Origin of the sequence: Ectothiorhodospira mobilis, from assembly GCF_016584115.1 — a bacterium.
GTDB classification, from domain to species: Bacteria; Pseudomonadota; Gammaproteobacteria; order Ectothiorhodospirales; family Ectothiorhodospiraceae; genus Ectothiorhodospira; species Ectothiorhodospira mobilis.
In genome coordinates this window covers 1-50,202 of the sequence record NZ_NRSK01000022.1, presented here as the reverse complement: position 1 = coordinate 50,202, position 50,202 = coordinate 1, and the positions used below count along the sequence as shown (strand labels likewise).

Below are 50,202 nucleotides of genomic sequence, written 5' to 3'. Positions count from 1 at the left end.
ATGAATGGTACTCGCCATGAGGTCAGTCCTGCGTTGGATCATCGGCCACAATACTCAACCACTCCCGCGCATGAAACAGGGGGGCCTTATCATGCGGTATACAATCAAGCGAGACCCAACACCTAGACCCTCACGGTCTGATACCCTTCTGGAATCGACGCCTGGCTGGAAAACGTTCGCCATGAGCTGCGCGAAGCCCTGCAGGACGGCCCGGTGATTACCCAGTAACCGAGGGCTATGCCATGCTGACCTCCATTCAGCTGACCAACTTCAAGAGCTATCGAAAGGCCAGGCTGGACCTGGCACCGCTGACCTTCCTGATTGGCCCCAACGCCTCGGGCAAGAGCAACGCCCTGGAGGGCATTCGCCTACTCAACTGGCTGGCCAAGGGGAGGCGCCTGGACGATATCGAACGCGATATCCAGGGGGGCGATACCGTGGTGCGTGGCCAGGCCCGTGATCTGTTCCGAGAGGATGGCGAGCCGTTTACCCTGGAGGCGCACCTGGCCGATGCCCCTGAAGGCTGGGGCGACTTCTCCATCACCATCGATCAGCTTAGCGACCAGCTGGTGGTGGCGGGCGAACAGATCACTCACCCCGACCAGAAAGTTCCACTCTACCGGGTGGACAGCGAACCCAACGAGCACAGCGACGAGATCAGCGTCGCCTATAACAACTTTCGCCGCGGGCGCACCAAGCCGCATATCCCCTGCTCCAATCGCCAAGCGGTGTTCTATCAGCTGGAGACGCCCGGCCGTTTCCAACAATCCCACGCCAAGGCACAGGATCTGATTCCTGAGGTGACCCGTACACTGCGCGAGACGCTGCGGAATATCGTCTTCCTCGACCCGCGTCCAGCGCAGATGCGCGACTACGAGTACGCCGGAGACAAGCACCTTAAGGAGGACGGCCGCAACCTCTCCGCGGTGCTCTACCAGCTTTGTCAGAACCCGACTGGTAAGCAGGCCCTACTCGAATTGATCCGATCATTGCCTGAACAGGACATCACCGATATCCGGTTCATCGAAACGCCTCGTCAGGACGTCATGGTCAGCTTGGAAGAGACCTTCGGCGAACAACAGCGCTTCGTGGATGCCCCGTTGCTTTCCGATGGCACGTTGCGTGTTCTGGCCGTGGGCGCTGCGCTCTTGTCAGCACCCGAGGGCGCGTTGTTGATCATCGAGGAGGTAGACAATGGGGTTCACCCCAGCCGGGCCGATGTGCTGGTGAGGCAGATTCGTGAGGTAGCCAGCCAACGGCAGCTGCGGGTACTGATGACCTCCCATAACCCGGCCCTGCTGGATGCCCTGCCTGATGCCGCCCTGGCCGATGTGCTGTGTTGCTACCGCGACCCGCAGCATGGGGATAGCCGCCTGGTACGCCTGGGCAACATGGAACGCTATAGCGAGCTCGTTGCCCAGGGGCCGCTAGGCCAACTGATGACCCGCAAGGTGCTGGAGCGCTTCCTCAAGGACGACACCTCCCCGGAGCAGCGCCGTGCCGCGGCCCTGGCCTGGCTGGAGGAGCTCAAGCAAGACACGGAGTCTCGGAATGAGCGCCATCTGTCTCGTTGATACATCGGTATTCGTGGAGATCCTCAAGGTGCCCGGGATGTACAGCCTTCATATTGATATCGTCGAAGAGCTGGAAGCTCGGGTCACCCGGGAAGAATCTATGTTTTTACCCATGGCGACGATCCTGGAGACCGGCAACCATATCGGAAAGCAGGGCGACGGCCGCGAGCGCCGGGCTTGTGCTCAACGCTTCGTGCAGCAGGTCGAAATGGCATTGAAAGGCCAGAGTCCCTTCAAACCAATCAATTTCCTGGAGGCCGAACACCTGCAGGCATGGCTGTCGGAATTCCCGGACCACGCCAGCCGAGGGAGCGGCCTGGGTGACCTCTCCATCATCCACGACTGGCAGCGGCTCTGTGATCAGAACCCGCAGCGCCGTGTCACAATCTGGTCGCTGGATCAACATCTTGCCGGTTACGACCGACCAGCCCAATAAGCAGAAAGCGGCCACAACGCAGACAAATTGCACACCGCTGCAATCCCCTGCTGAAGTCATTGGGAGATTAGAGGGTAACAGCTACTGGACGGCTTCCCCCCACAGGACCTCCCGCCCGGGGCAGGATACATTTCAGGATATCCGCAAGGGTGACAACGCCTTTCATGCGGCCGGCCGACATGCCCCAGAACAGCCGGGACTTGCTGTACTCCCAGGGCACTATTTTCCCCGGGTGAGTTTATCCAGATAGCCCATGGCGAACGCCGACACCACGAAGGTGATGTGCAGCAGCAGGTACCATTGGATCTTGTCGTTTTCGATATTCTCCGTGTTCATAAAGACCTTGAGAAGATGGATCGAGGAAATGGCCACGATGGATGCGGCGACCTTGTTCTTCAGCGAACCTGCATCCAGTTTCCCCAGCCAGGAAAGCTTGTCGGCATTGGCTTCAAGATCAAGATGTGAAACGAAATTTTCGTAGCCGGAGAACATCACCATCACGATCAATCCGCCCACCAGCGCAACATCGATCAGGGACAGGGTGACCAGGATCAGGTCCGCCTCCTTCATGGTCAGGATGTTGGGCAGGATATGAAAGATCTCCTGGAAGAACTTGATGCCCAGGGCGATCAGCACGAAGCTCAGTCCGAAGTAGATCGGAGCCATGAGCCAGCGGGAGGCATAGATCAGTTTTTCGATGAATCGTTCCATTGGGATTGCATCCTGAAGCGGTCTTCAGCAAGGGACGGGTTTCAGCGGAGCCATGGCATTGAGTATCTTCATGACGGGATGGATCATAGCGGAAATCCCACCCCATCCCCATTCATTCTCCCCATGCAACCATGATATCTGTGACCGACCCCATGACCCGGGGCTGCCCCGCTCCGGACACGGTGCCGGAAAGGCAATTCCGGTGGCCGATGGTGTCGTGGAGTCCCCCGGGATCGTCCCGGTCTGATGTTCTCGAATCCCCACTGCAGCAGAGACCCCATGCGCCAGCCAGCCTGCTTTCCAGACGATCAGGAACAGGGTCCCGTGGGACCCGTCTATGTACGCCGTATCCGGGTCCCCGTCGAGGCCATCGACCTCAACGGGCATACCAACAACCTGGAATACCTGCGCTGGATGCAGGAGATCGCCCTGGCCCATTCCGCCGCCCGGGGATGGACCCTGGAGCGGTACCGCTCCCTGGGGGCCACCTGGGTGGTGCGCGCCCATCACATCGAATACCTGCGGCCCACCCATGCCGGGGATGCGTTGCTGCTGCTCACGTGGGTGGAGGCCCTGGGCCGGCGGCAATCCCCCCGGGGCTATTGCTTCGTCCGCTCCCATGACCTGAAACCGGTGGTGCGGGCCCGCACCCAATGGGTCTTTGTGGACGCCGCCAGCGGCCGGCCCCGGGAGATCCCCGATGTCTTCCGTGAGGATCTGCAGACCGTGCCTGATGAGGCCACGGCCCTGGCCCATCTCCGTAATCGGGTTTGAAACGGCGCATTCCCCCATCTGACCGGTTCCGGTGTGCCCGTTTCCGTGTAACGAAGGGTTTGTAACTGTTTTTTGTACTGAAAAGATCATAGTAATTATTAGGGCCGGGGAGGGTTCTGGATAACTCCTGAAAGGATTTTTCAAATCAATGGCTTAACGGATCCCCGTGATGTGTGTTTCCCCTTGGGCAAGGACCGGATAGCCTGTGTGCGGATTGTGGATAAAGCCGGGCCTTCAGGCTGTCTACGGGTTCTGTACAGGTTCTCCACAGGGTTATGCCCGCAGGGTGTGGTCTCCCGCCCCGCGCCGGGTCCCCTTTTGCGCTACGCTTGCCCTTATGGGCGGTGGATACCGCCCGGCAACGTGGAGGAGAGGACCATGGCCGAGCAGAGCAATCCCTTCGATGTCTCCGAGCTGATGTACCTGTTCGATCCCAACCGCTACATGGAACAGGTGCGCCGGCTCATGCAGCAGTACGGCCTGTCTTCCATGGACCCGCAGGTCCTGGTGGAGGCCCAGCGCCGCAACATGGAGGCGGTGGTGGATGCCAACCGCACCCTGCTGGAGGGGACGGAGGCCTTGATGCGCCATCAGGCGGATCTGATGCGGGAGGTCTTTGAGGAAATGAACCGGGGGGTGGGCCAGTGGGCGGCGGACGAGGACCCGGCGCAGCGGGCCTCCCGGCAGATGGACATGGTGGGGCGCATCTACGACCATCTGAGCGGCCATCTGCGCGAGGCCTCCCAGCAGGTGCTGCGCACCCAGGAGGCCACCATGGCGCAGCTGGATGCCCGCTTCCGCGCCAGCCTGCAGGAGTTGCGGGACATGTCCGGTTCCCCGGGGAAAGGTCAGTCCACCGGTGAAGGACCGTCCGCTGCGGGCGGGGCCGGGGATTGAGGGATCAGAGATCGCGGAGGAACTGCACCACCAGAAGCCCGCAGAGCAGCCACAGCAGGCCGCGCAGCCAGATCCGGTAGGTGGATGCATCCACCCGCTCGCGGATCCACATGCCGGCCCTCAGGCCCGTCAGGGCCACGATGAGGAGGGGGAGGGAGACCATGAGCAATGGCAGGCCGAAGTGTCCCAGGACGGCGAAGGTGGCGGCCTGGGTGCCCTTGCCCAGGAGGAAGCAGAGGTTGATGGCCTGCACCAGGACCAGGGGCGCCACCCGCAGCTCCAGGAAATAGATCATCAGGACCGGGCCGCCCACGTTCACCGTCCCCCCCAGCACCCCGCCGATGAAGCCGGCCCAGGCCCCGCTGCCGGCGGGGTGGCGGCGGATCCGGCTCCAGTCCACCCGCTCCAGGCGGTGGGAGAAGAGATAGAGCATCACCGTGGCCGCCAGCAGCAGGCGGAAGGGGTTCGGGTCCATGATCACCAGGAGCAGGGTCCCGGCGGCGGAGCCCAGGAGCATCCAGACGGCCACGGGCCAGTAGCGGGCAACGCTCTCCCGCCAGCCCCCGCCGCGCACCAGGCTCCAGAGATTGACGCCGAGGTTGGGCACCAGGGTGAGCAGCACGGCGGTGCGCACGTCCGTCCCCAGGGCCAGCATCGGCGTGGCCACCAGGGGAAAACCCAGACCGAAGGCCCCGTGCACCAGGCCCGCGGCGAGGCATACCCCCAGGGCCAGGGGCAGGATCTCGGCCCCCGGGGTCACCGGCCGCGTCCGCCGGCGGGAGGCGTCATGCCCCGTCCGTCTGGATGGCCGAGCGCACCTCGGGGGTGTTGCGGTGCTCCTTCGGGATGAGCCCGCCCAGCAGCCCGGGGGTGTCGGGCAAAAAGCCGCTGCGGGCCACCCGCGTCAGCATCAGGGCCCAGTGGTCCGATTCGCGGAACAGGCACCGGAACAGGACCCGGGCCTCTTGCGCGTGGCCGGCGTTCACCAGGGCCACGCCACGCCAGAAGACCAGTTCCGATTCCTCGGGGGCCAGGGCCTCGGCGCGTTCGAATTCCGCCACGGCCCGGTCGTAGTCCCCGTGGCGCAGGTGATGCCCGCCGCGGGTGTTGTGGTCGTAGGCGGCCCACAGGTCCACCAGGCGGCGCAGTTCGCTCACCGGATGGGAGTGATCCTCCACGCGCAGGTCCAGGGGGGTGTCCTCCCCGGGGTCGCCGGTGGGGGCGGGGGCCACCACCCGCATGGCGGCCGAGCGCCGCCCCCGCAGGTCGCCGCCCTGGGCCTGGGCCGCCTCCAGGGCCGCCAGCAGGCGCCGGGGCAGATCCCCGCCGGCCGCCTCGAAGGCCTCCCCCATGGCCTCCCAGGTGCCCGCCTGCAGGAGCATGTTGCCCAGGCAGACGTATTCGTCCCCCAGGTGGTGGCCGGCCTCGGGGATGCAGGCCCGGCCCGTATGGGCCACCACGCGCCCCTGGGTGTCCACCATGGCCGCCTGGCGGTAGTCCATGTGGTGGTCCCGCGCCAGCAGGCGCCGCAGGGCGTCGCCGGCACTGGCCCCTTCCTCCATGAGGCGCAGCCCCTCGCTGGCGTAGATGCGCCGGGCGAAGGACTGGATGGTACCCGCGCCCACGCCGGCCCGGGCGAAGGGGGCGACGCTGCCCACGGCAAAATGATGCGACTGCACCGCCACCCCCAAGAAGCCGCTTTCGGGATCGCGGGCGACGATGGAATAGGTGGCCACCGGCGGGCCGGGTGCGGGGCGGGCGCGGGTCATGGTGGCGATCCCCGCGCTAGCGCAGCAGCCCCAGGTTGAAATGGCTGGCGACAAAGCGCTGGAAGCGGGCCACGTCCTCCAGGGCGATGCGCAGCTTGCCCTGTTCCATCTGGCTGAGGTCGGAGAGGCGCACGCTGTTGCCGGGCCTGCGGCCCCGCTGGATGGCCCGCACCTGGCCGCGCAGGCGCATGAGCACGAGAAAATCGAAGCTCTCCAGCAGGTCCCCCGCCTGGTCCCGCTCCAGCACCCCCTGCTTCACCAGGGTCTGCACCCGCTGGTGGGTGTCGCCGTCCAGGGCATGGGCCTCCAGGGCCAGGGCCTTGATGCCGTCGGTGAGGGCGAAGATGCCGGCCTTTTTCAGGTCCACCTCGCCGCCGCTGCCGGTCTTGATGCGGCCACGCCAGCCCAGGGGCGGGGAGAAGCGCTGCATGTTCTCGGCCATGCGCATGACAAAGAGCTTGTTCTCGTCCAGGCGGCGGTAGATGTGGGCCTTGAGCCGGCGCTCCAGGGAGGCATCGCCGTAGAGGGTGCGCAGGTCCGTGAACATGGAGGCGTTGGGGATGTTCTTCGGGCTCGGGGTGGTGAGCCAGCGGTCCAGTTCGTGGGTCCAGTCCGAGAGGCTGCGCCGCCAGGCGGCGTTGCGCGCCATGATGCCGCCGGGGCAGGGGGGCACGCCGATCTCCACCAGGGCGTCGATGAGGGCCTCGGAAAACGCCCGGATGCGGGCCTCCTGGTCCTCGTCCAGGCCGTCGGCGTACACGATGGCGTTGTCCTGGTCCGTGGACAGGGTCTGCTCCATGCGCCCCTCGCTGCCCATGACCACGAAGGCCAGGCCCCGGGGCAGATCGCGGAAGTCCCGCTTCACCAGGAGCTGGATCAGGCGGATCAGGATATGGTCGTTGAGGCGGGCGATGAGCCGCACCATCTCCACCACCGGGGTGGTGGTGCCGCTCAGGTGGAGGATCAGGTCCTGGATGCGGGTGTGCATCTCCCGCAGGTCCTCCACGCTGGAGGAGCGCTCGATGTCCCGGACCAGTTGGTGTGGGGAATGGCTCTGCATGCGCAGGATATCCGTGTCGGTGAGGATGCCCTTGAGGTTCCCCTCCGCGTCCGTCACCACCAGCCGGTGGATCCCCCGGGTGGACATGCGGTACAGGGCCTCGTAGAGGACATCGGTTTCGCCGATGCTCACCAGCGGCCGGGACATCACCTCCTCCACCCGGAAGCCGGCGGGATCGCGTCCCGAGGGGATCACCTTGTTGCGCAGATCCCGGTCCGTGAGGATGCCCGCGGGGTGGCCCTCTTCATCCAGGGCCACGACGCTGGAGATGTTATGTGCCTTCATGGTTTGTACCACATCCACGAGGTTTTCGCCGGGGCGGCAGGTGACCACCTGCCGCTGGCAGATCTCCCCCACGGGACGGAAATAGGGCATCTCCTCGTGCATGATTCTCTCCGGGTGGTCGTTGGGCGGGTTTTCCCGTTGTACCATGGCAGACCCATTCCAGGCGCCAGGGGGGCCCATGCACGACGTCAATGACCTCATCCAACGCTACATCCGTACCGAGATCCGCGGGCGCCAGGCCGGTGGGTCCCCCGCCAAACCCCTGGTGACCCTCTCCCGGGACTACGGTGCCGGCGGCGAGGAGGTGGCGCGCATCCTGGCCCGGCGCCTGGGGGTCTCCTCCTTCGACGAGACCATCCTCGACCGTGTGGCCAAGCACGCGGAGCAGGACCGCACCCTGCTGGCGGAACTGGACGAGAAGGTCTCGGCGTGGAAGAACCACTGGATCTATTCCGTGCTCTCCGGGGATGTCTATCACCTCACCGCCTACCGCCGGGCCCTGGTGGATGTGCTGCTGGCCCTCAGCGCCGAGGGCGGGGTGATCGTGGGCCGTGGGGCCCATGTCTTCCTGCGGGACCGGGGCGCCTTTCGCGTGCGCATCGCCGGTTCCCCCCGCTACTGCGCGCCGCGGGTGGCCGCCGCCGAGGGCCTGGAGGAGGCGGAGGCCCGGGAGAAGGTGGAGACCATCAACCACCAGCGCCAGCAGTTCCTCTGGGACCTGGTGCGCCGGCGCACCAACGACGCCACCCAGTTCGATCTCATGATCAACACCGACCGGCTCGACGACTGGGAGCGGGTGGCACGGCTGATCCTGCGGGCCATGGCGGACGCCGGCGTGCCGTTGCCCCAGGGTGCCCTGGACGGGGAGGGACGGGCATGAGCCACGATGCCGCGCAGTCACCCCGCCAGGCCAGCCTGCAACTGGAGATCGTCAGCGCCGAGGCCGCGCTGTTCAGCGGCCCCGTGCACCGCGTGACCCTGAAGGGGGTCGACGGGGAACTGGGGATCCTGCCGGGGCATTCCCCCCTGCTCACCCCTGTGCTCCCCGGGGTGGCCCGCTTCCTGCCCGAGGGACGGCAGGAGGAGGACTTCCTCTATGTCTCCGGCGGCATGGTGGAGGTACAGCCGGATCGCACCATCGTCCTGGCGGACACCGCCCTGCGCAGTGAGGAGATCGATGAGGAGGCGGCCCGGGAGGCGGAGCGCCGCGCCCGGGAGATCATGGAGGAGAGCGTGCTGTTCAGCGACCGCGACGCCGCCCATGCCGAGCTCCTGCGCGCCCTGGCCCAGCTCAAGGTGGTGGAGCACGCCCGCCGCATGGCGCGGGGCAAGAAGGATACGGCCTGAAGGGCCCTCAGCGGCCGCTGAAGCGGTCGCTGTACTCCGCCCGGTAGAACCATTCGTTGCCCGGCTGGGCGTTGGGATTGGGGAAGACGATGAAGCCCTCCCGGGGGGCGGTGACGGGTTCGCCGCCGGCGCGCCGGCCGATGACCTCGCCGGCGGCCACGGGGTCGAAGCTCTTCCAGGGCCGCACGAAGGTGTCGTCCGGGTGGTCCCGGTCCACCACCTCCACCAGCCGCAGCACCTGGGGCCGGGGTACCGGCTCCGGGTCGGGTCGGTCCAGGATCTGCAGGTGGGCCAGGGTGTTGAGCAGGGCGCGATGGGCCACCTCGGGGGCCTCGGGGTCGTCGTGCTGGCCGCATTCCAGGGTGAGGGCGCGTCCGCCATGGGCCCGCATGAACTCGGTGGTGCCCACCCCGTAGGCGGGGTCGGTGCTCAGCATCTGCGCCCGCAGGGAGGCGTTGGGGTTGCGCATCCGCCGCGCCACGCCCCGGGCGTAGGTGTCCAGCCAGCCCTCCACGAAGCGCCGCGCCCCCAGGCGCAGGGCCAGGGCCTCCTCCTCCCGGGCCCCGTCAAAGGGTTCCAGCTCGCCGTCATTGTCCTGCGGGCCCAGCATGACGAAGGGCTCGCCGCCGGTATGGAAGGAGTGCAGGTCCAGGAGGACGTCGTGGTCCCGCAGCAGAGGGCCGAGGCGGTTGGCCACCCGGTCCTCGAAGTCCCGGGGCTGTGCGCTGATGCGGAAGTTGCGGTTGAGGTTACGCTCCCCCGAGCGCTGTCCCAGGGCGTGGGCCAGGGGATTGGCCACGGGCACGAAGGTGAGCAGGCCCCGGGCCAGCTCCAGGGATCCCGCGTCCAGGTCCGCCATGACGCGACCGATGGCCTGGGTGCCGCAGGTCTCGTTGCCGTGCACGGCGCCCAGGACGATGAGCCGTGGCCCGTCCTCCAGACCGTGGTAGGTGACGGAGCGCAGGGCGGTGGGATGCTTCATGGGCTTCTTCGCAAAGTGTGGGGGGTCAGTCGGCCATGCCGGGCATGGTGACGATGTTCAGGGCAGGGGGTTCCACGTCCGACTGCTGCAGCAGGGCCATGATCTGGCCGCGCTGGGTGCTCTGCCGGTGCAGCAGGTTCATGAGGCATTCCCCCAGCTGCAGGGTGCACTCCCGGGGTTCGTATTCCAGGGTGAAGGTCACCTGCCGGTCCAGGTTGGGTTCAGCCAGGTTCTGCACGAAGTTCATGATCTCCGTGTCCGTGCGCATGCGTTCGGCCCGCAGCAGGCCGTAGTCGTTGTACAGGATCTGGTCGCTGTCGCGGTGGCCGTAGGGCTTGCCCAGCATGCGCCCGAGCCAGATGCGGTCCAGCAGGAGCATGCGGTTGAACAGGCCGTGGATGGAGCCCTGCGGCCCCGTCCAGCGGTGCTTGCGCACGTCATCCTCCAGGGGGTCGCAAAACCCCAGCAACTGGGCGTTGGCCCAGCGGCTGTAGCGGGCCTGGACACGCAGGGTGTAGAGCACATCCATCGGCTGCGGGTGTCTCCTATGTCTCTTCTTCGCAGTCGTGACCCAGCATGGCCAGCCCCTCGGCCAGGTAGTCGGCCGCCATGGGGGTGGCCAGAAGGTAGTCCGCCGTGCGCGGGTTCCAGCCGGCGCGGGCCTCCTCCAGGGCGGCGTTCCACTCCTCCGCCCCATAGTCGCCGCGGCCAAGCCACATCAGGGCCACCAGTTCGGCCTGCAGGCCGGGATCCAGGTCATCCACGGCGTTTTTCAGTTCCAGGTAGAGGACGTTGTCCCCGTGTTCCGCCAGGGCCTCGTCGATCCAGTTCTCGTCCCCCTCGTCGGGTTCCTCCGGCAGCAGGACATCCTCCTGGGCATGGAACTCCCGGGCATGCTCGATGAACCAGCACACGAAGCTGGGATTGAGCTGCATCATGATGTCACCCCGCATGCCGCGCCGCCGGGGTGTTGCAGTGCACCGCCGGCCGGGCGCGGCTGTTCGGCCCGGCGGATGTCTGACCGAGTGTAGCGCGATGATACCGGGCGCGCCGAAGGGAAGACCAGGGGCTCAGAGTTCCCGCACCAGCACCCAGGGGGCCACCACCACGGCCTCGAAGCGGGCCTGGTGCGCCGCCCAGCCGCGGGCGTGCTCCGTGGTGGCCCTGGCCAGGCGTCCCTGCGCCAGGTAGGTCTCCACGGTGTCCCGGTCGTCCCGTACCAGGGCCTCGGCGGCGTCCAGGAGCTCCAGGCTGGCGTCCACCCGCAGCACGGCGCCACGGGCGAAGTGCCGCTGCAGTTCATCCCAGCCGATGGGCCCGGATTCCTGCCGGAGTCGGTCGCGGAGGTCTTCGCTGCTGTCGGGGGTTTCGTTCATGCCGGATCGGTCCTTCCGGGGTTCATGGGGAGGGGTCCGCGGGGGGCGCATCCGCCCCTGCATGCCCCGGGTGTGGTACAGCAGGGCGAACTGGCCCACCAGGAACAGGCCGATGCCGGTGATGACCAGCCATGCCGTCTTGCCCATGGGGCCTCCACTGCAGGGGGCGCGGTTCAGCCCGGGTTCATGCCGAGGGCGTATATCTGCAGGTGCCATGGTGCCATAGATCCAGGGTGCTCGGCTGCCTCCTCCAGACCATGCTGCTACACTTGAACCCCATGCATCCCGCCACGTTCCAACCTGGATGGCCCCGTCTGCTGCTGTGCCTGTGCCTGTGCCTCTGGGCCGCTCCGGTCCCCGCCCTGGCGCTTGCCGGCCTGTCTCTGGCCCAGGCCGAAACCACACAGGCGGCTCCGGTGACCCTGGACGAGGCGGTGGCGCAGGTGCAGGCGCGCACCGGCGGGCGCGTGCTCTCGGCGGAGACCCTGGAGGAGGAGGGGCAGCGGGTACACCGCATCCGCGTGCTGCTGCCGGACCAGCGGGTGCGGGACATCCGCGTGGAGGCCGCCACGGGCCAGTGGCTGTGACGCCATGCGCGTGGTGGTGATCGAGGACGAGGCCGCCCTGCTGGCCCAGCTGCGCCAGCGCCTGGAGGACGAGGGCTGGATGGTGGACACCAGCGGGGACGGCCGTGACGGCCTCTTCCAGCTCATGGAATACCCCGCCGACGTGGCGGTGGTGGACCTGGGCCTGCCGGGGCTGCCGGGGCTGGAGGTGATCCGCCGGGTGCGCGCTGCGGGGCGGGACCTGCCCGTGCTCATCCTCACCGCCCGGGGGCAGTGGCAGGAGAAGGTGCAGGGCCTGGAGGCGGGGGCGGACGACTACCTGGTCAAGCCCTTCCACATGGAGGAACTGGTGGCCCGCCTCAAGGCGCTGGCCCGGCGCGCCGCCGGCAGCACGGATGCCCGCCTGGTGCTGGGGCCCCTGGTGCTGGATACCGCCGCCCAGACGGTGACGGTGCAGGGCCAGCCCGTGGCCCTCACCACCTTCGAGTACCGCCTGCTGGAGCACCTGGCGCGCCACGCCGGCCAGGTGCTCTCCCGCCAGTCCCTGGCCGACTACCTCTACCCCCACGACGAGGACCGGGACAGCAACGTGCTGGAGGTGCTCATCGCCCGGCTGCGGCGCAAGCTGGATCCGGACGGCCGCCTCGCCCCCATCGAGACCCTGCGCGGCCGCGGCTACCGCCTCACCCTGGTCCCCGGTGGCCGCAAGTGAACTCCCTGACCCTGCGCGTGGGCCTCATCGCCGCCCTGGTGGTGGCGGTGTTCGCCGGGCTCACGGCCCTGGCCCTGGAGCGGGCCTTCCGCGACAGCGCCACCCAGGCGGTGACGCAGCGGCTGCAGGGCCAGCTCTACCTGCTCATGGGGGCGGTGGAGGTGGAGGCCGACGGCGATGTGCGCCTGCCCGGGCGCCTGCCGGAGGCCCGCCTGAACCTGCCCGACTCCGGGCTCCATGCCCGCATCACGGCGACGGATGGGCGGGTGCTGTGGCGTTCCCCCTCGTCCCTGGGGATGGATCCGGAGGCCGCCGGGGAGGCGCCCTTCATCGCCCGCATGACGGTGACCTGGGAGACCGGCGGGGGCGGTGTCCCCCTCACCTTCACCGTGGCGGAGGACCGTTCCGCCCTGGAGGCCCAGCTGCGTTCCTACCGCCGCAGCCTCTGGGGCTGGCTGGCGGCCCTGGCGGTGCTGCTGCTGGCGGCCCAGTCCCTGGCCCTCTACCTGGGTCTGAAGCCCCTGCGGCGGGTGGCCCGGGAGCTGCGGGCCATCGAACAGGGGGAACAGTCCCGCCTTGCCGGCCGTTATCCCCTGGAGTTGCGGGCCCTGACGGACAACCTCAACGCCCTCATCCACGCGGAGCGGGCGCGCCAGGCCCGTTACCGGGACGGCCTGGCGGACCTGGCCCACAGCCTGAAGACGCCCCTGGCGGTGCTGCGGGGGACCCTGGGCACGGCCGGGGACGCGGCGGGCCGGCAGGCCCTGGAACAGCTGGAGCGCATGGACCGCATCGTCGCCTACCAGCTGCAGCGGGCCGGCACCGCGGGCCGCAGCCCCCTGGCGGCCCCCCTGGCGGTGGCGCCGGTGGTGCGCCGCCTGGCGGATTCCCTGGCCAAGGTCTATGCCGGGCGCGGCGTGGAGTGCACCCTGGAGGTACCGGAGACGGCCCGTTTCCGCGGCAGCGAGGGGGATCTCATGGAACTGCTGGGCAACCTCATGGACAACGCCTGGAAGTTCTGTCGCCATCGTGTCCGGGTGCGGGCCCGGGAGGACCATGACGGCGGGCTGGAGGTACGGGTGGAGGACGACGGGCCGGGCATCGATCCGGGGCAGGTACCGGCGATCCTGGCCCGGGGTGGCCGCCTGGACGAGGGGGTCCCGGGGCAGGGCATCGGCATGGCGGTGGTGAGCGAGATGGTCCAGGCCTACGGCGGCCGCCTGCAACTGGACAGGACCCCGCAGTGGGGCGGTGCGGCCTGGGTGCTGCGCCTGCCGGGCTGAGGGCTCAGGCGCGGCCCACGTTGAGGTCGGTGGGGGCGTGGTAGTCGTCCTTTGGATACCCCAAGCGCGGTGCAGGTTTCATTTCGGCGTGGACGCGAGCTTGGCACTCACCAGCCGGTTCAGGCTGATGCGCTGCTCCGCAGCCTGGATCGCCAGATCGCGGTGGAGTTCAGGGGGGATGCGGACGCGGAATTCACCGCTGTAGTGCCTTTCCGCCAACGGTACGGGAACCGCCTCGCCGGCGGCCTCCATATCGGCTACCGCATCGGCGACCAAACGCCGCACACCCTGCAAGGCCGCATCCGGGGAGTCCGCCAACCAGGACAGCGAAGGGAACTCAGCGCACAGGCCGACGTACTCACCATCCTCGGCGGACCAGGTAACGCGGTAGGTATAGTGATCACTCTGCATTGCCCATGCTCTCCAGTTTCTCGATGGCGATCAACACCTGCCTTACCTGGTAGGGTTTGGCACGCCCTTTGGCATTCTGGATATTGATCCGGGGATCCCCCGCCCAAGGGGTCTTGAAAATGGCATGGCTCGTGCCGTGCTGGCGGGGTTTCCCGAAATACGCCTCGCATACCTTCATCAGATCCGCGAACCGCACATGAGCCGGTTCGCGCCGCATCTGATCAAGGATCCTGCGCACGGACGCCATGTCAGAACGGTATCACTATTGGCACCATGGGAGAATAGAAGTTCACTGCCGCATGGAACTGGACAGGACCCCGCAGTGGGGCGGTGCGGCCTGGGTGCTGCGCCTGCCGGGCTGAGGCCTCAGGCGCGGCCCACGTTGAGGTCGGTGGGGGCGTGGTAGTAGTCGCTGTCGCGGGCGTACTGCTCCACATCCTGCAGCAGCAGGGCCAGGCGCTCCTCGGCGGTGCTGATGGGGGCGCATTGCTCGCAGCGGGGATCGCCGCAGGGCTGGCGGGTGTACAGCCAGTAGTGCACCGCACCGGCCAGGAGGCCGTCGGCGATATCCCACAGATCCGCCTTGGGATCGGACTCGCTCAGGCGGTTGGCCAGCTCCACGGTCTGGCTCGCGGCACGGTCGAACAGGGCATCGGCGTCGGACATGGCGGGTTCCTGTTCCGCTTGAGTGGCCCACCATGGTAACACGCCGCCGCCGCGGGTCCCGGTCAGCACAGCGCCCGCACCAGCGGGATCTCCACCTCACGGCGGTCCAGGCCGCCGTGCACCCCCGCCATGCGGTGGGGTTCGCGCCCCAGGATGCGGTCCTGAAGGATCCAGCCCGGGTGCATGATCAGGGCGAAGTCGCCGATGCGCGTCTCCAGTTCCGGGTGGTGCCGGCCCGGGCCGAACCAGCCCCGTTCCAGCAGCCGGTGGCTGGGCACCAGGGTGCAGGCATGGCCCAGTTCCTCCCGCACCCGCCGGGCGAAGGTCTCGTGCCAGCCGTGGCGCACGTAGGCGAAGGCCACCCGCGGCTCGCCGCACAGGGGCAGGGCCAGGCAGCGGGCGATGCCGGGGTGGTCCGCCAGGTCGGCCCGGTGGTGCGCCGCCACCATGCCGTGGTCGGCGGTCACCAGCAACAGGGTGCCGGTCCCTGCCAGGCGCCGGGCCAGGGTCGCCAGGGCCGTGTCCACCGCCTGCAGGTGCCGGCGGGTCTCGGCGCCATCGGGGCCGTGTTCGTGGCCGCGGGCGTCCAGCTCCGGCCAGTAGGCGTAGACGAAGCGGGGGGCGTCGCCGCCCCGCACCGCCGCCACCACCTGGTCCACCATGGATTCCAGCCCCTTGAACGGGAACAACCGCGCCCGGCCCCGGTGGGCCTCGTTGAAGGGGGTGCGGGCGATGTGCTCCGGTGTCACCAGGGCCGAGGCCACCGGCAGGCGGTCGAACAGGCTGTGGTGTCCCAGCAGCCGCTGCAGGTCCACCTGCGCCTGGTCATAGCCCACGCCACCGTAGCGGGGCACCCCCGGCAGCACCGCCAGCACGGCCCCCAGTTCGCGGAAATGCACGTGCCAGCCGGTGAGGCCGTGGACCGCGGGGGGGTCCCCGGTGAGCACCGTGGTGATGCCGGAGGCGGTGGTGGTGGGGAAGACCGACTCGATCCCGGCCAGGCGGTGGCCGTTGAGAAAGGGGGCGGGCTGGCCCTGGAGGAAGGCATCCCCCAGGCCGTCCACCAGCACCAGCACCACGTGGCGGTGCCCGCCCACCGCCTCCGGCGGCAGCACCGCCAGCGGTCCCTGGTGCGGCATGGGTCCACCCAGGCCCGCCGAGAGGGAGGCCATGAGGTTGGCCAGGCTGTGGCCGCCGTAGTCGGGTGGCTGGGGCAGGTTCACGGTGTCCATCCCCGGATCATAGCCCCGTGGCCGGGGTGGGGGCCATGATCGGGCGATGCGGCTCATCCCGTCAGCCGACGCCGCGGCCAGTGGCGTTTCGGCCGGACTGCCGTGAGGCGTCCGGAGGCGATCAGGGCCCCGCCCGCCACCGCCGCCGCGGCCAGGGCCAGTCGCGGGTCCGCCGGACTCCAGCCCAGGGCCACCAGGGCGGCCCCGGAGAGGACCGGCACGGCATAGGTGAGGGTGCCCAGCAGGCCGGCGGGCCCGTGGCGCAGGGCGTATCCCCAGGTCATGAAGGCAAGGCCGTAGGGTCCGATGCCGATGGCGGCGGCGGCGAGCCAGTCTGCCGGAGTCCCCCGGAGGGTGGTTTCCAGGGCCAGGTGGAGGCACAGCACCACCAGGGCGGCGCGACCGAACAGGCCTGCCCAGGCCCCGGCGGGCAGTGGTCCCGCACCCCGCAGATAGAGGGAAAAGGCGATCCAGGCGCCGCCGCTGGCCATCCCCCCGAGCCAGGCGGCCGTGGGGGTGGGTCCGCCGCCCCCCCCGGCCAGCAATGGGGTGATGCCGGCGAAGGCGATGCCTGCCCCCGTGAGCATGGCCGGCTGCGGCCGGCGACCGGCCCGGAGCTCGGCGGCCAGGACAAAGCCCAGGGGCCAGGTATAGGTGACCAGGGTCACCACGGCCGGGTCCCCCAGCCCCAGGGCGAGGAAATAGAAGTACAGGGCCCCCGCCAGCCCCCCCACGCCGGCGATCCAGTATCCCGTTCCCCCGGCCGCGGGGCATCCGGGGACGGATGCGGCCCGCAGCCGCGTCGTCCCCCCGCTCAGCAGGGCCGCCGCGCCCAGGGCGACGGCGGCCACCTGCAGGGGGGGCAGGTCCGTCATCCCCCGCAGCACGGGCAGGCCGCTCCAGAGGACCACACTGAAAACACCCGCCAGGATACCGTTTATGTTTTCCGGTCTGTGCTGCATGCCATCTGCCTCCTCATGCCTTTAAATAAAACGTTTCGGAGGTGAAGATAGGGATGCAAAACACATGACGGAAACGAATTTTCAGGATGGAAGAATCACAAAACATGATGGTGGAGGGGCATCCCCTCGACCTGGAACAATTGCAGTCCCTGGTGGCGGTGGTGGACAGTGGCGGGTTCACCGCCGCAGGGCGGCGGTTGCATCGGGCCCAGTCCACGGTGAGCGCCCATCTGGCGCGGCTGGAGCGGCGCACCGGCCATCGTCTTCTGGACCGTGGCACCCTGACGCCGACGCCGGAGGGGGAGCGGTTGCTGGCCCATGCCCGGGAGATGCTGCGCCATCACGCCCTGGCCTGGCAGGAACTCCGTGCCGCCCGTCTGGGGGGACGGTTACGGCTCGGTATCCCCGACGACTATCTGGGTTTTATCCCGCCCCTGCTGACGGAATTCGAGGAACGCTTCCCCGGCGTGGAACTGACGGTGGAGTGCGGTCTGAGCATGGATCTGGTGCGCAAGGTGCGCGCCGGGGGACTGGACCTGGCGGTGGTGACCCGCCAGCCCGGCAGCCCCGGTGGCGAGACCCTGCGCCGGGAGCCGCTGTGGTGGGCCGGGGCCTCGGATCATGCCGCCCATCGGCGGGACCCCTTGCCCCTGGCCCTTTCCCGCCGGGGAACCTGCATCTTCCGGGAACAGGCCCTGGAGGCCCTGGAGGCGTCGGGCCGATCCTGGCGGGTGGCCTACACGGGCAGTGGCCTGGCCGGTCTGCTGGCGGCGGTCCGGGCCGGTCTGGCGGTGACGGTGCTGACCCCTTCCATGATGTCTGCGGGGCTCCGCCCCCTCGGGGAGGCGGAGGGGCTGCCTCCCCTGCCCTGGGTGGACATCGCCCTGCACCGGGCCCCGGGTCGCCCCACGGAGCCGGCGGCGCGACTGGCGGAGCGGTTGCGGCAGCGGCTGGCGGCCACGGAACAGACTGCCGCCTCCTGAGGGGCTTCCCCTAGGACAGCCCCTGACTCAGACCCGTGGGCCGGTCGGTGGGGCGTTCCATGGCGGCCCGCAGCAGGGACGCGGCGCGGTAGGCGCCGTGGACGAACTTGCTGTAGGGGATCATCACGAAGAACCCCAGCACCGTGCCCAGATGCAGGGCCAGGATCAGCCCCATGGCCGGGGTCTGGCGCAGGGCCAGCAGCAGCAGGCCCGTGGCGGCGGTGGCCAGCAGCAGGCCCAGCAGGGCGTAGTCCGCGGGCAGGGTGTCGGCGGCGGTGGGGGCCGGATCGGCGCCGCGCTTGAGCCGGATCATCCCCGCGGCCCCCGTGACCATGGACAGGCCGCCCACGGTGCCCAGCAGGGTGGGCAGGCTGAACAGGGGGTAGGGGGCCTGCCAGTGCAGGAAGTGGTGATAGCCGGCGGCCACGATGGTGGCGGCCAGACACAGCAAAAAGCCGTAGAACAGGGCGTGATGCAGGCGCCGCCGGGTGTGACCGGGGCGCTCGCTGCGGTCGTTGCAGCCGCCGCCCCCACCCTCCAGGTTGCGCAGGGTGAACAGGTCCCGGGCCGCCGCCGGCAGGGCCCGCCAGACGGAGACGGCCGGCGGGCCGCCGCGGCCGATGTCCCGCCAGTAGCGGACCAGGCCCACCCCCACCGCCAAGACGGAGAAGCCCAGGGTGAGCGTGGCCACCGCGCTCATCACCCCCCAGGGGATCACCCGGTAGAACGCCCCCTCGGCCCGGTGGGCGGCGAACAGCACCTCGCCGGGCACCCACAACAGGGTGAGCAGGGGCACCAGCAGGGTGGTGAACAGGGCCACCGCCGTGGTGGCGATGCCGCTGCGGGCCAGCAGCCCCGCCAGGGGCCGGGGCCAGGCGTAGCGCCGGTAGCTTTCGGCGCGCTGGCGGGCCAGGGTGGCGGGGACGTTGATGGCGAAGGCATGGGGCGGGGCGTACTGGCAGGCGTACCAGCAGGCCCGGCAGTTGTGGCAGAGGTGGGCCAGGTGGTCCAGGTCCGCCCGGGTCAGGGCCGGGCGCCGCTCGGCGCTGCGAAAGACCGCGCACAGGCCGGTGCAGAAGCCGCAGATGTTGCACAGGTGCAGGGTGCGGCGGGTCTCGGCTTCCGTCTCCGTTTCCATTGCGTTGGGGGCGTTGGGCTGGGTCATGGCAGGCACCGGGGGCGATCCTTGGATTGGAAAACCGGCCGGGACGGACGGTTCCGCCTCCGACGGTTTGGGAGGGCTTGGGGAGGGCCCAGAGGCCGGGTCATCCCCGGGCGGCCGCCTCGCCGGCGATGCGGCCGGACACGGCGCACAGGGTCAGGGCGGCGCCGGCCACGTAGCCGGGGCCCAGCACCGCCGGGGACATGATCATCCCGGCGGCGTAGAGGGTCCCGCAAGGGGGCCCGTGGCGGCGGCGGATGCGCCCCCGGGGGTCCACCGCCAGGCCATGGCCGGTGAAGGTGACCCCCGGGGCCAGGGTCCAGGCATGGAACGGCGGGCCCTCCAGGGGCAGGGCGCAGCGGCTCTTGGGGGGCGTCAGGCCGGTGGTGTGATGGGCCAGGGGATCGTCCCCCCCATCCACCCGGGCGGCGTGGTAGCGCTGCACGGTCCGCTCCAGGGCCCCGGGCGGGAGCCCGAGCCTGCGGCCCAGGTCCTCCAGGGTGTTTGCCGTCACCGGGGCATACAGGGAGGGCGGCGCCCGCTGCAGTCCGGCGTCATCCAGGATCAGGTGGGCCCGGGCCCCGGGAAGGTCCGACACCCAGCGGCCCCAGGCGGAATAGCGCCGCGGGGTGATCTCCTCCCCCTCATCGCGAAAGCGCCGGCCGTGGACATCCACCACCAGCCCCCAGGGCATGCCGTCCACGCGGGTGACGATGCCGCCGTCCTCCGGCGGCGAGCAGGCATGCACCGCCACCCGGTGGCAGCTGCCGGGCACCCCGGCCGGGGCGGCCCCCTGGTCCAGCAGCTGCAGCAGCAGATCGCCGGTGACATGGGGGCTGCCGCGGTTGATGTAGTGCCGGGCGCCGGGACAGCCGGCGGCGGCCAGGGCCCGGCGGTCCGCCTGGTAGCCGCCGCTGCAGCAGACCACGCGCCGGGCCCGCAGGACAGCGTCCCCCTCCGGTCCCCGGGTGGGTACGGTATGCACCCGGGCATCCTCCAGATGCAGATGGGTCACGTGGGTGTCGTAACGGATCTCCACCCCCCGGTCCGCGGCAGCGGCGTACAGGGTGTTCATGAGGGTGCGCCCGCCCCCCAGGAAGAAGGCGGTCTTGCGTGACCAGGGCAGGGCGCCGCGCTCCGGCAGCTGGAAGCGCACCCCCCGGGCCTGGAGCCACCCGGGCAGTTCCGCCGAGCCCCGGGCCAGGAGGCGCACCAGTTCCGGGTCGCCATGGCCCTGGTGGGCGGTCTCCAGATCATGGATGAATTCCTCCACGGCGTACTTCCCCGGAAAGAGGGGGGAGGGGGCGTCGTGGGCGATGCGCAGGTTGCGGGAATGGCGGGCGTTGCCGCCGCGCAGGGCCTTGGGGGCCCGCTCCGCCAGCAGCACCGAGGCCCCGGCCTCGCGGGCCGCGAGGGCGGCACACAGGGCGGCGAGACCGCCGCCGATGACCAGGACATCATAGGGTTCGGGGGGCATTGCGGGGAAAACGCTGGTTCACGGCCGGATCATACCGCATCCGGCCCCTGCCCGGCCCGTCACTGCAAGCGGCCGCGGAATGCGGTAGTCTCGCCTGCGCAAACGCCCCGCACGCCCGGTGCATGTCGGGGCATGAAACGCATGAACCCATAAAGGTCTGATTTGAAAACGATCACAACGGAAAAAGCGGCGGGGGTGAGTACCGCCATGGTGATCCTGGCCGCCCTGTGCTGGGGGCTTTCGGGGGGGATCGGCGGGATCCTCATGGCCGATGGCTGGGATGCGCTGGTGGTGTCGTTCTACCGGGGGGCCATCGGGCTGTTGTTCGTGCTCGTCTGGCTGGCCCTGCGCCCCCGGGGTAGCGGACTGTCTAACCCCCGGTTATGGTTCTGGTCGGCCATCGCCGGTCTTGGCGTGGCCGGCAATTTCGCCTTCTATTTCGTCAGCATCGCCGAGGGCAGCGTCGCGGTGGCGGCGACGCTGATGTACTGCGCGCCGGTGTTCGTCTTTCTGGTGTCCTTTGCCCTCCGGCTGGAGAGGCCCACCCTGTTCAAGTGGATCGCCATCGTCATGGTGATGATCGGCGTGGTGCTGCTCACGCGCATCCTGGAGACCGGGGCCGGCGGCGTCACGCCCCTGGGGGTCGCCGCCGGGCTGCTCTCGGGCCTGTCCTACGCCCTGTTCATCTTCGGCTTCAAGTATGCGGCCCCCCACGGCAGTCCCCAGTCGATCCTGGTGATCGCGTTCGCGGCCCTGGTCTGCATCCTCATCTGGACGGGGGACGCCGGCCAGGCCGTGGCGGTGCTGGGCGCCCCCACCTGGCCGCTGTTCGTGATCCTGGGGGTGCTCGGCGCGGGGCTGTCCTTCATCTTCTATATCGTCGGCCTGAAGCACACCGCCCCGGCCGTGGCCGCCATAGTGGCCATGGTGGAGCCGGTCACCGCGTCCCTGTTCGGCGTCGTGGTCCTGGGGGAAAGCCTGGCCGCCCTGCAGATCCTGGGCATGGGGCTGATCCTGATCACGGTCACGGCGCTGAGCGTGCATTCTCGCGCCGGGTGAGGCGAAGCGGCCCGGGGGTGCCGGCCAGGGAGGCCCCGACCGGTCGATGCCCCCTGGCGTCTGCCACCGCCGGGCAACCGGCCGTGGCGGAGCCTGGCCCGCAGGGGCACCCCTCGCGGGCAACCACCTGAGTGACCCCATTCCAATGCAGTGAATCCATGCAAAAGGCATCCATGGCCAGCAACACGACCCAGCTCATCCACTTTGTCTTCGACATCGCCAACAAGCTCCGTGGCCCGTATCGTCCGCCCCAGTACCGCAAGGTGATGCTGCCCATGACGGTGCTGCGCCGTCTGGATTGCGTGCTCGCCCCCACCAAGGAGCAGGTCCTGGAGGAATACGAGAAGCTACAGGCCCGCGGCCTGGAAGGTGATGCCCTGCACAAGGTGCTGGCGCGCAAGGCCAGCAAGGATCGCAACCACCCCCTCTACAACATCAGCCCCTACACCTTCGAGAAGCTGCTGGCGGACCCGGACAACATCGCCACCAATCTCACCAGCTACATCAACGGCTTCTCCGAATCCGCAAGGGTGATCTTCGAGGCCTTCGACTTCGAGTCGGAGATCGAGAAGCTGGACAAGGCCAACCGGCTGTATCTCATCGTCAAGGCCTTCACCGACCCGCGTATCGACCTGCATCCGGACCGGGTCAGCAATCACGACATGGGCTATGTGTTCGAGGAGCTGGTGCGGCGGTTCAATGAGCAGGCCAATGAGGAGGCGGGGGACCACTTCACCCCAAGGGAGGTGATCCGCCTCATGGCGCACCTGCTGTACACCGAAGACGAGGACATCTACACCCCAGGCATCGTGCGTACCATCTATGACCCCACGGCCGGCACCGGGGGCATGCTCTCGGTCTCCGAGGAGTACATCACCCAGCAGAACCCCCAGGCGCATCTGGAACTCTTCGGCCAGGAGTACAACGAGGAATCCTGGGCCATCTGCCGTTCCGACCTGTTGATCAAGGACGAGCCGGTGGACAACATCGCCTTTGGCGACACCCTGGGGGATGGGGAAACGGGGGACGGCCACCCCGAAAAGGACTTCCATTACATGCTGGCCAATCCACCCTTTGGCGTGGAGTGGAAGCCTCAGGAGGCGTACGTCAAGAAGGAGCACCAGGAGCTGGGCTTCAGCGGGCGTTTCGGTCCCGGGCTGCCGCGCATCAACGACGGCGCCACCCTGTTCCTGCTGCACATGATCCGCAAGATGAAGCCCGCGCCGGAACAGGGTGGGGAGGGCTCCAGGATCGCCATCGTCTTCAACGGCTCGCCCCTGTTCAACGGCGAACCCGGACCCAGCGAGAGCAACATCCGCCGCTGGATCATCGAAAACGACTGGCTGGATGCCATCATCGCCCTGCCGGATCAGCTCTTTTACAACACCGGCATCTACACCTACATCTGGCTGGTGAGCAACCGCAAGCCGGCGCATCGCAAGGGCAAGGTGCAGCTCATCGACGGCACCCGCCACTACCGCAAGATGAAAAAGAGCCTGGGCAACAAGCGCAACGAACTGGGCGAGGACCACATCGAGGAGCTGACCCGCCTGTATGCCGACTTCAAGGATGGCGCCACCTGCCGGGTGGGACTCAATGGAGAGCAGGCCGAGCGCATCTGCTCCAAGGTCTTCGACAACCGCGACTTCGGCTACCTGAAGCTCACCGTGGAGCGCCCCCTGCGCCTCAACTTCCAGGCCAGTGCCGAGCGCATCCAGCGCCTCTGGCAGGAAACCGCCTTCCTCAACCTGGCCAAGAGCAAGAAGCGCAAGGACCAGCCCGAGCACGACGCCGAGGTGAAGGCCGGCGAGGCCACCCAGCAGCGCATCATCGGCATCCTCCAGAGGCTGGACGACCGGCTCCATACCGACCGCGCCGCGTTCGAACCGCTGCTCAAGGCCGCCTTCAAGGACGCCGGCGAGAAGCTGCCCGCGCCGATCAGGAAGGCCATCCTCCATGCCCTGTCCGAGCGCGACCCGCAGGCGGCCATCTGCCGCGACCAGGACGGCAACCCCGAGCCGGATACCGAGCTGCGTGACACCGAGATCGTCCCCCTGCCGGCGGATATCCCCCTGCCGCTGCCCATGGGCTACGACAAGGACGCCGACAACAGCCAGTTGCTGGATCTGGTCCACGACCACTGCCAGGACTACCTGGCCCGCGAGGTGCTGCCCTTCGTCGAGGACGCCTGGATCGACCAGGCCAAGACCCGGGTCGGCTACGAGATCCCCATCAACCGGCATTTCTACGTCTACGAACCGCCCCGGCCGCTGGAGGCCATCGAAAGGGACATCCAGGAACTGGAGAAGGAGATCCTGGAGATGCTGCACCAGGTGACCCAATGAGCGCCGGTGAGCTCATCCTCTACCGCACCGAGGACGGCAAGGCGCAAATCCATCTCCGCGTGGAGGGCGACACCGCCTGGTTGACCCAGGCGGAGATGGCCGAGCTCTTCCAGACCTCAGTGCCCAACATCAACACCCACGTCAAGAACATCCTGGAAAGCGGTGAACTGTCCGCCGAGGCAACCATTAAGGAAAACTTAATCGTTCGTCAGGAAGGGGCGCGGCAGGTGCGGCGCCGGGTCAGTGTCTACAGCCTGCCCATGATCCTGGCCGTGGGCTACCGGGTGCGCTCGCCGCGCGGCACCCAATTCCGCCAGTGGGCCACCGGCCATCTGGAGGAGTACCTGGTCAAGGGCTTCGTCATGGACGATGAGCGCCTGAAGGAGCCCGGCGGCTGGGACTACTTCGACGAACTGCTGGCGCGCATCCGCGACATCCGCGCCTCCGAGAAGCGTTTCTACCAGAAGGTGCGCGAGCTGTTCGCCCTCTCCAGCGACTACCGGCCCGACGACCGCGACGCCCAGACCTTCTTCGCCGAGGTGCAGAACAAGCTGCTCTATGCCGTCACCGGCCACACCGCCGCCGAGATCGTGGTGAACCGCGCCGACCCCGGTGAGCCCAACATGGCCCTGACCAATTGGCAAGGAGCGCGGGTGCGCAAGCAGGACGTCACCATCGCCAAGAATTACCTCACCGCCGACGAGATCGACGACCTCAATCGCCTGGTGGTGATGTTCCTGGAACAGGCCGAAATGCGCGCCAAGCAGCGCAAGGACCTGACCCTGGACTATTGGCGCAATAACGTGGACCGGCTGCTGGAATTCAGCGACCGCCCCGTGCTGGAAGGCGCAGGCTCCATCAGCGCCAAGCAGGCGGAGCGGATCGCCCACGAGCGCTACGAGCAGTTCGACGCCCAGCGGCGGCGGGACGAGGCAAGGGAGGCGGATGCCGAGGAGCTGCGGGAGTTGGAGGCGTTGGAGGAGCGGGTCAAGAAGGAGAAACCGCAATGACCGTCAGCACGAATGGACCCGCGGGTGCTGACGAGCAGGCACGTCGCTGGAAGAAACGTAAGATCAAGTTCGTATCCGATGTGCGTACAAGCAATGTCGATAAGCATATTGTTGAAGATGAGACCGCTGTACGCCTGTGCAATTACACGGATGTTTACTACCACGAAAAGATCTCGCCGGACATGCCATTCATGCAGGGCTCGGCGACCGAAAGCGAAATCGAACGCTTCGGGTTGAAGAAAGGGCAGGTGCTGCTGACCAAGGACAGTGAAAGCTGGGAAGATATCGCTGTCCCAGCCTATGTCGCCGAGACGATACCTGAAGTGGTCTGTGGGTACCACTTGGCCGTTATTGAGCCTGATTCGGACGAGGTGGATGGACGTTTCCTTTCATGGTTGGCCCAGTCCCCTGTTTTGAATGACCAATTCAAATTGGCTGCAAAAGGGGTCACCCGGTTCGGGTTGTCTCAGTATGCCTTGAAGAATGCGGTAGTAGAGCTTCCTCCGTTGGAATATCAGTTGAAGGTGGCCACTTTCCTCGACCGCAAGACCGCCGAGATCGACACCCTGATCGCCAAGAAGCGCCGTCTGCTGGACCTGCTGGCCGAAAAGCGCACCGCCCTGATCACCCGCGCCGTCACCAAGGGCCTCGATCCCGATGCCCCCATGAAAGACAGCGGCATCGAGTGGCTGGGGGAGATTCCGGCGCATTGGGAGACCGGCATTCCGATAAATTATCTGGTGAAAATGTCTGGGGGCATGACTCCTTCAACCAGTAATCCGATGTACTGGGATGGAGACATTCCTTGGGTGAGTCCGAAAGACATGAAACGGCCTGAGTTATTTGATTCTCAGGATCATGTGACCGAGCTGGCGCTATCAGAGACAGGGTTGAGCTTGGTAGAACCTGGATCGGTGCTGATTGTTGTGCGAGGAATGATTCTAGCCCACTCTTTTCCCGTTGCTATAAATCGGGTTCCAGTGGTCCTTAATCAGGATATGAAGGCACTGAAAGTTGGGCCTCGTCTGTCATCAGAATACTTTGTGTTCCTGCTTCGGGCTATCGCTGACGTTATGCTCTCCTTGGTAGAAACCTCGGCTCATGGGACAAAAACGCTTCGCACAGATCGCTGGAAAGAACTTGTGATCGCGCTTCCGTCTGTTGATGAGCAAAAGGCCATAGTCGAACTGGTGAAAAAGATGGTTGCTGATCTGAATTCTCTGGAAGAGACTACAAGTAGGACGATAGAAAAACTCGAAGAATACCGCTCCGCCCTGATCACCAACGCCGTCACCGGACAGATCCAGGTGGCCTGACAGGTGTGCTAGAAAACGAAAGGCCCCTGCGAACCCGCCGGGGCCATGACGCCGACCGGGCACTCCCAGTCCGTTGAGCGTCAGCGTAGCCCAGCGAGGTCGGAATAGGAAGAGACCATGCACCAGGAAATCTACTTCGAACAGGCCATGGAGCAGTCGCTGATCGAGCACGGCGGCTATGAGAAAGGCGACCCCCAGGGCTTCGACCAGGCGCGGGCGCTCTTTCCCGACGAGGTGACCGCCTTCATCCAGGCCAGTCAGCCGCAGCGCTGGCAGTCCCTGGCCAAGCTCCATGGGGATCAGGCCGGCGAGGTGCTGCTGGGGGCGCTGGTCAAGGAGCTGGCCTCCAAGAACGCCCTGCATGTGCTGCGCCACGGCTTCAAGTGCTTCGGCAAGACCTTCCGGCTGGCCTGGTTCGCGCCCAATACCGGCATGAACCCGGAGGCCGCCGCGGCCTATGGCCACAACCGCCTGCGGGTGACCCGGCAGCTGCACTTCAGCGAGAGGCATCCGAAGCAATCCCTGGACGTGGTGCTGTCGGTGAACGGCCTGCCGGTGGTCACCCTGGAGCTGAAAAACCCCATGACCGGGCAGACGGCGGACGACGCCATCCGCCAGTACAAGAACGACCGTGACCCGGCCGAGCCCATCTTCCGCTTCAAGGAGCGGGCCCTGGTGCATTTCGCCGTGGACCCGGACCAGGCCTTCATGACCACGCGGTTAAACGGCAGCAAGACGGTCTTCCTGCCCTTCAACCGCGGCCACAACCATGGCGCCGGTAACCCGCCCGCCGACGAGGGCGGTTATCGCACCAGCTATCTGTGGGAGCAGGTGCTGACCCGCGACAGCCTGATGGACATCCTCGCCCGCTTCCTGCATCTGGAGGTGAGCGAGAGCCAGGTCACCACCCAAAAGGGCGTCAAGCGGCACCGCAAGGAGGCGCTGATCTTCCCCCGCTATCACCAGCTGGACGCGGTGCGCCGGCTGATCGACTCCGCCCGCGCCCAGGGGCCGGGGCATAACTATCTGGTGCAGCATTCGGCGGGATCGGGCAAATCCAACTCCATCGCCTGGCTCGCCCATCGCCTGGCCAGCCTGCATGACGGCGAAGACCACAAGGTGTTCGACACCGTGGTGGTGATCACCGACCGCCGGGTACTGGACCAGCAGTTGCAGAACACCATCTACCAGTTCGAGCACAAGCAGGGGGTGGTGCAGAAGATCGACGAAAACACCCAGCAGCTCGCCCAGGCGCTGGCCTCCGGGGTGCCCATCATCATCTCCACCATCCAGAAGTTCCCGTTCATCAGCCAGGCCATGGACACCCTGGCGAAGAAGGGGGAGGCGGTGGAGCTGTATACGGCGGGCAAGCGCTTCGCGGTGATCGTGGACGAGGCCCACAGCTCCCAGTCCGGCGAGACCGCCATGGAGCTGCGTAAGGTGCTCAACCGGGATGGCATCGAATCGGCCATCGCCGAAGAGTTTCTGGATGTGGAAGAGGACGACCTTTCCGAGGAGGCACGTCGGGGGCTGTTCAGGGAGATGCTCAAGCGCCCGCGTCAGCCCAATATCAGCTTCTTCGCCTTCACCGCCACGCCCAAGTTCAAGACCCAGGCGGTGTTCAACGAGCCGGGCGAGAACGGTCAGCCGCCCTTTCACCTGTACTCCATGCGCCAGGCCATCGAGGAAGGCTTCATCATGGATGTGCTGGAGAACTACACCACCTACAAGACCTATTACGGGCTGATCAAGTCCATCGAGGACGACCCGCAGGTGCCCAGGCGCAAGGCGGCCAAGGCGCTGGCGCGCTTCATGTCCCTGCACCCGCACAACATCGCCCAGAAGGTGGAGGTGATCGTCGAGCATTTCCGCCACAACACCCGCCACCGCATCGGCGGCCGGGCCAAGGCCATGGTGGTGACCGCCTCGCGCCTGCACGCGGTGCGCTACAAGCAGGCCTTCGACAAGTACATCCAGGACCACGGGATTACCGGCATCCGCTCCCTGGTGGCCTTCTCCGGCAGTGTCACCGACCCGGATTTCCCGGATCACTCCTATACCGAAGTGGGCATGAACGAGGGCATCAGGGAAACCGAGCTGCCGGAGCGGTTTGCCTCGGAGCATTACCAGGTGTTGCTGGTGGCCGAGAAGTACCAGACCGGATTCGACCAGCCGCTGCTGCATACCCTGTATGTGGACAAGCGCCTGTCGGGGATCCAGGCGGTGCAGACCCTTTCCCGCCTGAACCGGACCGCTCCCGGCAAGGAGGACACCTTCGTGCTGGATTTCGTCAACGAGCCGGGCGAGATCTTCAAGGCCTTCAAGCCCTATTACGAAGTCACCCCGGCCGGCGAGCCCAGCGACCCCCATCAGCTCTACGACCTGCAACACCGGCTGGAAGAGCACCAGGTCTTCACTATTGATGAGGTCAATGCCTTCGCCGGGATCTGGTACAAGAACCGCAATGAACCCACCGCAGCGGATCACCGGAAGATCAACGCCATTCTCGACCGGGCCGTGGAGCGCTACCGGGCACTGGACGACGACCGCCAGGACCAGTTCAAGGGTCAGCTCGCCAGCTTCCGCAACCTCTACGCCTTCCTGGCCCAGATCATCCCCTACCAGGACAGCAGTCTGGAAAAGCTCTATAGCTATGCCCGCTTCCTGCTGCATAAGCTGCCCCGGCGCGCCGATGACACCGTCTTCGAGCTGGAGGACGAGGTCTCGCTGAAGTATTACCGACTGCAGAAGATCAGCGAGGGCGCCATCGACCTGGGGGTGGGGGAACCCGAGCCCCTGTACGGCCCGAGGGAAGTGGGCACCGGTCAGGCGGAGGATGAAAAGGTGGAATTGTCCTCATTGATCGGCAGGCTGAACGAGCGCTTTGGAACGGAGTTCACGCCGGCCGATCAGCTCTTTTTTGATCAGATTGCCGAAACCGCGGCTGAAAATGAAACCCTGCGTGAAGCGGCCCGGGCCAATACCCGGGACAACTTCGCCTATGTGTTCAACCGGATGCTGGAGAGCCTGTTCATCGAGCGCATGGACGGGAATGAGGAGATCTTTGGACGCCTCATGAACGACGATGACTTCCGCCGGGTGGCAGGGGAGCATCTGATGCACGAGGTCTACGACCGCCTTCAACCCCGAGGGGACATCATGCCGCCCTCCGTGAAACAGGGCGGGGCATGACCACGGGCCTGGACTGACTTGGTCGGGGCGGGATGGATGGGGTGTCTGCCGGATCTTGCCGCACTCTTCGCCATCGCCCGTCCCTGAGGCTACCCCCGGCAGTGGAGTCCCCGCCTGCCGGCAGGGTCCAGCCATCGGTCAACCTGTTTTTACCCCTTGGACTGCGCAGCGTCCGTCCCCCTGCGGGGGGACGGATCCGCCCCGTGGCCGGTGAGGCGCCCCCCTGGGGGTTATCCCAGCGGCCGTGCCAGGGACCAGAGGCGGTCCAGGTCCAGGTCCGCCTCCATGTGGTCGGCGAGGGCATCCAGGGTGGCCTCCACCCGCCGTCCATGGTCCAGGCCCGAGGGGCGCGCCCCCAGTTGCCGCAGCCAGTGGGCGCGGAAACCGTCGGCGGCGAAGAGGCCGTGGACATAGCCGCCCATGACCCGGCCATCCGGGGATTCCGCCCCCTCCGGGCGCGGGCCGCCGGGGGTCTCCAGCAGCAGCCAGGGGCGCTCCAGGGCCGCTCCGGTGGTGCGGCCCATGTGCATCTCGTAGCCGGTCAGGGAGGCGCCGCTGCGCCGCTCCCGCAGGTCCAGGTCCTGCAGGTGCTTGTCGCCGGTGAGGGTGGTCTCCATCTCCAGCAGGCCCAGGCCGGGGGTCTCCCCCGGCGGGCCCTCGACCCCGTCGGGATCGCGCACCACGCGGCCCAGCATCTGGTAGCCGGCGCACAGGCCCACCACGTGGCCGCCGTGGCGCACGTGGGCGTGGATGTCGTGGTGCCAGCCCTCGCGGTAGAGGGCCTCCAGGTCGGCCCGGGTGGCCTTGGAGCCGGGCAGCAGGATGACATCGCTGTCCCGGGGCAGGGGCTGCCCGGGGGGGATCCAGCGCACCTCCACATGGGGTTCCGCCGCCAGGGGGTCGAGATCGTCGAAGTTGGCCACCCGGGGCAGGCGGGGCACGGCGATGCGCAGGCCGCGCCCGTCCCCGCTGCGGGCCCCTTCCAGGGCCAGGCTGTCCTCCTGGGCCAGGCGGGCGGCGCCGTCGAACCAGCCCAGGGTACCCAGGTGGGGCCAGCCGGTGGCGGCGGTCATGTCCTCGAGGGCGGGGGCGAAGACCGCCGGATCGCCCCGGAAGCGGTTCACCAGGTAGCCGACGACGCGGCCCCGTTCGGAGGGGGTCCAGAGGTGGTGCGCGCCGATGACGCTGGCGCTGATGCCGCCGCGGGCGTCCTCCCCCAGCAGGATCACGGGCAGGTCCGCCGCCTCGGCCAGGCCCATGTTGGTGATGTCCCGCGCCCGCAGGTAGCGTTCCGCCCCGCAGCCGGCCCCCTCCACCAGCACCAGGTCCGCCTCCACGGCCAGGCGGTGCAGGCTGTCCACCACGGCGGGCAGCAGCTCCGGTTTCATGGCCTGATAGCCGGCGGCGGACCAGGTGCCCAGCACCCGGCCCCGCAGTACCACCTGGCTGTCCCGGTCGCTCTGGGGTTTGAGCAGCACCGGGTTCATGTGCACCGACCGCGGCGCGCCGCAGGCCTGGGCCTGCAGGGCCTGGGCGCGGCCGATCTCCCCCCGGGCGGGGGTGCCGTCCGGGGCGGGCGGGGCGTCGGCGTCCACCGTCACCGCCGCGTTGTTGCTCATGTTCTGGGCCTTGAAGGGGCGCACCACCAGGCCCCGGCGGGTGAAGGCCCGGCACAGCCCGGCCACCACCAGGCTCTTGCCCACGTCGGCGCTGGTGCCCTGGATCATGAGCACCCGCGCGCGCCGGGGGCAGTGCTCGCCAAGCGGGGTGAAGGGGACCGGGGACATGGCGGGGGTTACCGGGCCAGGGCCAGCAGGGCGTCCAGGTCCAGATTCTCCTCGCAGTGGTCCGCCAGGGCCTCCAGGGCGGCCTCCACCCGGGCCTCGTAGTCCAGGGCCGAGGCCCGGGCACCCACCTGATCGAGCCACCAGGCGCGGAAGGCGTCGCTGCCAAAGAGGCCGTGGACATAGCCGCCGCTGACGCGGCCGTCGGCGGAGACGGCCCCCTCGGGGCGGGCATGGCCGTCCTCCTCCAGCACCAGCCAGGGACGCTCCAGGCCCGGACCCCGGGTGCGGCCCATGTGCATCTCGTAGCCGGTGATGGGGCAGCCGCTGTTGCGGTCGCGGGTGTCCAGTTCCACCAGGTGCTTTTCGCCGCTGATCTCGGTCTCCAGGTCCAGCAGGCCCAGGCCCGGGGTCTCCCCCGGCGGGCCTTCGATGCCCTGGGGATCGCGCACCACGCGGCCCAGCATCTGGTAGCCGGCGCACAGGCCCAGCACGCGGCCGCCCTGGCGCACGTGGGCGAGGATGTCGATGTCCCAGCCCTCACGGCGCAGCACTTCCAGATCGGCGCGGGTGGCCTTGGAGCCGGGGAGGATGACCACATCGGTGTCCCGGGGGATGGGGGTGCCGGGCTTGACCCAGCGCACGCTCACGCCGGGTTCGGCCGCCAGGGGGTCGAGATCGTCGAAGTTGGCCACCCGGGAGAGCTGGGGCACGGCGATGTTCAGGCCGCGGCCTTCCCCCTCGGCGGGTCGCTCCAGGGCCAGGGAGTCCTCCGCCGGCAGGCGGGCGGCCCCCTCGAACCAGCGCACCACCCCCAGCCAGGGCCAGCCGGTGCGTTCGGTCATGAGGGTGCAGGCGGGTTCGAACAGGGACAGATCGCCGCGGAATTTGTTGATGATGTAGCCCACCACCCGGGCGCGTTCGCTCTCATCCAGCAGGGCGTGGGTGCCCACCACCGCCGCCAGGGCGCCGCCGCGGTCGATGTCCCCCAGGATCACCACCGGCAGGTCGGCGCTTTGGGCCAGCTTCATGTTGGTGATGTCGGATTTGCGCAGGTAGACCTCGGCGCCGCTGCCGGCGCCCTCTACCAGCACCAGGTCCGCCTCGGCGGCGGTGCGGGCGAAGCTGTCCAGCACGGCGGGCATGAGCTGGGGCTTCATCTTGTGGTAGACCTTGGCGCGGCAGTTGCCCAGGACCCGGCCCCGCAGCACCACCTGGGAACCCGCCAGGGTCTGGGGCTTGAGCAGCACCGGGTTCATATGGATGGAGGGGGTCACCCTGCAGGCCCGGGCCTGCAGGGCCTGGGCGCGGCCGATCTCGCCCCGGGGGATCTGTCCGTCGGGGCCCGGGGGCAGGTCGCTGTCGGGGGTGACGGCGGCGTTGTTGCTCATGTTCTGCGCCTTGAAGGGGCGCACCACAAGGCCCCGGCGGGTGAAGGCCCGGCACAGCCCGGCCACCAGCAGGCTCTTGCCCACGTCGGAACTGGTGCCCTGGATCATGAGGGCACGGGCCCGGCGGGGGCCTTGCTGGGGCCCGGCGGGGAAATCGATGGGGGCGGTGGGGTCGTCGATCATGGGGTGGATCCAAGCAAAAGAGGGCGCCTGTGGCGCCCTCCCGATGTTGCGGTGATGTCCTGCGCCCGAGGAACGCTCAGACGTCTTCCTTGATCTTTTCCTTGATCTTGGCGTCGTCCAGGCTCTCGGCCAGCTGCTGGTCGCCCCCGCCGCAGATCTTCACCTGGGCGGCCTGGGTGTCCTCCAGCTGCTGATCGCCGCCGCCGCAGGCCTTGGGGGCCTCCGGCTTGCCGCCGCGCTTGCGCGCCGGGGCGCTCTTCCACTCCACCACCTGTTGTTCCAGCTCCGGCTCGGGCTTGACCAGCTTGCGGGAGTAGTCGAACTTCCAGTCCACGGTCTTGCGCGTCTGCGGACCCCAGTAGCCGGCCTTGCCCAGGTCGTAGAAGCGACGCTGGAAGGCGCTCTTGAGGAAGGCCTTGAGACAGCCCACCAGGTAGCTGCGGCGCTGGGGATTGCGTTCCCACAGGTAGCCGAACAGCGCCTTGCGCATGTAGAAGCGGCGGTAGTTCTTCATGACCCCGTCCAGCAGCTCGCCCCGGGTCATGTTCTTGGGCTTCATGATGGGGGTGACGAAGTTGTACTTCTCGAAGTCGAAGATCTCCACCTGGTCGCTCATCTCCGTGTAGAGGTCGGAGAAGGGCCAGGGGGTGAACATGGCCCAGTTGGCCATGTCCGGGTTCCAGTCCATGCACATCTGGTAGGTTTCTTCCAGGGTCTCGGGGGTCTCGTTGTCCAGCCCCACGATGAACTGGGCCTCGGTGACGATGCCGGCGTTGCGCAGCAGTTCGATGGCCCGCTTGTTCTGGGCCACCGTGGTCTCCTTGACGAACTTGTCCAGGTTCAGCTGGGCGGCCGCCTCGGTGCCCAGGGAGACGTGGACCAGGCCGGCCTTGCGGTAGAAGGGCAGCAGGTCCTCGTCGCGCATGACGTCGGTGACGCGGGTGTTGATGCCCCAGAGCACCCCCAGGTCGCGGTCGATGAGTTCCTGGCAGAACTCCACGAACTTGGCCTTGTTGATGGTGGGTTCCTCGTCCGCGAGGATGAAGAAGCCCACGCCGTGTTCCTTCACCAGGATCTCGATCTCGTCCACCACCTTCTTGGGATCGCGCACCCGGTAGTCGCGCCAGAACTTCCACTGGGAGCAGAAGCTGCAGGTGAAGGGGCAGCCGCGGGCCATGTTGGGGGTGGCCACGGGGGTGCCGGTGGGGATGTAGATGTACTTCTGCCAGTCCAGCACGCCCCAGTCGGGGATGATGGAGTCCACGTCGCGGATGGTGGGGGCCGCCGGGGTGGCCACCACCTTGTCCTCCTCCAGATAGGCGATGCCGCGCACGTCCTTGCGGGCCTCGGGCCAGCGGCCCTCGTCCACGGTGCGCACCACGTCCAGGGTCACCGCCTCGCCCTCGCCGCGGATGATGGCGTCGATCCACGGGGCCTCGGTGAGCACCTGCTGGAACATGAAGGTGGCGTGGATGCCGCCCAGGAGGGTGACGGTCTTGGGGCAGGCCTCCTTGGCGATCTTGAGGGTCTGTTCCGCCTTGTAGATGGCGGGGGTCATGGCGGTGCAGGCGACGATGTCCGGCTGCTGCTCGGCGAAGATCTTGCGCAGGTCCTCGTCGGAGATGTCGTCGGTCATGGCGTCCACGAAGGCGTATTCCGTGTAGCCATGAGTGTTGAGGTAGCCGGCCAGATAGGCCACCCAGGCGGGGGACCAGTTGCCGGCGATCTCGGCGCCCCCGGAGTGGTAGTTCGGATGTACGAAAAGGATTCGCATGTTCACGCTCCCGCTAAACGGTGATGACGCCGCTCCCTGAAACGATCGCGACGAACAGATCTGGCGGGGCTACCCTCTGGTCCCCGAATCAAAGGATGCTACCCGCGCCCTTTCAAGACTGTCAACTGCGCTGGACAGCCGCTGCGCGGGGGCTTGCCGGGTCAAGGACACGGGTCAGTCTTTCGCCGCTCCATCTCGCTCATCGTGGGGCTCGCCGCGTCCATCGGGGTCCATGGCGGGAGGTTCTGCCTCCTCCGGCAGGCGGGCGTCGTAGCGGGTCTGTTCGTGCCCATCCCAGAGCACCGGACGCTCCAGCCATTTCTGGATGAACCCCCAGGACTGACGGTAGCCGTTGTGGGGCAGGTTGCAGGCGCTGCAGTCCTTGCGGCGCATGCCGTGGCGGTCCACGAAGACCCGGTAGGGGCCGGGGCATTCGTAGGCGATAAGGGGGCAGTAGCAGAACAGGCAGTTGAATTCCCGGGTCACGCCCTCGTGGCAGGGCATGAAGGGGCAGTCGTGGTTGGTGAAGCCCTTGTAGGCCTCGCTGCGGGCTTGATCTTTGGGTTCCATGGGTCGTCTCTTGGTGGAGGACTTCGAGCCGGTCCTGGGAGGGGCCCATGATAACCCGGTCAGGGTCCGGCGTCCCCACCTGTGCGCGCTCGACACGGGCGGGTGGGGCCGTGGGGATCGCCGGTGCCCTCCTGCATTTCAGGTCTTTTTCTGACGCAGATCCTGCAAGGCCTCATTGATCTTGAAGATGACGATCAGCAGTTCACACCAGATCCTTGCCCCGACGATGCCACCGGCGATGTACAGCAGGCCCATGAAGAATGTCCCGGCGGTGAAGCCCTGATATCCGCTGAACATGGTGCTCAGGCCGAGGATTACGGTGGAGACGAGCAGGAGCCAGTAGACGAACGTGATGATGCTTGGCGTTAGCATCTTTTCGAAGAAGAAAAAGTTTCTCATTTCTCTTGATCTCCTTTGTCCTTTCGTTCCAGTGATCGGTCTGGGCATCGCGCTGGAGGCGATCCGGGCCCGGAGCCTCAGAAGATCAGAGTTTCCCGGCGAGGCGGCAACCTCGGGGGCGGAGGTGGATGATCCAGATCAGGCGGTCTTGTAGGGAATGTCCCACTGGCATGTCCCCGCGGCCTCGGCCGCCCGGATGCAGGCAAGCACAGGGGGACTCCCGCGCCGAACGCGGGCCCGGCAGCTTGTACTATGCTCGAAGAACCACCCGATGGATCGGGCTGCCCCGGTGGACCGACGGGTGCGGGGCAGGAACTGCCTGCCCGGAGCAACGTCCAATGAACAGGCATGCCGTCGGCGCACACCGCCGCGACGGCCCCACCCGATCTCCCACCCAGGCTGTCATCGAACCAGGACGTGTGCACAACGCGGCAGCCCGGTGGATCGGGTGCGACGATATCCGGCCGCCCGCCCGGTGGGCGGCGGCCACACCGGACGCCAACGAGGGGGGTGATGACGATGGATTCGGCCGAAGCCTTGATCGCGCAGTACGCCCGCAGCTATCAGAAGCGGCAGGAAGCCGAGATGTCCCTGGGGGAATTCCTGGAGGGATGCCGGGACGATCCCATGCGTTACGCCACCGCCGCCGAGCGTCTGGTGGACGCCATCGGTGAGCCCCGGGTGGTGGATACCGCCAGGGACGAGCGCCTCGGGCGCATCTTCATGAACCGCACCATCAAGCTCTATCCCGCCTTTGAGGACTTCTACGGGATGGAGGAGACCATCGAGCGCATCGTGGGGTTCTTCCGCTATGCGGCCCAGGGCCTGGAGGAGCGCAAGCAGATCCTCTACCTGCTGGGCCCCGTGGGCGGGGGCAAGTCCTCCCTGGCGGAGCGGCTCAAGGCCCTGATGGAGAAGCATCCCATCTACGTGCTCAAGGCGGGGGACGAGATCTCGCCGGTGTTCGAGAGCCCCCTGGGGCTGTTCGATCCGGCCATGGGGGATGATCTGGAGCAGCGCTTCGGCATCCCGAAACGGCGCCTCAGCGGGCTCATGTCCCCCTGGGCGGTGAAGCGCCTGGACGAGTTCGGCGGCGACCTCTCGCGCTTTTCCGTGGTGCGCCTGTATCCCTCGCGGCTGCGGCAGATCGCCGTGTCCAAGACCGAGCCGGGGGACGAGAACAACCAGGACATCTCCTCCCTGGTGGGCAAGGTGGACATCCGCAAGCTGGAGCTCTACAGCCAGCACGACACCGACGCCTACAGCTACTCCGGCGGGCTCAACCGGGCCAACCAGGGCATCCTGGAGTTCGTGGAGATGTTCAAGGCGCCCATCAAGATGCTGCACCCCCTGCTCACGGCCACCCAGGAGGGGAATTACGTGGGCACGGAGAACATCGGCGCCATCCCCTTCCAGGGGATCATCATGGCCCACTCCAACGAGGCGGAGTGGCAGACCTTTCGCAACAACAAGAACAACGAGGCCTTCATCGACCGCATCTCCGTGGTGAAGGTGCCCTACTGCCTGCGGGTGGATGAGGAACAGCACATCTACAAGAAGCTCATCCAGTCCAGCGAACTGGCCGAGGCCCCCTGCGCCCCGGCCACCCTGGACATGCTGGCCAAGTTCTCCGTGCTCACCCGCCTGCGGGAGCACGAGAACTCCAACCTCTACTCCAAGATGCGGGTCTACAACGGCGAGAGCCTCAAGGACACCGATCCCAAGGCCAAGTCCATGCAGGAATACCGGGACATGGCCGGGGTGGACGAGGGCATGGACGGGATCTCCACCCGCTTCGCCTTCAAGGTGCTCTCCGAGACCTTCAACTACGACACCCGCGAGGTGGCCGCCGACCCCGTGCACCTGCTCTACATGCTGGAGCAGTCCATCCGCCGGCAGCAGTTCCCCGAGGAGACGGAGCGCCGCTACCTGGAGTTCATCAAGGCGGAACTGGCACCGCGCTACGCGGACTTCATCGGCAACGAGATCCAGAAGGCCTATCTGGAGTCCTACAGCGACTTCGGCCAGAACCTGTTCGAGCGCTACGTGGCCTATGCCGACGCCTGGATCGAGGACAACGACTTCAAGGATCCGGATACCGGCCAGCTGCTGGACCGCCAGGCCCTGAACCAGGAACTCACCAAGATCGAGAAGGCCGCGGGTATCGCCAATCCCAAGGACTTCCGCAACGAGGTGGTCAAGTTCGCCCTGCGCTCGCAGGCGGCCCAGGGCGGGCAGATGCCCTCCTGGACGGCCTACGAGAAGATCCGCGAGGTGATCGAGAAGCGCATGTTCAGTCAGGTGGAGGACCTGCTGCCGGTGATCAGCTTCGGCGCCAAGAGCGATTCCGAACTGGAGCGCAAGCACAACGACTTCGTCCAGCGCATGATGGAGCGCGGCTACACCGAGCGCCAGGTCCGTCGGCTGGTGGAATGGTACATGCGAGTCAAGCAGGCGGGCTGATCCGGCCCGTGCTGCGGGAGGAACGACCCCCGTGGTCCACATCATCGACCGACGGCTCAACCCCAAGGACAAGAGCCTGGCCAACCGCCAGCGCTTCATCGGCCGCGCCCGCCGCCAGATCCTGGACGCGGTGCGGGACGCCTCGTCCCGGCGTCGGGTGGCGGACATCGGCCAGGGCGGGGAGGAGATCCGCATCCCCGCCGATGGCCTGCAGGAACCCAGCTTTCACAAGGGGGGCGGCCGGGGCGTGCGCGATCATGTCCTGCCGGGCAACCGTGAGTACGTGGCCGGGGACACCATCCCCCGGCCGCCGCCACCGCCCCCCTGCTCCGGCCGGGGTGCCAGTGCCGACGGGGAGGGGGAGGATGCCTTCCAGTTCACCGTGAGCCGGGACGAGTTCCTGGACCTGTTCTTCGAGAACCTGGAGCTGCCGGATCTGGTGCGCACCCGGCTCAGCCGCACCGAGACCCAGGGCCTGCAGCGGGCGGGCTATTCGGTGAGCGGTTCCCCCTCCAATCTCAACCTCACCCGCACCATGCGCAACTCCCTCTCCCGCCGTCTGGCCCTGCGCCGTCCCCGGCGGGAGGAGACCCGCGCCCTGGACGAGGAGATCGACCGTCTGGAACGCTCCGGGCGGGACCCGGAACGCCTGCGGGAACTGATCCGCATGCGCGAGGACCTCACCCGGCGCACCCGGGCCATCCCCTATATCGATCCCATCGACCTGCGCTACAACCGCTTCACTCCGGTGCCCCGGCCCATCACCCAGGCGGTGATGTTCTGTCTCATGGACGTCTCCGGCTCCATGACCGAGGACATGAAAGACCTGGCCAAGCGCTTCTTCATGCTGCTGTATCTCTTCCTGCAGCGGCGTTACCGCCACGTGGACATCGTCTTCATCCGCCACACCCACATCGCCCAGGAGGTGGACGAGGACACCTTCTTCTACTCCCGGGAGACCGGGGGGACCCTGGTCTCCCCCGCCCTGGAAGAGATGCAGCGGGTGGTGCGCGAGCGCTACGACCCGGGGGAATGGAACATCTACGCCGCCCAGGCCTCCGACGGCGACAACACCCCCGCCGACAACCCCACCGTGGTGGAGATGATGGAGTCGGCCATCCTGCCCCTGTGCCGCTACTTCGCCTACATCGAGGTGGCTGAGGACCGGGGTTGGGACATGACCACCGACCTGTGGCAGGTGTACGAGCGCCTGGTGAAGGCCGGGCGGCCCATGGCCATGCGCCGGGTGCGCAGGCGGGCGGACATCTTCCCGGTGTTCCGCGACCTGTTCACCCCCGTGGAGCTCAAACGCTGACGGGGCACGCCCCATCACCGCCCCAGGAGGTGACCCCATGACCCAAGTGCTCGATCCGGCCCGGCCGCTCTACACCGGGGCCGACTGGGACTATCCCCTCATCCGGAAGGCCTACGACGCCATCGAGGCCGTGGCCGTGGGGGAGATGGGCCTGGATCCCTACCCCGGCCAGGTGGAGATCATCAGTTCCGAGCAGATGCTGGACGCCTATGCCTCCATGGGCATGCCGGTGTTCTATCGCCACTGGTCCTTCGGCAAGCACTTCGCCCGGGACGAGATGTACTACCGCAAGGGGATGACGGGGCTGGCCTACGAGATCGTCATCAACTCCAACCCCTGCCTGTGCTACATCATGGAAGAGAACACCATGACCCTGCAGACCCTGGTCATGGCCCATGCCGCCTTCGGCCACAGCCACTTCTTCAAGAACAACCAGCTGTTCCGTTCCTGGACCGATGCCGAGTCCATCCTGGACTACCTGGAGTTCGCCAAGGGCTACGTGGCCCGCTGCGAGGAGCGCTATGGCCAGCGGGAGGTGGAACGGGTGCTGGACGCGGCCCATGCCCTCATGACCCATGGCGTGCACCGCTACCCCCGGCGCCAGCCCCTGAACCTGCAGGAGGAGATGGACCGCCGCCGCGCCCGCGTGCGCCACGAGGAGCAGACCTTCAACGATCTCTGGCGGACCCTGCCGCAGAAGCGGGACGGGGACGGCGAGGACACCGCCGCCGAGGTCCGGGACCGGCGCCAGGCCCTGGGCCTGCCGGAGGAGAACCTGCTCTACTTTCTGGAGAAGCGGGCGCCGAAACTGGAACACTGGCAGCGGGAGATCCTGCGCATCGTGCGCATGGTGTCCCAGTACTTCTACCCGCAGAAGCAGACCAAGGTGATGAACGAGGGCTGCGCCACCGCCGTGCACTACCACATCATGACGCGGCTGCACGAGACCGGCCGGCTCACCGACGGGGCCTTTATGGAATTCCTGCATCACCACACCAACGTGGTCTTCCAGCCCGGCTTCGAGGATCCCCGGTTCTCCGGGATCAACCCCTACGCCCTGGGGTTCCACATCCTGCAGGACCTCAAGCGCATGGCCCTGGAGCCCACCGGGGAGGACCGGCGCTGGTTCCCGGACATCGCCGGCTGCGGGGACTTCCTCGGGGTGTGGAAGCACGCCTGGGCGGAATACCGGGACGAGAGCTTCATCCTGCAGTTTCTGGGGCCGAAGGTGATGCGGGACCTGCGCCTGTTTGCCCTGCGGGATGATGCCCGGGAGCCGCATCTGACGGTGGAGGCCATCCACGACGACGCGGGCTACCGGGAGGTGCGCCGCGCCCTGTCCGCCCAGTACGACCTGGCCCGCCACGAGCCGGACATCCAGGTGGTGGATGTGGACCTGGCCGGGGACCGGCGCCTGATCCTGGAGCACCGCACCCAGGATGGCCGCCTGCTGGCGGAGAAGGATGCCCACAGGGTGCTGGCGCACCTGGCCCGCCTCTGGGGCTATCCGGTACGACTGTATGAAGTGGACGCCCGCAGTGAGGCGGTGCTCAACGAGTACGGGGATGTGGAGCCCCGGGAGGACTGAGACCCGGCCCGCTTATCCCCCCGAACGCATCACCCGGCCGCTGAGTAGATCGCGGATCTCGCTGGGGCGGTCCCGTCCGCCGGTGTCGCCCGCCAGGATCAGATCCAGCCCCCGGCCCAGGGTCTCGTCCACGGCCCCGGCATGGCGGCAGGGCGGGGCGTCGCTGCGGTTGGCGCTGGTGGAGACCAGGGCCATGCCGGCCTGGTGGCACAGGGCGGCCGCCAGGGGATGGTCGGTGATCCGCACCGCCAGGGTGTCGTGGTCCCCCGTGAGCCAGCGCGGGGTGTGGGGGGCGGCGGGCCAGAGCCAGGTGACCGGACCCGGCCAGGTGGCCAGGGCCCGGTCCCGCAGGGCTGTGTCCACGGGGGCAAGGAAGGGGGTGAGCTGCCCTGGATCGGCGGCGATCAGGATCAGCCCCTTGGCCTCGGCACGGCCCTTGATGCGCAGCAGGCGCTGCACCGCCGTCCGGTTGCGCGGGTCGCAGCCCAGACCAAAGACGGCTTCGGTGGGATAGGCCACCACCCCCCCGGATCGGATCACCGCCGCCGCCGCCCGGGGCCGCAGGGCCCGGCGGCGGGTGTTACGGCCCGTCACTGCGAGGCGCCGGCGCTCCGGCCCGAGGCGGACTTGGCCGCCGTTTTGGCCGTGGTCTTGCCGCCCTTGCCTTTGCCCTTGGCGCTGGCCGTGGTCTTGCCCTTGGCCGTTGTGCCCCGGGAACCGGTACCCGACTTGGCCTTGGCGGTGGTGGTGGTGGAGGACTTGCCGGTGGCGGCCTTCTTCTTCCCGGTGGTCTTGCCCGTCCCCTTGTCAGCGGTCTTGCCGTCATCCTTGTCCGCGGACTGGGCGGATTTCTTCGCGGTGGCTCCCTTGCGGCCCCGCCCCTTCTTCTCGGGAGCGGCGGCCAGGAGCTCCCGGCATTCCTCCAGGGTCAGGTCCTTGGGTTCCCGGTCCTTGGGCACCCGGGCGTTCTTGTTGCCGTCGGTGATGTAGGGGCCGTAGCGGCCCTTGAGCACCCGGATGCCCTCCTCGTCGAAGGACTGGATGAAGCGCTCCGCATCCAGGCGCTTGCGTTCGGCCACCAGCTCCAGGGCCCGGGGCAGCTCGATGGTGTAGGGATCATCCTCCTTGCCCAGGGAGGCGTAGCGGCTGCCGAATTTCACGTAGGGGCCGAAGCGGCCGATGTTCACCAGGAGCGGCTCCCCCTCCGGGGTCTCGCCCAGTTCCCGCGGCAGCTTGAACAGGGCCAGGGCCTCCTCCAGGGTGATGGCGTCCATCTTCTGCCCCGGGCGCAGGCCGGCGAAACGGGGCTTTTCCTCGTCATCCTTGGTGCCGATCTGCACGAAGGGGCCGTAGCGCCCCATGCGCACCGTCACCGGCCGCCCCGACTTGGGATCGGTGCCCAGCTCCCGGGCCTGCACCGCCTCCTCGCGGGTCACCGTGGCCTCCTTCTCCTTCACCTGTTCGGAGAAGCGCCGCCAGAACCCCTCCATGACCGGGATCCACTCCTTCTCGCCGCGGGAGATCTCGTCCAGTTCGTCCTCCAGCCGGGCGGTGAAGTCGTAGTCCACGTACCGGGTGAAGTGCTGGGTGAGGAAGGTGTTGACGATGCGGCCGATGTCCGTGGGCACGAAGCGGCGGTTCACCAGCTCCGCGTATTCCCGTTGCAGCAGGGTGCTGATGATGGAGGCATAGGTGGAGGGGCGGCCGATGCCGTGTTCCTCCAGGGCCTTCACCAGGCTGGCCTCGGAGTAGCGGGGCGGGGGTTCGGTGAAATGCTGATCCGCCTGGATGTCGTTCAGGGTCACCTGTTCGCCCTCGGACAGCTCCGGCAGCAGGCGCTCGTCGCTCTCCACCTTGGCATCGTCCTGGTCCTCGCGGTAGACGGCCATGAAGCCCGGGTCGCGCACCGAGGAGCCGGTGGCGCGAAAGACATGCTCCGGACCCCCGGCCTCCAGTTCCGCCGCCACGGTGTCCAGGGTGGCGTGGATCATCTGGCAGGCCACGGTGCGCTTCCAGATGAGTTCGTACAGCCGCTTCTGGTCCTGGGAGAGATGGCCCTTGAGTTCCTCGGGCAGCCGCTGCACCGAGGTGGGCCGGATGGCCTCGTGGGCCTCCTGGGCGTTCTTGGACTTGGTCTTGTAGGTGCGCGGGCTGTCGGGCACCTTGTCCTGGCCGTAGCGCTGGGCGATCAGGCCCCGGATCTCCTGGATGGCCTCGTTGGCCAGGGTGACGGAGTCGGTGCGCATGTAGCTGATCAGGCCGATGGGGCCCGTGCCCAGGTCGATCCCCTCGTAGAGCTGCTGCGCCACGCGCATGGTGCGGCTGGCGGAGAAGCCCAGCTTGCGCGAGGCCTCCTGCTGCAGCGTGGAGGTGGTGAAGGGGGGGGCCGGATTGCGCCGGCGCTGCTTCTTCTCCACCTTGGCCACCCGCAGGTGACCGCCGGCAGCCTGCGTCAGGGTCTGGCGGGCCTTCTCCGCGTCGGCTTCGGAGGCGATGTCGAACTGCTCCAGCTTGCGCCCGTCGAGCACCTGCAGGCGGGCGCTGAAGCCCTCGCCGTCCTTGGCCGTGAGGGCGTCCAGGGTCCAGTATTCGCGGCTGACGAAGCGCTCGATCTCCTGTTCCCGCTCCACGATCATGCGCAGGGCGGGGCTCTGCACCCGGCCCGCGGAGAGGCCGCGCTTGATCTTCTTCCACAGCAGGGGGGAGAGGTTGAAGCCCACCAGGTAGTCCAGGGCGCGCCGGGCCTGCTGGGCGTTGATCAGCTCCCAGGACAGCCCCCGGGGGTGTTCGATGGCCTCCTTCACGGCCCGCTGGGTGATCTCGTGGAAGACCACCCGCTGGGTCTCCTTGTCCTCCAGCAGCCCGCGCTCCTGCAGCAGTTCGTACAGGTGCCAGGAGATGGCCTCGCCCTCGCGGTCGGGGTCAGTGGCCAGGATCAGGGAATCGGCCTTCTTCAGGGCCCGGGCGATGCGCTCCACGTGTTTCTCGTTGCGCTCGATCACCTGGTAGTTCATGCGAAAGCCGTGGTCCGGGTCCACGGCCCCCTCCTTGGGCAGGAGATCGCGCACGTGGCCGTAGGAGGCCATCACCTCGAAGTCCTTGCCCAGGTACTTCTCGATGGTCTTGGCCTTGGCCGGCGATTCGACGATGACCAGGTGCTTGCTCATGGCCCGGCTACCCGTGGGCTGTGGTGGGGACTCAGTGCAGGTACTCCGGCGGGTGATCGAACATCATGTTCTCCAGCCAGGTGTAGGCGGCTTCCTGGCCGGGCTGGTTGAACAGCACCATGAGGGTGATCCACTTGAGCTCGTCCAGGCCGATCTCCTCGCTGTCCAGGTCCATGACGCGGCTGATGACCAGCTCGCGGGTGGACGGGTCGAGCACGCCGTTCTGTTCCAGAAACAGCAAAAAACCCCGGCTCTGGGCGTCCATGCGGCCCATTTCCCGGTCGGTGTAGACGCGCAGGGCCGAGTCGGTGCGCAGGTCCTTCAGGGAGGGGTCCTGGCTGGCCAGGTTCTCCAGCCAGTCGAAGGCCTTGTGGATCTCGGCCACGGGGAAACCGGCGTCCAGCAGCAGGTTCTGCAGCTGCTCCCGGTCCGGCTCCAGTTCGGTATCGTCGTCGATGTAGTTCTCGAACAGATACATCAGTACGTCTAGCACGTTCTCTTTCATCTCTCGTGTTCCGGCTGCAGGCGGACGTATCGACCACCGGACAGGGAGGCCACCTGGCCGCGCAACTCCATGAGAAGCAGCATGGAGGAAACCGCACCGGCGGTCAATCCAGTGCGCTCCACCAGCTGGTCCACCGCCACGGGGTCGTGGCCCATGGCCTCCAGGAGGGCGGCGTGCTCCGCATCCGGCGCCTCCCCGGGCACCACAGAGGCGTCGGCCTCGTTCCCCGGGGAGGGGCCTTCCTCCTCCCTTGGGATGAAGATCTGCGGCCCCAGTTCCTCCAGGATGTCGTCGGCGGTCTCCACCAGCTTGGCCCCCTGGCGGATGAGGCGGTGGCAGCCCCGGGCCATGGGGTTGTGGATGGAGCCGGGGATGGCGAACACCTCCCGGCCCTGTTCCGCGGCGTAGCGGGCGGTGATGAGGGACCCGCTGCGATGGGCCGCCTCCACCACCAGGGTGCCCACCGCCAGCCCCGAGAGGATGCGGTTGCGCCGCGGGAAGTGCTCGCGGCGCACGGGGGTGCCCACGGGCAGTTCCGTGACCAGGGCCCCCTCGGCGGCGATGCGCCGCGCCAGGTCGCGGTGGCCGGCGGGGTAGACCCGGTCCGGGCCGGTGCCCGTCACCGCCACGGTGAGTCCCCCGGCCTCCAGGGCGCCACCATGGGCGGCGGCGTCGATGCCCTCGGCCAGGCCGCTGGCGATCACCAGGCCGGAGCGGGCCAGGTGGGCGCTGAAGGCATGGGCGGTGTCGCGGCCGCCGGGGGTGGGGTGGCGGCTGCCCACCACGGCCAGCAGGGGCCAGTGCAGCACCCGGGGGTCCCCCACCACGTAGAGCACCGGCGGGGCCGCGGCGATGGCCCGCAGGCGCGGCGGATAGCCGGGGTCCTCCAGGGTGAGGATATGGTGCTGCGGGTCCTCGGCCCATTCCAGGTCCCGCAGCACCCCTTCGGGGGTGGGGCCCTCCAGGAAGGCGATGGCGGTATCGTCCAGGCCCTGCTCCCGCCAGGCGGCGGGTCCGGCCTCCAGCACGGCCCGGGGATCGCCGTGGGCCGCGGTCAGCCGCAGGAAGGTGGCCGGCCCCAGGCCCGGGGTGTGCCAGAGGTGCAGCCAGGGGACCAGGGGGTGTTGCCGGGTATCCAAGGGGAACGTTTCAGGGATGGCGTACGGTGTTGCCCTGGGCGATGGGGTGGGTGGATTCCACCACCAGGGCGTAGCTCACCTTGTCGAAGGTGCGAAAGACCATGAGCAGGCCCGCCCGCTCGTCCGGCAGGGTGACCCGCTCGCCGCCGGCGATCCGGTCCCGCACCGTGCGCCCGGAGTGGTGGACGGCGAAGACCTGCCCCTGTTCCACATCGTCCCGTTCGCCCAGGTTGATCACCGCCACCTGGAAGCGGGCGATGCGGCTGATGGCATCGAACAGGGAGATGACCTGGCCGTGGGCGTCCGGGTGCGGGGGGCGCGGGGTGAAGAGGAAGTCCTGGGCGCTGTCGTCCTGGGGCAGCAGACGGTCCCCCTGGAGGGCCTCGCGGTCGCTGCGGGTGAGCACCACCGTGGCCGGGTCGCCGCCGCGCACCAGTTCGGCCCCCGCCACGGGGATGGCCTCGAAGCCCAGCCGTTCCCCCGTTTCCGGGTCCCGCAGTTCACCGCCGGGACGGAAGACGTGGTAGCGGGAGCCCACGGGATCCCCCTCCAGGCCCCGGGCATAGAGGCGGTCGCCGGCGCCGAAGATCATGCGCTCATCCCGGGAGGCCAGCAGGTAGGGGGAATCTTCCATCTGCTTTTCGGTCACAACCCGGGGACGGATCAGGAACTGTTGCAGGGCCTGTACGGGGGTGTCCAGGGAAGGGGGCAGGGGTTCGGCGCGAACCCGGGGGGAGAGCTTCACCGTGGGCCGCACCCGGGGTCCGCCGTCCACCATGAGGCGCGGCCGGCCGTTCACGTAGTGCAGGGTGATGACATCCCCGGGGTAGATGAGATGGGGGTTCTCGATCTGGGGGTTGTCCACCCAGATCTCGGGCCAGTACCAGGGGGTTTCCAGGAAGGTGGTGGAGATGTCCCAGAGGGTATCCCCGGGGCGCACCACGTAGCGTTCGGGGGCGGTGTCCCTTACCCGGGCCCGGGCCGGGGTGGGGGCTTCCTTCGGGGATGCCGGGGCGGCTTCCGGCGCCCTCTCCGCCGTGGCGGGGGTCTGTTCCGGGGCCGGATCCCGGGGTGCGGTGGCGCATCCGGTGGCCAGGAGCGCTAGAATAAGCGTCACGATGGACGCGGCGGATCCGGCACGCGGCGGAAATGGAGCGGACATCGGTCTTTTCCTCGAGGTGTTGGGCACCACCGGCACGAGACCACGACTTTAGCAGATTGTTGTTGACACGGCATAAACCTACTCATCCAGCGGACAGGCGGCCATGGCATTGTTAGATATCCTGCAGTTTCCCGATCCACGCTTGCGCCACCAGGCCGAGCCGGTGCCGGTGGTGGATGATGCCATCCGCAGGCTCGTGGACGACATGTTCGAGACCATGTACGCCTCCGAGGGCATCGGCCTGGCGGCGGTGCAGGTGAACGTGCACAAACAGGTGGTGGTCATGGATGTGGCCGGGGAGGGCTCCGAGGAGCGTTCCGGTCAGGGCCTGCATCCCCGCTGCTTCATCAACCCCGAGATCCTGGAGCACGAGGGCCTGGTGGAGACGGACGAGGGCTGCCTGTCGGTGCCCGGCTTCTACGAACCGGTGCGCCGCGCCGAGCGCATCCGGGTACGTGCCCTGGACCGGGACGGCCGGCCCTTCGAGCTGGAGACCGGCGGCCTGCTGGCGGTGTGCATCCAGCACGAGGTGGATCACCTCAACGGCAGATTGTTCGTGGATCACCTCTCCAACCTCAAGCGCGACCGCATCCGCAAGCGTCTGGAGAAGCAGCAGCGGCAGGGGAGTGGGCACCCCACCGCCCGCGGCCGGCAGCGGGAGGCGGTCTGATGCGGGTGGTGTACGCGGGCACCCCCGATTTCGCCGTGCCCGCCCTGGAGGCCCTGCTGCAGACAAGCCACGAGGTGGTGGCCGTGTATACCCAGCCGGACCGGCCCGCTGGCCGCGGGCGCCGGCTGCGGCCCGGCCCCGTCAAGCAGAAGGCCCTGGAGCACGACCTGCCCGTGGAACAACCCGCCACCCTGCGGGACGAAGCCGCCCTGGAACGGCTGCGGGCCCTGGCCCCGGATCTGATGGTGGTGGCCGCCTATGGCCTGATCCTGCCCCGGGCGGTGCTGGAGATCCCCCGCCTGGGCTGCGTCAACCTGCATGCCTCCCTGCTGCCCCGCTGGCGCGGGGCCGCCCCCATCCAGCGCGCGCTGCTGGCGGGGGACCGGGAGACCGGCATCACCCTCATGCGCATGGCCGAGGGGCTGGATACCGGGGATATGCTGGGCAGGACCCGCTGCCCCATCGGCGCCCAGGACACCGCCGGTACGCTGCACGACACCCTGGCGCGGCAGGGGGCGGAGTTGCTGGTGTCCGCCCTGGACGACCTGGCCGCCGGGCGCCTTCGCGGCGAGCCCCAGGACCCGCAGCAGGTGACCTACGCCGAAAAGCTGCACAAGGCGGAGGCCGTGCTGGACTGGCAACTGGCGGCGGCGGCCCTGGACCGGCGCATCCGCGCCTTCAACCCCTGGCCTGTGGCCCAGACCCGCTGGCGCGGCGAGCCCCTGCGCCTGTGGATGTCCGCCGTGGCCCCACAGGCCCATGCCGACGCCCCGCCGGGCACGGTGGTGGCCGAGGGTCCGGAGGGCATCGACGTGGCCACCGGCGACGGCGTGCTGCGGGTCACCCGCCTGCAACTGCCCGGCGGCAGGCCCCTGACGGCCCGGGAGTTCCTCAACGGCCGTTCGCTGCAGGGGGAGCGGCTGGGGGACGAGACCTGATCCTCCCCCCAGTTGCCTGTATCCCCCCCAGCCGCCGGAAGTCCTCATCCCATGCCGTCCCCCGTTTCCCCCCGTCAAGCCGCCCTCCAGGCCCTGCTGCGCGTCCTCCGGGACGGCACCTCCCTGTCCGATGCCCTGCCGCCGCTGCTGGCCCGGGTGTCCCCCCGGGACCGGGGTCTGGCCCAGGCCCTGTGCTACGGCACCCTGCGCTGGCACCGCCGCCTGGAGGCCATCCTGGCCTGCTGGCTGGAACGCCCCCTCAAGCGCCGCGACCGGGACGTGGCCTGCGCCCTGGCCATGGGGCTGTTCGAGCTGCTGTATCTGGACACCCCCGACTATGCCGCGGTGCAGGAGACGGCCGGGCTGGGGCGGGGCCTGGGCAAGCGCTGGGCCGTGGGCCTGATCAACGGCGTGCTGCGCCGCGCCCAGCGCGAGGGGAGGGCGCGGGCCGAAGAGGTGGATCGTGACCCGGCGCTGCGCCACGCCCTGCCGGACTGGCTCTACCGCCGCCTGGCGGCGGCCTACGGGGATGGGACCGAGGCGGTGTGTCAGGCCCTGAACGCCCATCCCCCCATGACCCTGCGGGTGAACACGGCCCGCATCCCCCTGGCCGATTACCGGGACCGCCTGGCCGAGGCGGGCCTCGCCGCCGCACCCCATGCGCAGGTGGAGACGGCCCTGGTGCTGGAGCGGCCCGTGGAGGTGTCCGCCCTGCCGGGGTTCGCCGAGGGGCTGTGCTCGGTGCAGGATGCCGCCGCCCAGCTGGCGGCCCCGCTGCTGGACTGCCCCCCCGGGGCACGGGTGCTGGATGCCTGCGCCGCCCCCGGAGGCAAGACCCTGCACCTGCTGGATCGCGCCGGGGGGGATCTGGCGCTCACCGCCCTGGACAGCAGCGGCAAGCGCCTGGAGCGCGTGGCGGAAAACCTGCAGCGGGGCGGTCACCGGGCGGCGCTGGTGACCGCCGATGCCGCCCGCCCCGACACCTGGCATCAGGGGCCCCCCTTCGACCGCATCCTCCTGGATGCCCCCTGCTCGGCCACCGGGGTCATCCGCCGTCACCCGGACATCAAGCACCTGCGCAGGGAGGGGGACATCCCGGCCCTGGCCCGCACCCAGGGGGAGCTGCTGCGGGCCCTCTGGCCCCTGCAGTCCTTTCCAATCCAGAGATGAGCCTGAAGGGGAGTGATGGGTGAGGCTGTTCAGGCGGCCGGGTTTTGGGCGTTGTTGATGGAACGAAACAGATCAGCCCGGGCCTGGTTGAGCCGCTGGGCGGCCTCATTGTCGCTGATGGCGTAGGCGACTGCATCCAGTTGTTCGAAGGTGATGCCGGGCTTGAGGTAGCGGTCGGCTCCGGGCAGGGATTTGAGCTTCTCGAAGGGGGTCATCATCTCCTCGTAGCGGTAGCGCTTGCGTAGACGCCCCTTGGCATCGACCTCTTCGGTGGGGAAGAAGCAGGGGCGGTGGAAGTTAAGGTAGGGTGAGAGCACATCCTGGGTGAAGGCGTTGACCGCCTTGGCGAAGCGGCCGGGGATGTGGGCGTAGCCCAGGTGCTTGCGCACCACCGAGC

General features: G+C 68.0%; 46 protein-coding genes and 1 pseudogene. 21 read left to right on the top strand and 26 right to left on the bottom strand.

Features of this window, described 5'->3' with window-relative positions; all coding sequences use genetic code 11:
- Positions 1–242 precede the first annotated feature (242 nt).
- Positions 243–1,574: an AAA family ATPase gene (locus CKO33_RS09625; RefSeq protein WP_242472577.1), complete on the top strand. Its 1,332-nt coding sequence runs from the start codon at positions 243–245 to the stop codon at positions 1,572–1,574.
- Positions 1,552–2,010: a hypothetical protein gene (locus CKO33_RS09620; protein ID WP_200181903.1), complete on the top strand. Its 459-nt coding sequence runs from the start codon at positions 1,552–1,554 to the stop codon at positions 2,008–2,010. Before CKO33_RS09625 ends, CKO33_RS09620 begins: the two co-directional genes overlap by 23 nt.
- A gap of 219 nt (positions 2,011–2,229) precedes the next feature.
- On the opposite strand, the gene CKO33_RS09615 is transcribed toward CKO33_RS09620, so the two are convergent.
- Entirely contained in the window at positions 2,230–2,721 is a 492-nt protein-coding gene (locus tag CKO33_RS09615) for a TIGR00645 family protein (RefSeq protein ID WP_200181902.1), read from the bottom strand.
- A 324-nt stretch (positions 2,722–3,045) separates the two neighbouring features.
- Here CKO33_RS09615 and CKO33_RS09610 point away from each other — a divergent pair, with 324 nt between their 5' ends.
- Together CKO33_RS09610 and CKO33_RS09605 are read left to right on the top strand one after the other, a co-directional pair.
- Positions 3,046–3,495 carry an acyl-CoA thioesterase gene (locus CKO33_RS09610; RefSeq protein WP_338081764.1) on the top strand — a complete coding sequence of 150 codons (450 nt, stop codon included), beginning with the start codon at positions 3,046–3,048 and terminating at the stop codon, positions 3,493–3,495.
- 378 nt (positions 3,496–3,873) lie between these two features.
- Positions 3,874–4,392, top strand: coding sequence for a phasin family protein (locus tag CKO33_RS09605; protein WP_200181898.1), 519 nt, complete (start codon positions 3,874–3,876; stop codon positions 4,390–4,392).
- Positions 4,393–4,396: 4 nt separating this feature from the next.
- Here CKO33_RS09605 and CKO33_RS09600 read toward each other — a convergent pair whose 3' ends face one another.
- From CKO33_RS09600 to CKO33_RS09590, 3 genes are read right to left on the bottom strand one after another with little or no spacing between them, the layout of a single operon-like run.
- The gene (locus CKO33_RS09600) at positions 4,397–5,152 is read right to left on the bottom strand and encodes a TSUP family transporter (RefSeq protein ID WP_200181897.1); all 756 of its coding nucleotides are present in this window, start codon (positions 5,150–5,152) and stop codon (positions 4,397–4,399) included.
- 25 nt (positions 5,153–5,177) lie between these two features.
- Positions 5,178–6,161 (bottom strand): DUF1028 domain-containing protein, encoded by a 984-nt coding sequence (locus CKO33_RS09595; RefSeq protein ID WP_200181895.1) that lies wholly within the window; start codon positions 6,159–6,161, stop codon positions 5,178–5,180.
- Between the two features lie 16 nt (positions 6,162–6,177).
- Positions 6,178–7,608, bottom strand: a complete 1,431-nt coding sequence (locus tag CKO33_RS09590; protein ID WP_200181893.1) for a DUF294 nucleotidyltransferase-like domain-containing protein — start codon at positions 7,606–7,608, stop codon at positions 6,178–6,180.
- A gap of 76 nt (positions 7,609–7,684) precedes the next feature.
- Between CKO33_RS09590 and CKO33_RS09585 the strand changes: the two genes are divergently transcribed.
- Together CKO33_RS09585 and CKO33_RS09580 are read left to right on the top strand one after the other, a co-directional pair.
- Entirely contained in the window at positions 7,685–8,386 is a 702-nt protein-coding gene (locus CKO33_RS09585; RefSeq protein ID WP_200181889.1) for a cytidylate kinase-like family protein, read from the top strand.
- Positions 8,383–8,853: a F0F1 ATP synthase subunit epsilon gene (locus tag CKO33_RS09580; protein WP_200181888.1), complete on the top strand. Its 471-nt coding sequence runs from the start codon at positions 8,383–8,385 to the stop codon at positions 8,851–8,853. The genes CKO33_RS09585 and CKO33_RS09580 overlap by 4 nt, the downstream gene beginning before the upstream one ends.
- A 7-nt stretch (positions 8,854–8,860) precedes the next feature.
- Here the strand turns inward: CKO33_RS09580 and CKO33_RS09575 are convergent, their stop codons facing one another.
- From CKO33_RS09575 to CKO33_RS09560, 4 genes are all read right to left on the bottom strand, one after another.
- On the bottom strand, positions 8,861–9,835 hold the full coding sequence (locus tag CKO33_RS09575; RefSeq protein WP_200181886.1) for a M14 family metallopeptidase: 975 nt from the start codon (positions 9,833–9,835) through the stop codon (positions 8,861–8,863).
- Between the two features lie 25 nt (positions 9,836–9,860).
- Positions 9,861–10,364 carry a DinB family protein gene (locus CKO33_RS09570; RefSeq protein ID WP_200181884.1) on the bottom strand — a complete coding sequence of 168 codons (504 nt, stop codon included), beginning with the start codon at positions 10,362–10,364 and terminating at the stop codon, positions 9,861–9,863.
- Between the two features lie 16 nt (positions 10,365–10,380).
- Entirely contained in the window at positions 10,381–10,773 is a 393-nt protein-coding gene (locus CKO33_RS09565) for a DUF3775 domain-containing protein (RefSeq protein WP_200181882.1), read from the bottom strand.
- 132 nt (positions 10,774–10,905) lie between these two features.
- A complete protein-coding gene (locus tag CKO33_RS09560; protein WP_242472578.1) occupies positions 10,906–11,358 on the bottom strand; it encodes a DUF2288 domain-containing protein in 453 nt (150 codons plus the stop codon).
- A gap of 131 nt (positions 11,359–11,489) precedes the next feature.
- On the opposite strand from CKO33_RS09560, the gene CKO33_RS09555 reads away from it, so the two are divergent.
- Genes CKO33_RS09555 through CKO33_RS09545 form a run of 3 tightly spaced genes read left to right on the top strand, consistent with a single transcriptional unit; the run spans position 11,490 to position 13,772 of the window.
- Positions 11,490–11,798: a PepSY domain-containing protein gene (locus CKO33_RS09555; protein ID WP_242472576.1), complete on the top strand. Its 309-nt coding sequence runs from the start codon at positions 11,490–11,492 to the stop codon at positions 11,796–11,798.
- A gap of 4 nt (positions 11,799–11,802) precedes the next feature.
- The gene (locus CKO33_RS09550; protein ID WP_200181881.1) at positions 11,803–12,489 is read left to right on the top strand and encodes a response regulator transcription factor; all 687 of its coding nucleotides are present in this window, start codon (positions 11,803–11,805) and stop codon (positions 12,487–12,489) included.
- Positions 12,486–13,772, top strand: a complete 1,287-nt coding sequence (locus tag CKO33_RS09545) for an ATP-binding protein (protein ID WP_200181879.1) — start codon at positions 12,486–12,488, stop codon at positions 13,770–13,772. The genes CKO33_RS09550 and CKO33_RS09545 overlap by 4 nt, the downstream gene beginning before the upstream one ends.
- A gap of 78 nt (positions 13,773–13,850) precedes the next feature.
- Here CKO33_RS09545 and CKO33_RS09540 read toward each other — a convergent pair whose 3' ends face one another.
- The 5 genes from CKO33_RS09540 to CKO33_RS09520 form a co-directional block, all read right to left on the bottom strand.
- Entirely contained in the window at positions 13,851–14,183 is a 333-nt protein-coding gene (locus CKO33_RS09540) for a type II toxin-antitoxin system HicB family antitoxin (protein ID WP_200181877.1), read from the bottom strand.
- Positions 14,173–14,430, bottom strand: coding sequence for a toxin HicA (locus tag CKO33_RS09535; protein ID WP_200181875.1), 258 nt, complete (start codon positions 14,428–14,430; stop codon positions 14,173–14,175). The genes CKO33_RS09540 and CKO33_RS09535 overlap by 11 nt, the downstream gene beginning before the upstream one ends.
- Before the next feature lie 119 nt (positions 14,431–14,549).
- A complete protein-coding gene (locus CKO33_RS09530; RefSeq protein WP_090484498.1) occupies positions 14,550–14,849 on the bottom strand; it encodes a hypothetical protein in 300 nt (99 codons plus the stop codon).
- A gap of 62 nt (positions 14,850–14,911) precedes the next feature.
- Positions 14,912–16,081, bottom strand: coding sequence for an alkaline phosphatase family protein (locus tag CKO33_RS09525; RefSeq protein WP_200181874.1), 1,170 nt, complete (start codon positions 16,079–16,081; stop codon positions 14,912–14,914).
- A gap of 53 nt (positions 16,082–16,134) precedes the next feature.
- The gene (locus tag CKO33_RS09520) at positions 16,135–17,043 is read right to left on the bottom strand and encodes a DMT family transporter (protein WP_200181867.1); all 909 of its coding nucleotides are present in this window, start codon (positions 17,041–17,043) and stop codon (positions 16,135–16,137) included.
- 86 nt (positions 17,044–17,129) lie between these two features.
- On the opposite strand from CKO33_RS09520, the gene CKO33_RS09515 reads away from it, so the two are divergent.
- Positions 17,130–18,026 carry a LysR family transcriptional regulator gene (locus CKO33_RS09515; protein ID WP_242472575.1) on the top strand — a complete coding sequence of 299 codons (897 nt, stop codon included), beginning with the start codon at positions 17,130–17,132 and terminating at the stop codon, positions 18,024–18,026.
- A gap of 10 nt (positions 18,027–18,036) precedes the next feature.
- Here the strand turns inward: CKO33_RS09515 and tcuB are convergent, their stop codons facing one another.
- Together tcuB and tcuA are read right to left on the bottom strand one after the other, a co-directional pair.
- Complete coding sequence (tcuB, locus tag CKO33_RS09510; protein WP_200181865.1) at positions 18,037–19,191, bottom strand: tricarballylate utilization 4Fe-4S protein TcuB; 1,155 nt, start codon at positions 19,189–19,191, stop codon at positions 18,037–18,039.
- A 100-nt stretch (positions 19,192–19,291) separates the two neighbouring features.
- Positions 19,292–20,665: an FAD-dependent tricarballylate dehydrogenase TcuA gene (gene tcuA / locus CKO33_RS09505; RefSeq protein ID WP_200181857.1), complete on the bottom strand. Its 1,374-nt coding sequence runs from the start codon at positions 20,663–20,665 to the stop codon at positions 19,292–19,294.
- Between the two features lie 207 nt (positions 20,666–20,872).
- Here tcuA and CKO33_RS09500 point away from each other — a divergent pair, with 207 nt between their 5' ends.
- From CKO33_RS09500 to CKO33_RS09480, 5 genes are all read left to right on the top strand, one after another.
- The gene (locus CKO33_RS09500) at positions 20,873–21,724 is read left to right on the top strand and encodes a DMT family transporter (protein WP_200181927.1); all 852 of its coding nucleotides are present in this window, start codon (positions 20,873–20,875) and stop codon (positions 21,722–21,724) included.
- Between the two features lie 173 nt (positions 21,725–21,897).
- Positions 21,898–24,069 carry a type I restriction-modification system subunit M gene (locus CKO33_RS09495; RefSeq protein ID WP_200181925.1) on the top strand — a complete coding sequence of 724 codons (2,172 nt, stop codon included), beginning with the start codon at positions 21,898–21,900 and terminating at the stop codon, positions 24,067–24,069.
- The gene (locus CKO33_RS09490) at positions 24,066–25,079 is read left to right on the top strand and encodes a virulence RhuM family protein (protein WP_200181855.1); all 1,014 of its coding nucleotides are present in this window, start codon (positions 24,066–24,068) and stop codon (positions 25,077–25,079) included. The genes CKO33_RS09495 and CKO33_RS09490 overlap by 4 nt, the downstream gene beginning before the upstream one ends.
- Positions 25,076–26,395, top strand: coding sequence for a restriction endonuclease subunit S (locus tag CKO33_RS09485; protein WP_200181853.1), 1,320 nt, complete (start codon positions 25,076–25,078; stop codon positions 26,393–26,395). The genes CKO33_RS09490 and CKO33_RS09485 overlap by 4 nt, the downstream gene beginning before the upstream one ends.
- Before the next feature lie 117 nt (positions 26,396–26,512).
- On the top strand, positions 26,513–29,587 hold the full coding sequence (locus tag CKO33_RS09480; RefSeq protein ID WP_200181851.1) for a type I restriction endonuclease subunit R: 3,075 nt from the start codon (positions 26,513–26,515) through the stop codon (positions 29,585–29,587).
- Positions 29,588–29,817: 230 nt separating this feature from the next.
- Here the strand turns inward: CKO33_RS09480 and CKO33_RS09475 are convergent, their stop codons facing one another.
- The 5 genes from CKO33_RS09475 to CKO33_RS09455 form a co-directional block, all read right to left on the bottom strand.
- On the bottom strand, positions 29,818–31,374 hold the full coding sequence (locus CKO33_RS09475; RefSeq protein ID WP_242472574.1) for a cobyric acid synthase: 1,557 nt from the start codon (positions 31,372–31,374) through the stop codon (positions 29,818–29,820).
- An 8-nt stretch (positions 31,375–31,382) separates the two neighbouring features.
- Positions 31,383–32,945, bottom strand: coding sequence for a cobyric acid synthase (locus tag CKO33_RS09470; RefSeq protein ID WP_200181849.1), 1,563 nt, complete (start codon positions 32,943–32,945; stop codon positions 31,383–31,385).
- A gap of 76 nt (positions 32,946–33,021) precedes the next feature.
- Positions 33,022–34,719, bottom strand: coding sequence for a magnesium-protoporphyrin IX monomethyl ester anaerobic oxidative cyclase (gene bchE / locus CKO33_RS09465; protein ID WP_200181847.1), 1,698 nt, complete (start codon positions 34,717–34,719; stop codon positions 33,022–33,024).
- A gap of 174 nt (positions 34,720–34,893) precedes the next feature.
- Positions 34,894–35,289: a cysteine-rich small domain-containing protein gene (locus CKO33_RS09460; RefSeq protein WP_200181845.1), complete on the bottom strand. Its 396-nt coding sequence runs from the start codon at positions 35,287–35,289 to the stop codon at positions 34,894–34,896.
- Positions 35,290–35,427: 138 nt separating this feature from the next.
- Positions 35,428–35,688 (bottom strand): DUF4282 domain-containing protein, encoded by a 261-nt coding sequence (locus tag CKO33_RS09455; RefSeq protein ID WP_200181844.1) that lies wholly within the window; start codon positions 35,686–35,688, stop codon positions 35,428–35,430.
- 519 nt (positions 35,689–36,207) lie between these two features.
- Here CKO33_RS09455 and CKO33_RS09450 point away from each other — a divergent pair.
- The 3 genes from CKO33_RS09450 to CKO33_RS09440 are packed head-to-tail and all read left to right on the top strand — an operon-like array spanning position 36,208 to position 41,054.
- On the top strand, positions 36,208–38,151 hold the full coding sequence (locus tag CKO33_RS09450) for a PrkA family serine protein kinase (RefSeq protein WP_200181922.1): 1,944 nt from the start codon (positions 36,208–36,210) through the stop codon (positions 38,149–38,151).
- A 31-nt stretch (positions 38,152–38,182) separates the two neighbouring features.
- On the top strand, positions 38,183–39,466 hold the full coding sequence (locus CKO33_RS09445) for a DUF444 family protein (protein WP_200181842.1): 1,284 nt from the start codon (positions 38,183–38,185) through the stop codon (positions 39,464–39,466).
- 37 nt (positions 39,467–39,503) lie between these two features.
- A complete protein-coding gene (locus tag CKO33_RS09440) occupies positions 39,504–41,054 on the top strand; it encodes a SpoVR family protein (protein ID WP_200181840.1) in 1,551 nt (516 codons plus the stop codon).
- A gap of 12 nt (positions 41,055–41,066) precedes the next feature.
- Here the strand turns inward: CKO33_RS09440 and tsaC are convergent, their stop codons facing one another.
- The 5 genes from tsaC to CKO33_RS09415 are packed head-to-tail and all read right to left on the bottom strand — an operon-like array spanning position 41,067 to position 47,027.
- Positions 41,067–41,648, bottom strand: a complete 582-nt coding sequence (gene tsaC, locus CKO33_RS09435; protein ID WP_338081763.1) for an L-threonylcarbamoyladenylate synthase type 1 TsaC — start codon at positions 41,646–41,648, stop codon at positions 41,067–41,069.
- Entirely contained in the window at positions 41,645–44,221 is a 2,577-nt protein-coding gene (locus tag CKO33_RS09430; protein WP_200181838.1) for a DNA topoisomerase I, read from the bottom strand. Before CKO33_RS09430 ends, tsaC begins: the two co-directional genes overlap by 4 nt.
- A 31-nt stretch (positions 44,222–44,252) precedes the next feature.
- Positions 44,253–44,726 (bottom strand): DUF494 family protein, encoded by a 474-nt coding sequence (locus tag CKO33_RS09425; RefSeq protein WP_200181836.1) that lies wholly within the window; start codon positions 44,724–44,726, stop codon positions 44,253–44,255.
- Positions 44,723–45,865 carry a DNA-processing protein DprA gene (gene dprA / locus CKO33_RS09420; protein ID WP_242472573.1) on the bottom strand — a complete coding sequence of 381 codons (1,143 nt, stop codon included), beginning with the start codon at positions 45,863–45,865 and terminating at the stop codon, positions 44,723–44,725. The genes CKO33_RS09425 and dprA overlap by 4 nt, the downstream gene beginning before the upstream one ends.
- 10 nt (positions 45,866–45,875) lie before the next feature.
- Positions 45,876–47,027 carry a LysM peptidoglycan-binding domain-containing protein gene (locus tag CKO33_RS09415; protein WP_200181834.1) on the bottom strand — a complete coding sequence of 384 codons (1,152 nt, stop codon included), beginning with the start codon at positions 47,025–47,027 and terminating at the stop codon, positions 45,876–45,878.
- A gap of 103 nt (positions 47,028–47,130) precedes the next feature.
- Between CKO33_RS09415 and def the strand changes: the two genes are divergently transcribed.
- Genes def through rsmB form a run of 3 tightly spaced genes read left to right on the top strand, consistent with a single transcriptional unit; the run spans position 47,131 to position 49,805 of the window.
- Positions 47,131–47,697, top strand: a complete 567-nt coding sequence (gene def, locus CKO33_RS09410; RefSeq protein ID WP_200181832.1) for a peptide deformylase — start codon at positions 47,131–47,133, stop codon at positions 47,695–47,697.
- Complete coding sequence (gene fmt, locus CKO33_RS09405; RefSeq protein WP_200181830.1) at positions 47,697–48,635, top strand: methionyl-tRNA formyltransferase; 939 nt, start codon at positions 47,697–47,699, stop codon at positions 48,633–48,635. The genes def and fmt overlap by 1 nt, the downstream gene beginning before the upstream one ends.
- A gap of 51 nt (positions 48,636–48,686) precedes the next feature.
- Positions 48,687–49,805, top strand: a complete 1,119-nt coding sequence (rsmB, locus tag CKO33_RS09400) for a 16S rRNA (cytosine(967)-C(5))-methyltransferase RsmB (protein WP_200181829.1) — start codon at positions 48,687–48,689, stop codon at positions 49,803–49,805.
- Positions 49,806–49,834: 29 nt separating this feature from the next.
- On the opposite strand, the pseudogene CKO33_RS09395 reads toward rsmB, so the two are convergent.
- Positions 49,835–50,202: pseudogene (locus CKO33_RS09395) on the bottom strand (integrase); the annotation flags it as partial.

Bases quoted from the DNA above. Each gene is read 5' to 3' on its own strand.
- CKO33_RS09625 (WP_242472577.1), top strand. From the start codon at position 243: ATGCTGACCTCCATTCAGCTGACCAACTTCAAGAGCTATCGAAAGGCC.
- CKO33_RS09620 (WP_200181903.1), top strand. From the start codon at position 1,552: ATGAGCGCCATCTGTCTCGTTGATACATCGGTATTCGTGGAGATCCTC.
- CKO33_RS09615 (WP_200181902.1), bottom strand. From the start codon at position 2,721: ATGGAACGATTCATCGAAAAACTGATCTATGCCTCCCGCTGGCTCATG.
- CKO33_RS09605 (WP_200181898.1), top strand. From the start codon at position 3,874: ATGGCCGAGCAGAGCAATCCCTTCGATGTCTCCGAGCTGATGTACCTG.
- CKO33_RS09595 (WP_200181895.1), bottom strand. From the start codon at position 6,161: ATGACCCGCGCCCGCCCCGCACCCGGCCCGCCGGTGGCCACCTATTCC.
- CKO33_RS09590 (WP_200181893.1), bottom strand. From the start codon at position 7,608: ATGCACGAGGAGATGCCCTATTTCCGTCCCGTGGGGGAGATCTGCCAG.
- CKO33_RS09585 (WP_200181889.1), top strand. From the start codon at position 7,685: ATGCACGACGTCAATGACCTCATCCAACGCTACATCCGTACCGAGATC.
- CKO33_RS09580 (WP_200181888.1), top strand. From the start codon at position 8,383: ATGAGCCACGATGCCGCGCAGTCACCCCGCCAGGCCAGCCTGCAACTG.
- CKO33_RS09575 (WP_200181886.1), bottom strand. From the start codon at position 9,835: ATGAAGCATCCCACCGCCCTGCGCTCCGTCACCTACCACGGTCTGGAG.
- CKO33_RS09570 (WP_200181884.1), bottom strand. From the start codon at position 10,364: ATGGATGTGCTCTACACCCTGCGTGTCCAGGCCCGCTACAGCCGCTGG.
- CKO33_RS09565 (WP_200181882.1), bottom strand. From the start codon at position 10,773: ATGATGCAGCTCAATCCCAGCTTCGTGTGCTGGTTCATCGAGCATGCC.
- CKO33_RS09560 (WP_242472578.1), bottom strand. From the start codon at position 11,358: ATGGGCAAGACGGCATGGCTGGTCATCACCGGCATCGGCCTGTTCCTG.
- CKO33_RS09555 (WP_242472576.1), top strand. From the start codon at position 11,490: ATGCATCCCGCCACGTTCCAACCTGGATGGCCCCGTCTGCTGCTGTGC.
- CKO33_RS09550 (WP_200181881.1), top strand. From the start codon at position 11,803: ATGCGCGTGGTGGTGATCGAGGACGAGGCCGCCCTGCTGGCCCAGCTG.
- CKO33_RS09540 (WP_200181877.1), bottom strand. From the start codon at position 14,183: ATGCAGAGTGATCACTATACCTACCGCGTTACCTGGTCCGCCGAGGAT.
- CKO33_RS09535 (WP_200181875.1), bottom strand. From the start codon at position 14,430: ATGGCGTCCGTGCGCAGGATCCTTGATCAGATGCGGCGCGAACCGGCT.
- CKO33_RS09530 (WP_090484498.1), bottom strand. From the start codon at position 14,849: ATGTCCGACGCCGATGCCCTGTTCGACCGTGCCGCGAGCCAGACCGTG.
- CKO33_RS09525 (WP_200181874.1), bottom strand. From the start codon at position 16,081: ATGGACACCGTGAACCTGCCCCAGCCACCCGACTACGGCGGCCACAGC.
- CKO33_RS09520 (WP_200181867.1), bottom strand. From the start codon at position 17,043: ATGCAGCACAGACCGGAAAACATAAACGGTATCCTGGCGGGTGTTTTC.
- CKO33_RS09515 (WP_242472575.1), top strand. From the start codon at position 17,130: ATGGAAGAATCACAAAACATGATGGTGGAGGGGCATCCCCTCGACCTG.
- tcuB (WP_200181865.1), bottom strand. From the start codon at position 19,191: ATGACCCAGCCCAACGCCCCCAACGCAATGGAAACGGAGACGGAAGCC.
- tcuA (WP_200181857.1), bottom strand. From the start codon at position 20,665: ATGCCCCCCGAACCCTATGATGTCCTGGTCATCGGCGGCGGTCTCGCC.
- CKO33_RS09500 (WP_200181927.1), top strand. From the start codon at position 20,873: ATGGTGATCCTGGCCGCCCTGTGCTGGGGGCTTTCGGGGGGGATCGGC.
- CKO33_RS09495 (WP_200181925.1), top strand. From the start codon at position 21,898: ATGGCCAGCAACACGACCCAGCTCATCCACTTTGTCTTCGACATCGCC.
- CKO33_RS09490 (WP_200181855.1), top strand. From the start codon at position 24,066: ATGAGCGCCGGTGAGCTCATCCTCTACCGCACCGAGGACGGCAAGGCG.
- CKO33_RS09485 (WP_200181853.1), top strand. From the start codon at position 25,076: ATGACCGTCAGCACGAATGGACCCGCGGGTGCTGACGAGCAGGCACGT.
- CKO33_RS09480 (WP_200181851.1), top strand. From the start codon at position 26,513: ATGCACCAGGAAATCTACTTCGAACAGGCCATGGAGCAGTCGCTGATC.
- CKO33_RS09475 (WP_242472574.1), bottom strand. From the start codon at position 31,374: ATGTCCCCGGTCCCCTTCACCCCGCTTGGCGAGCACTGCCCCCGGCGC.
- CKO33_RS09470 (WP_200181849.1), bottom strand. From the start codon at position 32,945: ATGATCGACGACCCCACCGCCCCCATCGATTTCCCCGCCGGGCCCCAG.
- bchE (WP_200181847.1), bottom strand. From the start codon at position 34,719: ATGCGAATCCTTTTCGTACATCCGAACTACCACTCCGGGGGCGCCGAG.
- CKO33_RS09460 (WP_200181845.1), bottom strand. From the start codon at position 35,289: ATGGAACCCAAAGATCAAGCCCGCAGCGAGGCCTACAAGGGCTTCACC.
- CKO33_RS09455 (WP_200181844.1), bottom strand. From the start codon at position 35,688: ATGAGAAACTTTTTCTTCTTCGAAAAGATGCTAACGCCAAGCATCATC.
- CKO33_RS09450 (WP_200181922.1), top strand. From the start codon at position 36,208: ATGGATTCGGCCGAAGCCTTGATCGCGCAGTACGCCCGCAGCTATCAG.
- CKO33_RS09440 (WP_200181840.1), top strand. From the start codon at position 39,504: ATGACCCAAGTGCTCGATCCGGCCCGGCCGCTCTACACCGGGGCCGAC.
- CKO33_RS09430 (WP_200181838.1), bottom strand. From the start codon at position 44,221: ATGAGCAAGCACCTGGTCATCGTCGAATCGCCGGCCAAGGCCAAGACC.
- CKO33_RS09425 (WP_200181836.1), bottom strand. From the start codon at position 44,726: ATGAAAGAGAACGTGCTAGACGTACTGATGTATCTGTTCGAGAACTAC.
- CKO33_RS09415 (WP_200181834.1), bottom strand. From the start codon at position 47,027: ATGTCCGCTCCATTTCCGCCGCGTGCCGGATCCGCCGCGTCCATCGTG.
- def (WP_200181832.1), top strand. From the start codon at position 47,131: ATGGCATTGTTAGATATCCTGCAGTTTCCCGATCCACGCTTGCGCCAC.
- fmt (WP_200181830.1), top strand. From the start codon at position 47,697: ATGCGGGTGGTGTACGCGGGCACCCCCGATTTCGCCGTGCCCGCCCTG.
- rsmB (WP_200181829.1), top strand. From the start codon at position 48,687: ATGCCGTCCCCCGTTTCCCCCCGTCAAGCCGCCCTCCAGGCCCTGCTG.